Origin of the sequence: Paenarthrobacter sp. 22069, from assembly GCF_052046035.1 — a bacterium.
GTDB lineage: Bacteria > Actinomycetota > Actinomycetes > Actinomycetales > Micrococcaceae > Arthrobacter.
In genome coordinates this window covers 73466-131136 of the sequence record NZ_JBQEQF010000014.1, presented here as the reverse complement: position 1 = coordinate 131136, position 57671 = coordinate 73466, and the positions used below count along the sequence as shown (strand labels likewise).

The 57671-nt window shown below is 63.2% G+C and carries 48 protein-coding genes, 3 tRNA genes and 2 pseudogenes (1 of these 53 cut by a window edge); 32 read left to right on the top strand and 21 right to left on the bottom strand.

Annotated elements, in window-relative coordinates:
- Positions 1-1387, top strand: the 3' portion of a protein-coding gene (mptB, locus tag ACTJK0_RS13295; RefSeq protein WP_181422311.1) for a polyprenol phosphomannose-dependent alpha 1,6 mannosyltransferase MptB. Its footprint begins 170 nt before the window's first position; 1387 of the gene's 1557 nt are visible here — the last part of the coding sequence; its start codon lies off the left edge, out of view; the stop codon is at positions 1385-1387.
- Here mptB and ACTJK0_RS13290 read toward each other — a convergent pair.
- Positions 1380-2096: a DNA alkylation repair protein gene (locus ACTJK0_RS13290; protein ID WP_440745483.1), complete on the bottom strand. Its 717-nt coding sequence runs from the start codon at positions 2094-2096 to the stop codon at positions 1380-1382. The genes mptB and ACTJK0_RS13290 overlap by 8 nt on opposite strands.
- 76 nt (positions 2097-2172) lie before the next feature.
- Here ACTJK0_RS13290 and ACTJK0_RS13285 point away from each other — a divergent pair, with 76 nt between their 5' ends.
- On the top strand, positions 2173-3075 hold the full coding sequence (locus tag ACTJK0_RS13285; RefSeq protein WP_440745482.1) for an aldose 1-epimerase family protein: 903 nt from the start codon (positions 2173-2175) through the stop codon (positions 3073-3075).
- On the opposite strand, the gene ACTJK0_RS13280 is transcribed toward ACTJK0_RS13285, so the two are convergent.
- Together ACTJK0_RS13280 and ACTJK0_RS13275 are read right to left on the bottom strand one after the other, a co-directional pair.
- Entirely contained in the window at positions 3072-3848 is a 777-nt protein-coding gene (locus ACTJK0_RS13280) for an alpha/beta hydrolase (RefSeq protein WP_440745481.1), read from the bottom strand. The two genes, ACTJK0_RS13285 and ACTJK0_RS13280, sit on opposite strands and share 4 nt — an antisense overlap.
- Positions 3845-4921: a LacI family DNA-binding transcriptional regulator gene (locus ACTJK0_RS13275; protein ID WP_440745480.1), complete on the bottom strand. Its 1077-nt coding sequence runs from the start codon at positions 4919-4921 to the stop codon at positions 3845-3847. The genes ACTJK0_RS13280 and ACTJK0_RS13275 overlap by 4 nt, the downstream gene beginning before the upstream one ends.
- Before the next feature lie 168 nt (positions 4922-5089).
- On the opposite strand from ACTJK0_RS13275, the gene ACTJK0_RS13270 reads away from it, so the two are divergent.
- The 3 genes from ACTJK0_RS13270 to ACTJK0_RS13260 are packed head-to-tail and all read left to right on the top strand — an operon-like array spanning position 5090 to position 8309.
- Positions 5090-6259: a Gfo/Idh/MocA family protein gene (locus tag ACTJK0_RS13270; protein WP_110540900.1), complete on the top strand. Its 1170-nt coding sequence runs from the start codon at positions 5090-5092 to the stop codon at positions 6257-6259.
- Positions 6259-7473: a dihydrodipicolinate synthase family protein gene (locus tag ACTJK0_RS13265; RefSeq protein ID WP_110540899.1), complete on the top strand. Its 1215-nt coding sequence runs from the start codon at positions 6259-6261 to the stop codon at positions 7471-7473. The genes ACTJK0_RS13270 and ACTJK0_RS13265 overlap by 1 nt, the downstream gene beginning before the upstream one ends.
- Positions 7470-8309, top strand: coding sequence for a sugar phosphate isomerase/epimerase family protein (locus ACTJK0_RS13260; protein WP_440745479.1), 840 nt, complete (start codon positions 7470-7472; stop codon positions 8307-8309). The genes ACTJK0_RS13265 and ACTJK0_RS13260 overlap by 4 nt, the downstream gene beginning before the upstream one ends.
- Positions 8310-8431: 122 nt before the next feature.
- On the opposite strand, the gene ACTJK0_RS13255 is transcribed toward ACTJK0_RS13260, so the two are convergent.
- Complete coding sequence (locus tag ACTJK0_RS13255; protein ID WP_440745478.1) at positions 8432-9862, bottom strand: xylulokinase; 1431 nt, start codon at positions 9860-9862, stop codon at positions 8432-8434.
- Positions 9863-9865: 3 nt separating this feature from the next.
- Positions 9866-11053: a xylose isomerase gene (gene xylA / locus ACTJK0_RS13250; protein WP_110540896.1), complete on the bottom strand. Its 1188-nt coding sequence runs from the start codon at positions 11051-11053 to the stop codon at positions 9866-9868.
- A gap of 166 nt (positions 11054-11219) precedes the next feature.
- On the opposite strand from xylA, the gene ACTJK0_RS13245 reads away from it, so the two are divergent.
- Complete coding sequence (locus tag ACTJK0_RS13245) at positions 11220-12416, top strand: ROK family protein (protein WP_440745477.1); 1197 nt, start codon at positions 11220-11222, stop codon at positions 12414-12416.
- A 50-nt stretch (positions 12417-12466) separates the two neighbouring features.
- On the opposite strand, the gene ACTJK0_RS13240 is transcribed toward ACTJK0_RS13245, so the two are convergent.
- A tRNA-Arg gene (locus ACTJK0_RS13240) sits at positions 12467-12539 on the bottom strand.
- A 206-nt stretch (positions 12540-12745) separates the two neighbouring features.
- On the opposite strand from ACTJK0_RS13240, the pseudogene ACTJK0_RS13235 reads away from it, so the two are divergent.
- Positions 12746-12910: pseudogene (locus ACTJK0_RS13235) on the top strand (single-stranded DNA-binding protein); the annotation flags it as partial.
- 10 nt (positions 12911-12920) lie between these two features.
- Here the strand turns inward: ACTJK0_RS13235 and ACTJK0_RS13230 are convergent.
- The 4 genes from ACTJK0_RS13230 to ACTJK0_RS13215 form a co-directional block, all read right to left on the bottom strand.
- The gene (locus tag ACTJK0_RS13230; RefSeq protein ID WP_440745476.1) at positions 12921-13391 is read right to left on the bottom strand and encodes a hypothetical protein; all 471 of its coding nucleotides are present in this window, start codon (positions 13389-13391) and stop codon (positions 12921-12923) included.
- Between the two features lie 116 nt (positions 13392-13507).
- Positions 13508-14131, bottom strand: coding sequence for a hypothetical protein (locus ACTJK0_RS13225; protein ID WP_440745475.1), 624 nt, complete (start codon positions 14129-14131; stop codon positions 13508-13510).
- Between the two features lie 81 nt (positions 14132-14212).
- Complete coding sequence (locus ACTJK0_RS13220; RefSeq protein ID WP_440745474.1) at positions 14213-14479, bottom strand: excisionase family DNA-binding protein; 267 nt, start codon at positions 14477-14479, stop codon at positions 14213-14215.
- Complete coding sequence (locus ACTJK0_RS13215; RefSeq protein ID WP_440745473.1) at positions 14472-14678, bottom strand: hypothetical protein; 207 nt, start codon at positions 14676-14678, stop codon at positions 14472-14474. Before ACTJK0_RS13215 ends, ACTJK0_RS13220 begins: the two co-directional genes overlap by 8 nt.
- Positions 14679-14734: 56 nt before the next feature.
- Between ACTJK0_RS13215 and ACTJK0_RS13210 the strand changes: the two genes are divergently transcribed.
- The 6 genes from ACTJK0_RS13210 to ACTJK0_RS13185 all read left to right on the top strand — a co-directional run bounded on the left by ACTJK0_RS13210 (position 14735) and on the right by ACTJK0_RS13185 (position 25540).
- A complete protein-coding gene (locus tag ACTJK0_RS13210) occupies positions 14735-15901 on the top strand; it encodes a hypothetical protein (RefSeq protein ID WP_440745472.1) in 1167 nt (388 codons plus the stop codon).
- A 206-nt stretch (positions 15902-16107) separates the two neighbouring features.
- Positions 16108-20931 (top strand): DEAD/DEAH box helicase, encoded by a 4824-nt coding sequence (locus tag ACTJK0_RS13205; protein WP_440745471.1) that lies wholly within the window; start codon positions 16108-16110, stop codon positions 20929-20931.
- 346 nt (positions 20932-21277) lie between these two features.
- Positions 21278-22177, top strand: a complete 900-nt coding sequence (locus ACTJK0_RS13200; RefSeq protein WP_440745470.1) for a hypothetical protein — start codon at positions 21278-21280, stop codon at positions 22175-22177.
- A 330-nt stretch (positions 22178-22507) separates the two neighbouring features.
- Positions 22508-23350, top strand: coding sequence for a hypothetical protein (locus ACTJK0_RS13195; protein ID WP_440745469.1), 843 nt, complete (start codon positions 22508-22510; stop codon positions 23348-23350).
- Between the two features lie 544 nt (positions 23351-23894).
- Positions 23895-24446: a recombinase family protein gene (locus ACTJK0_RS13190; protein ID WP_440745468.1), complete on the top strand. Its 552-nt coding sequence runs from the start codon at positions 23895-23897 to the stop codon at positions 24444-24446.
- A gap of 857 nt (positions 24447-25303) precedes the next feature.
- Complete coding sequence (locus ACTJK0_RS13185) at positions 25304-25540, top strand: hypothetical protein (RefSeq protein WP_440745467.1); 237 nt, start codon at positions 25304-25306, stop codon at positions 25538-25540.
- Between the two features lie 32 nt (positions 25541-25572).
- Here the strand turns inward: ACTJK0_RS13185 and ACTJK0_RS13180 are convergent, their stop codons facing one another.
- A complete protein-coding gene (locus ACTJK0_RS13180; protein WP_440745466.1) occupies positions 25573-25767 on the bottom strand; it encodes a hypothetical protein in 195 nt (64 codons plus the stop codon).
- Positions 25768-25812: 45 nt separating this feature from the next.
- On the opposite strand from ACTJK0_RS13180, the gene istA reads away from it, so the two are divergent.
- Together istA and istB are read left to right on the top strand one after the other, a co-directional pair.
- Entirely contained in the window at positions 25813-27030 is a 1218-nt protein-coding gene (gene istA, locus ACTJK0_RS13175; RefSeq protein WP_440745465.1) for an IS21 family transposase, read from the top strand.
- Positions 27030-27818, top strand: a complete 789-nt coding sequence (gene istB / locus ACTJK0_RS13170) for an IS21-like element helper ATPase IstB (protein WP_440745464.1) — start codon at positions 27030-27032, stop codon at positions 27816-27818. The genes istA and istB overlap by 1 nt, the downstream gene beginning before the upstream one ends.
- 298 nt (positions 27819-28116) lie before the next feature.
- Here istB and ACTJK0_RS13165 read toward each other — a convergent pair whose 3' ends face one another.
- Positions 28117-29772: a DNA primase family protein gene (locus ACTJK0_RS13165; protein WP_440745463.1), complete on the bottom strand. Its 1656-nt coding sequence runs from the start codon at positions 29770-29772 to the stop codon at positions 28117-28119.
- Positions 29773-30535: 763 nt separating this feature from the next.
- Complete coding sequence (locus ACTJK0_RS13160) at positions 30536-31963, bottom strand: recombinase family protein (protein WP_440745462.1); 1428 nt, start codon at positions 31961-31963, stop codon at positions 30536-30538.
- Here ACTJK0_RS13160 and ACTJK0_RS13155 point away from each other — a divergent pair.
- The 3 genes from ACTJK0_RS13155 to ettA all read left to right on the top strand — a co-directional run bounded on the left by ACTJK0_RS13155 (position 31956) and on the right by ettA (position 34875).
- Positions 31956-32384, top strand: coding sequence for a single-stranded DNA-binding protein (locus tag ACTJK0_RS13155; protein WP_440745461.1), 429 nt, complete (start codon positions 31956-31958; stop codon positions 32382-32384). The two genes, ACTJK0_RS13160 and ACTJK0_RS13155, sit on opposite strands and share 8 nt — an antisense overlap.
- 192 nt (positions 32385-32576) lie before the next feature.
- On the top strand, positions 32577-33131 hold the full coding sequence (locus tag ACTJK0_RS13150; RefSeq protein ID WP_440745460.1) for a DUF6993 domain-containing protein: 555 nt from the start codon (positions 32577-32579) through the stop codon (positions 33129-33131).
- A gap of 61 nt (positions 33132-33192) precedes the next feature.
- Entirely contained in the window at positions 33193-34875 is a 1683-nt protein-coding gene (gene ettA / locus ACTJK0_RS13145) for an energy-dependent translational throttle protein EttA (RefSeq protein ID WP_110540892.1), read from the top strand.
- Positions 34876-35066: 191 nt separating this feature from the next.
- On the opposite strand, the gene ACTJK0_RS13140 is transcribed toward ettA, so the two are convergent.
- The gene (locus ACTJK0_RS13140; RefSeq protein WP_440745459.1) at positions 35067-35984 is read right to left on the bottom strand and encodes an acyl-CoA thioesterase; all 918 of its coding nucleotides are present in this window, start codon (positions 35982-35984) and stop codon (positions 35067-35069) included.
- A 64-nt stretch (positions 35985-36048) separates the two neighbouring features.
- On the opposite strand from ACTJK0_RS13140, the gene ACTJK0_RS13135 reads away from it, so the two are divergent.
- Positions 36049-36708 (top strand): hypothetical protein, encoded by a 660-nt coding sequence (locus tag ACTJK0_RS13135; protein WP_440745458.1) that lies wholly within the window; start codon positions 36049-36051, stop codon positions 36706-36708.
- Between the two features lie 42 nt (positions 36709-36750).
- Here ACTJK0_RS13135 and ACTJK0_RS13130 read toward each other — a convergent pair whose 3' ends face one another.
- Together ACTJK0_RS13130 and ACTJK0_RS13125 are read right to left on the bottom strand one after the other, a co-directional pair.
- On the bottom strand, positions 36751-37209 hold the full coding sequence (locus tag ACTJK0_RS13130; protein WP_110540889.1) for a globin: 459 nt from the start codon (positions 37207-37209) through the stop codon (positions 36751-36753).
- 1 nt (position 37210) lies between these two features.
- Positions 37211-37894, bottom strand: a complete 684-nt coding sequence (locus ACTJK0_RS13125; protein ID WP_110540888.1) for a mechanosensitive ion channel domain-containing protein — start codon at positions 37892-37894, stop codon at positions 37211-37213.
- Between the two features lie 66 nt (positions 37895-37960).
- Here ACTJK0_RS13125 and ACTJK0_RS13120 point away from each other — a divergent pair, with 66 nt between their 5' ends.
- Positions 37961-38959, top strand: coding sequence for an NAD-dependent epimerase/dehydratase family protein (locus ACTJK0_RS13120; RefSeq protein ID WP_110540887.1), 999 nt, complete (start codon positions 37961-37963; stop codon positions 38957-38959).
- Here ACTJK0_RS13120 and ACTJK0_RS13115 read toward each other — a convergent pair.
- Positions 38956-39429 carry an OsmC family protein gene (locus tag ACTJK0_RS13115; protein ID WP_440745457.1) on the bottom strand — a complete coding sequence of 158 codons (474 nt, stop codon included), beginning with the start codon at positions 39427-39429 and terminating at the stop codon, positions 38956-38958. The genes ACTJK0_RS13120 and ACTJK0_RS13115 overlap by 4 nt on opposite strands.
- Complete coding sequence (pepN, locus tag ACTJK0_RS13110) at positions 39426-41996, bottom strand: aminopeptidase N (RefSeq protein WP_440745456.1); 2571 nt, start codon at positions 41994-41996, stop codon at positions 39426-39428. The genes ACTJK0_RS13115 and pepN overlap by 4 nt, the downstream gene beginning before the upstream one ends.
- Positions 41997-42169: 173 nt before the next feature.
- Between pepN and ACTJK0_RS13105 the strand changes: the two are divergent.
- The 3 genes and pseudogenes from ACTJK0_RS13105 to ACTJK0_RS13095 all read left to right on the top strand — a co-directional run bounded on the left by ACTJK0_RS13105 (position 42170) and on the right by ACTJK0_RS13095 (position 44703).
- Positions 42170-43167, top strand: a pseudogene (locus ACTJK0_RS13105) (hypothetical protein).
- 85 nt (positions 43168-43252) lie between these two features.
- Positions 43253-43747, top strand: a complete 495-nt coding sequence (locus ACTJK0_RS13100) for a ribose-5-phosphate isomerase (RefSeq protein ID WP_110542044.1) — start codon at positions 43253-43255, stop codon at positions 43745-43747.
- Positions 43747-44703, top strand: coding sequence for an Fpg/Nei family DNA glycosylase (locus ACTJK0_RS13095; protein ID WP_440745455.1), 957 nt, complete (start codon positions 43747-43749; stop codon positions 44701-44703). The genes ACTJK0_RS13100 and ACTJK0_RS13095 overlap by 1 nt, the downstream gene beginning before the upstream one ends.
- Before the next feature lie 66 nt (positions 44704-44769).
- Here ACTJK0_RS13095 and ACTJK0_RS13090 read toward each other — a convergent pair.
- Positions 44770-44843: transfer RNA gene (locus ACTJK0_RS13090), tRNA-Gly, on the bottom strand.
- Positions 44844-44974: 131 nt separating this feature from the next.
- Here ACTJK0_RS13090 and ACTJK0_RS13085 point away from each other — a divergent pair.
- From ACTJK0_RS13085 to ACTJK0_RS13060, 6 genes are all read left to right on the top strand, one after another.
- Positions 44975-45049, top strand: a tRNA-Pro gene (locus ACTJK0_RS13085).
- A 77-nt stretch (positions 45050-45126) separates the two neighbouring features.
- Positions 45127-46536 (top strand): trigger factor, encoded by a 1410-nt coding sequence (gene tig / locus ACTJK0_RS13080; protein ID WP_110540882.1) that lies wholly within the window; start codon positions 45127-45129, stop codon positions 46534-46536.
- Between the two features lie 232 nt (positions 46537-46768).
- The gene (locus tag ACTJK0_RS13075) at positions 46769-47392 is read left to right on the top strand and encodes an ATP-dependent Clp protease proteolytic subunit (RefSeq protein WP_110540881.1); all 624 of its coding nucleotides are present in this window, start codon (positions 46769-46771) and stop codon (positions 47390-47392) included.
- A gap of 37 nt (positions 47393-47429) precedes the next feature.
- Positions 47430-48089 (top strand): ATP-dependent Clp protease proteolytic subunit, encoded by a 660-nt coding sequence (locus ACTJK0_RS13070; RefSeq protein WP_018769476.1) that lies wholly within the window; start codon positions 47430-47432, stop codon positions 48087-48089.
- Between the two features lie 174 nt (positions 48090-48263).
- Positions 48264-49544 (top strand): ATP-dependent Clp protease ATP-binding subunit ClpX, encoded by a 1281-nt coding sequence (gene clpX / locus ACTJK0_RS13065; RefSeq protein ID WP_110540880.1) that lies wholly within the window; start codon positions 48264-48266, stop codon positions 49542-49544.
- Positions 49545-49558: 14 nt separating this feature from the next.
- Positions 49559-50173 (top strand): mycothiol-dependent nitroreductase Rv2466c family protein, encoded by a 615-nt coding sequence (locus tag ACTJK0_RS13060; protein WP_110540879.1) that lies wholly within the window; start codon positions 49559-49561, stop codon positions 50171-50173.
- Between the two features lie 348 nt (positions 50174-50521).
- Here ACTJK0_RS13060 and valS read toward each other — a convergent pair whose 3' ends face one another.
- Positions 50522-53143: a valine--tRNA ligase gene (valS, locus tag ACTJK0_RS13055; RefSeq protein ID WP_440745454.1), complete on the bottom strand. Its 2622-nt coding sequence runs from the start codon at positions 53141-53143 to the stop codon at positions 50522-50524.
- 81 nt (positions 53144-53224) lie between these two features.
- On the opposite strand from valS, the gene ACTJK0_RS13050 reads away from it, so the two are divergent.
- Together ACTJK0_RS13050 and ACTJK0_RS13045 are read left to right on the top strand one after the other, a co-directional pair.
- On the top strand, positions 53225-53596 hold the full coding sequence (locus tag ACTJK0_RS13050; protein WP_110540877.1) for a DUF488 family protein, N3 subclade: 372 nt from the start codon (positions 53225-53227) through the stop codon (positions 53594-53596).
- A gap of 18 nt (positions 53597-53614) precedes the next feature.
- Positions 53615-54373 carry an SDR family oxidoreductase gene (locus ACTJK0_RS13045; protein ID WP_110540876.1) on the top strand — a complete coding sequence of 253 codons (759 nt, stop codon included), beginning with the start codon at positions 53615-53617 and terminating at the stop codon, positions 54371-54373.
- Positions 54374-54381: 8 nt separating this feature from the next.
- Here ACTJK0_RS13045 and ACTJK0_RS13040 read toward each other — a convergent pair whose 3' ends face one another.
- Positions 54382-55386 (bottom strand): endonuclease/exonuclease/phosphatase family protein, encoded by a 1005-nt coding sequence (locus ACTJK0_RS13040; RefSeq protein ID WP_440745453.1) that lies wholly within the window; start codon positions 55384-55386, stop codon positions 54382-54384.
- 260 nt (positions 55387-55646) lie between these two features.
- Here ACTJK0_RS13040 and ACTJK0_RS13035 point away from each other — a divergent pair, with 260 nt between their 5' ends.
- The gene (locus tag ACTJK0_RS13035) at positions 55647-57635 is read left to right on the top strand and encodes a polysaccharide lyase family protein (protein ID WP_440745452.1); all 1989 of its coding nucleotides are present in this window, start codon (positions 55647-55649) and stop codon (positions 57633-57635) included.
- Positions 57636-57671: the final 36 nt, after the last annotated feature.

The window sequence follows — 57671 nt, the reverse complement described above, 5'->3', positions numbered from 1 at the left end:
GCGCCGCATGCCGCTGTTCATCTGGATGCGCACCGAGGCCCCGGGCGTCGCCCTGTCCATTGTCCTGGTGGCTGCCGGCGGCATGCTGCTGGTGCGTGCCTGGCTGCGGCTCGGCCAAAAGGTGCGGGTCTGGGGGCTGGAGGCGCGCAGGGCAACACTGGCTGCCGTGGTGGCATGGGGACTCCCCATGATGTTCAGCGTGCCGCTGTTCAGCCGCGACGTATATGCCTACATCGGGCAGGGACGCCTGATGGTGGAGGGCTTCAATCCCTACGAAAATGGCATCTCCGCCCTGTCCAACTACTTCCAGCTCGGGGCCGACAAGATGTGGACCGAGGCCCCGGTTCCCTATGGCCAGCTGTTCCTGTGGATTGAGCAGTTCGTCGTCTGGGTTACCAGCGTCCAGCCGGAGGCCTGCATCATGCTCTTCCGGCTTGTGGCAGTGGCCGGCGTGGGGCTCTGCGTCATCTACGTGCCCCGGCTCGCGGAACTCCATAACGTCAACCCGCACCGGGCCCTCTGGCTGACGGTGGCGAATCCGCTCTTCCTGACCAATTTCATCGCCAGCGTCCATAACGACTCCCTGATGATCGGACTGGCCCTGGCCGGCCTCTACTACTCCGCCACCAGGCGCGAGCTGCGCGGTATCGCGCTGGTGACGCTTTCCATCGCGGTGAAGCCCATTACCATCGTCTTCCTGCCGTTCATAGGGCTCCTGTGGGCAGGAAAGGGTGCGGGGTGGCTCCGCAAGGCCGCATTCTGGGCCGTGACAGCCGGGCTCAGCCTGGGACTCCTGACAGCGATGAGCATGGTGAACGGCTTCGGCTTCGGCTGGATCAACGGGCTCTCCGCCCCCGGCAGCATCTCGATCTGGTACGCCCCTGTGGGTCTGATCGGAATGGTGGTGGACTCCCTCGCCAGCGCGTTCGGACTGGACGGCTCAGTACCGGCAGGATGGGTGTACGACGCCGGGAAGCTGCTTGCCGTGGGCATCGTCGCCTGGCAGATCTTCAGGGGCGACTACGACCGGCTGATGCGCCGCCTGGCACTCGGCTTCGCCGCCGTCGTTTTGCTGGCCCCCATCATTCAGTCCTGGTACGTCGTATGGTTGATACCCCTGTTCGCCGTGACCGGGATCCGCAACGACTGGCAGGTCAAGGCGCTGTACTTCGTGGTGTCCTTCTTCATGATCTACGCCATTTCGGACCAGCTGGACGTCTTCCCGTACCTGCAGACGCAGGACCTGGGCTTCGCCCTTGCCCTTGCCCGCGTAGCTGCCGCCCTGACGGCCCTCCTCTTCGCCCTGTACCTGATCTTCTGGGATCCCGGCACCCGCCGGCTCTTCCGCAAAAGCCACCAGCCCGTCGTCGAACGCCCCGTCATCTAGCCGGCAGCTGCTGCCCGGCGCCGGGGGTCCTGCGCAGGGCTTCCTTCTTTGACAGCGGGCTCAGTGCACCTGCATGCCGCGCCACGAACGCCCGGACCCACTCCGGATCCGACTTGGCGTATTCACGCAGCGCCCAGCCGATGGCCTTGCGGATAAAGAACTCCGGATCCGCCATGTTCGGCTCGATGACGGCCGCAAGCAGGGCCGTGTCGGTAGCCTTCTTCGCTTTGAGCTGCGAGGTGATGGCAGCTCTGCGGATCCAGAGCTGCGGGTCCCGGCTCCAGCCCCGAAGCACCGCTGACATCTCCCGGGGGTGCGCCAGCAGCAGGCCGCACACCCCGCCCGCCACGCGGTCGGCAAAATCCCACCACGCACCCGTGCGGATGATTTCCTCGTAAACGGGCAGCATCTCCAGGTCGCCGGCGACGAGACGGACCGCCGTCAAGTCGATGGCGGCGTAGCGCTCCTCCCGGAAACCGGAGCCGCGCCACAGCTCCAGCACGGTGGCCCGGAGGTGACCGGCAGATGCGGGCGGGAACTCCCGGACGGCCGACGCCACGATGTGCCGGACCTCGGGAACCCGGACGCCCAGCGACGGCAGGGAAGACTTCATGTATGCCTGGGCTCCGGCGGCGCGGACGGGGTCGGCCTGCTTCCTGAGGGAATCCCTCACGGCGCGGACCAGGGCGTGGTCGGCGGAGTCTTCCATGCCGTTACTCTAGCCACCGTAGTCCTGCGGTGGGGTACGCTGGTGAGCGCTAACACGTGACCATCAAAGGGAACCCATGTCCGGAACCGATATCAACCTTGCCCACGGACCCTACACCGCCACCGTCACCCGGCGCGGCGGGGCGCTGCGCGAACTGCGCCGCGGAAACAGGGACCTGGTGGTGGGTTTTGGCCCGGACGGCCCCGTCCCCGATTACCGGGGTGTCATCTGCGCGCCGTGGCCCAACCGGCTTGCCGACGGCACCTACACGTATACCGGCTCATCCTACGCCGCCGGAGTCAACGAACCGGAACGGGCCGCAGCGCTGCACGGACTGGCTATCCACCGGCCCTGGGACGTGCTGGAGGTGGCCACCGACCGCGCCGTCCTGCGCTGCCGCATCCCGGCCGGCCCGGCTTACCCCACCGACCTGGAACTTACGGTCACCTATTCGCTCTCCGCCGACGGCTTCCACGGCACGGTCCAGGCAGTAAACAGCGGCTCCTCGTCCGCGCCATACGGCGTGTGCCCCCATCCCTACCTGGTGGCCGGCCCGTCCCCGCTCGACGAGTGGTCGCTGGAACTGCCGGCAGACACTTACCTGGAGGTCACGCCGGACCGGCTGCTCCCGGTAGGTATGCAGCCGGTGGACGGGGACGCGTTCGACTTCCGGACCCCTCGCCGGCTGGGCGCAGTCAAGATTGACCACGCGTTCACGGACATCCGCCGGGACGGTGACGGGATGGCGCGCGTGCGGGTGTTGGATCCGTCGGGAACGGGAGTTGAGCTGGAGTGGGGGAAGGAATGGCCCTGGGTCCAGGTGCACACCGGGGACAAGCCCGTGGGCCCGGACCGGCTGGGCCTGGCCGTTGAGCCGATGACCTGCCCGCCGGATGCCCTGAACTCAGGCACGGATGTGGTCCACCTGCAGCCCGGTGGATCCCACTCCGCCTCCTGGACCATCAGGGCCGTGCGCTAGCCCCCGCATCCTGTGGACGGCCGCTCCTGCGTGGGGGAGTCCGTCCATCCTGCCCGGTGCAGCCATGCAGCGCAGAGCCCGGTCCATTGCCCGGGGCCGGGTTCGCCCGCTGCCAGGCCCAGGCCGTGCCTCCCTTCCGGGAAGATGTGCACCTCGGCCGGCACGCCGGCGGCGATGAGTGCTTTGGCGTAGTTCAGGCTGTTGCTCACCGGTACGGCGTCGTCGTCCGCCGTGTGCCAAAGGAACGCCGGCGGTGTCCGGGACGTGACGTTCAGTTCCGCTGAGAGGGCTTGGACAACGTCCGACGGCGGCGCGTCGCCGAGGAGGTTCTCCAGCGATCCCTGGTGCGTTTCATGCGTCAGTGACGCCACGGGATAGCACAGCACCGAAAGGTCCGGTACGGCCCCAGGCACGTCCAGGTCCGCGTTGCCCGTGGCCGCTGCCGTGCCCAGGGTGGCCGCCAGATGGCCGCCGGCCGAGAATCCCAGCACGCCGACGCGCTCCCGGTCCACGTCGAGCCCGTGCTGCCCGCCACGGATACGGAGCATGGCTTCCTTGGCGTCCGTCAACGGGGCGGGGTGCCGCTCCGGGGCCACCCTGTAGCGGAGCACGAAAGCATGGATGCCCAGCGAGGCCAACCATTCGGCCACCGGTTCCGCTTCATGGTCAGCCTGGCGGGCATAGCCTCCCCCCGGAAGGACCAGGATGGCGGGGCGTGCCCCGGAGGCTTCCGGGCGGGCCGGAACAGCGGTGAGTCCCCGCGGACCCGTCACGCGGCCTGCTCCGTGCTGCGCCGCAGGGTGACCTCGCCGGAGATCGCGTCCGGGGACGCGTCGTCGTCCCCGTTATCCTGATGCTGGCCGGTGGCCCGGGTGGCCAACCGGCCGATGTCCTCCAAGGGCAGGCGGACCGTGGACAGGGCCGGACGGAAATCGCGGAGGGTCTCGATGTCGTCAAAGCCGGCAATCGCGGCGTCGCGGGGGATGCGGAGCCCTTCGGAGCGCAGCGCCGCTGCGGCCCCAATGGCCATCACGTCATTGACGGCGAAAATGCACAACTTCGGCGCAGCCGTGCCTTCGGAGGCCGCAGCCTTGATCCGTGCGGCCAGCTGCAGGCCTGCCTCGTAGCCGCCGGACCTGTTGAACGTGGTCCGGAGCACCTCTGCGGCCGTGTGTCCGGCCCGCTCCAGGCCTTCCTGGAAGCCACGGACGCGGTCATCGGAGGTCAGCAGACCCTCGGGCCCGGCCACGATGACGAATTCTCCCTCCCAGCCGGCGGCAAGTTCGGTGGCCAACTGCCCGGCCAGCTCCTGGTTGGGAACCGTTACCACGTGGTAGCCCTCCTGCGCGGCGGCCCCCACCACCGGATGCCCCACAACGGCGACCTGGCCGCCGTTGCGGCAGTATCTGTCCAGTTCGGCGGCGAGTTCGGCGTTGCCATCGGCGTCTTCGTCGCGGCACGAACGGGAGCCGGCAATCACGATGGAGTCAGCGCGGCGGGCCGCGAAGGCGGCCACGGCTTCCTTTTCCTCCGCAGGGCCGCCGCCGGTGGTGGCCAGCAGCACCATTTTGCGTTGTTCCCGGGCGGCTTCCTGCACGCCCCTGGCAATCGCTGCGAAGTAAGGATCGGCGATGTCATGGACGATCAGGCCGATCAGGCCGGAGCTGGATTTCGCCAGGCCCTGCGCTTGGGCATTGGGAATGTAGCCCAGGGAGTCGGCGGCCTGCCGGACCCGCTCGGCAATGTCCTTGCCCGGCTTGCGCGCGGACCCGTTCAGCACGCGCGAGGCCGTAGCGGGGGAGACGCCGGCCAGGCGGGCCACCTCGGTAAGGGTACTTGCAGCCACTTCATCTCCTGCGGGTTGGGGCGGACTCAAGGCCTCCGCACATTATGTCAGTTCAAACTACTTCCGGAAAGCGCTTGCCAACTACAAGCGCGCCGTGCATCATTGAAGAAGTGGGAATGCGCTTTCCCGGCTGACTTCAATTACTTGCTCACTCACCGTGGAGGACACATGGGCTTCGAAACCAAAACGATCCGCATCGCCATGAACGGCATCACCGGCCGCATGGGCTACCGCCAGCACCTGCTGCGCTCCATCCTGCCCATCCGCGACGCGGGCGGCTTCACGCTTGAGGACGGGACGCGGGTCCAGGTCGAGCCCATCCTGGTGGGCCGCAGCGAGGCCAGGATCCGCGAGCTCGCGGAAAAGCACAAGGTCTCTGAATGGACCACCGACCTGGACGCCGTGATCAACGACCCCACTGTCGACGTCGTCTTCGATGCCTCCATGACCAGCCTCCGCGCCGCCACGCTGAAGAAGGCCATGCAGGCGGGCAAGCACATCTTCACCGAAAAGCCCACGGCGGAAACGCTGGAGGAGGCCATCGAGCTGGCCCGCATTGGCAAGGAAGCCGGTGTCACGGCAGGCGTCGTGCACGACAAGCTCTACCTCCCCGGACTGGTCAAGCTGCGGCGCCTGGTGGATGAAGGCTTCTTCGGCCGTATCCTGTCCATCCGCGGTGAGTTCGGCTACTGGGTCTTCGAGGGCGACATCCAGGCCGCGCAGCGGCCATCATGGAACTACCGCAAGGAAGACGGCGGCGGAATGACCACCGACATGTTCTGCCACTGGAACTACGTCCTGGAAGGCATCATCGGCAAGGTCAAGAGCGTAAACGCCAAGACCGCCACCCACATCCCCGCCCGCTGGGACGAGGCAGGCAAGGAATACAAGGCCACGGCGGACGACGCCTCCTACGGCATCTTCGAGCTCGAGACTCCCGGCGGCGACGAGGTCATTGGCCAGATCAACTCCTCCTGGGCAGTACGGGTGTACCGGGACGAACTGGTGGAATTCCAGGTGGACGGCACCCTTGGCTCCGCCGTGGCAGGCCTGAACAAGTGCGTCGCGCAGCAGCGCGCCCACACGCCCAAGCCCGTCTGGAACCCGGACCTGCCCGTCACCGAATCCTTCCGTGACCAGTGGCAGGAAGTTCCCGCCAACGCCGAACTGGACAACGGCTTCAAGCTGCAGTGGGAGGAATTCCTCCGCGACGTGGTGGCCGGCCGCGAACACCGCTTCGGCCTACTCTCCGCAGCCCGCGGCGTCCAACTTGCCGAACTCGGCCTGCAGTCCAGCGCCGAGCGCCGCACCCTTGATATCCCGGAGATCACGCTCTGATGACTTCCCTCATCCTTCCCTCCGAAGACGGCGGCACCAGGGAGTACCGCCTGCAGGGCGGCACCACCTGGGCGCGCCCCACCACCCCGCTTACCGCCCGCCGGGCCTATGCCGCCGCCCATGTCATCCCCGAAGTGCTGGCCGACAACACGCCGGGCGCGCCTGCCAGGCTGGACTGGGACGCCACCATGGCGTACCGGCACGAGCTGTGGTCCTACGGCCTGGGCGTTGCCGATGCCATGGACACCGCCCAGCGCGGCATGGGCCTGGACTGGGCTGCCACGCAGCAGCTCATCAAGCGCACCGGTGTGGAAGCCGCCTCCGTGGTTTCCGCCGGCAACCCGGCCACCGCCGGGAAGTCCGTCAGGGACCTCGTGTCCTGCGGTGCCGGCACCGACCAGCTTGACCTTGACACCCTGCCCACCGGCGAAGCCGGCGTTGAGGCGGTCCTTGAGGCCTACCGTGAACAGATCGCCGTCATTGCCGAGGCCGGGCCCAAAGTCATCCTCATGGCCTCCCGGGCCCTCGCCAAGGCTGCCCGCGGGCCCGAGGACTACCTGACGGTGTACTCGACCCTCCTGCGCGAAGTGGACCAGCCGGTCATCCTGCACTGGCTCGGCACCATGTTCGATCCCGCCCTCGCCGGTTACTGGGGCTCGGACGACGTTGCCACCGCCACCGAAACCTTCCTCGGCCTCATCCGGGACAATGCGGACAAGGTGGACGGGGTCAAGGTCTCGCTGCTGGATGCAGGCCATGAGGTTGCGCTGCGGGCGGCCTTGCCCAAAGGGGTCCGCCTCTACACCGGTGACGATTTCAACTACCCGGAGCTGATCGACGGCGACGGCACGCACCACTCCGACGCCCTGCTGGGCATCTTCGCGGCCATCTACCCGGCAGCCTCCGTGGCCCTGCAGAACTACGACGCCGGTAACGCCGCCAAGGCGCGCGGGATCCTGGACTCCACCCGGGAGCTGGGCAAGCACATCTTCAGCGCCCCCACGTTCTACTACAAGACCGGCATTGCCTTCATGTCCTGGCTCAACGGAAAGCAGCCCGGCTTCCAGATGGTAGGTGGCCTGCACTCGGGACGTTCGGTCTGCCACCTGGCCCGGACCTTCGAACTGGCGGACAAGGCAGGCCTGCTCAAGGATCCTGCGCTGGCCGCCTTCCGGATGTCCGACTACCTGCGCATCAATGGGGTGGGGGTATGAGCGACCTTTCCCGCCTGTCCATCAACAGCGCCACCACCAAGAAGTGGACCCTCGCCGAAGTGGTGGAGGGCTGCGTCAAGGCAGGCATTCCTGCCATCGGCCCCTGGCGCGACCGGGTCGAGGAAGCCGGACTGGACACGGCCGCACGCCTGATCAAGGACGCAGGCCTGAGGGTTTCCTCCCTCTGCCGCGGCGGCTTCCTCACCGCGGCCGACGCCGAGGGCCAGGCCGCCGCGCTCGCCGACAACCGCGCCGCCATCCTCGAGGCGATGGCCCTGGACACCCGGGAGCTGTTCCTGGTGGTCGGCGGGCTTGCACCGGGGGAGAAGGACGTGGTGGCCGCCCGGCAGCGCGTGGCCGACCGGCTCGCGGACCTGGTTCCCTTTGCACAGGAGAACGGGATCCGCCTGGTCCTCGAGCCCCTGCATCCGATGTACGCGGCGGACCGTGCGCTGATTTCCACTCTCGGCCAGGCCCTGGACCTTGCCGCACCCTTCGACGCCTCCACTGTGGGCGTCGCCGTTGACACCTTCCACGTCTGGTGGGACCCGGAACTGAGGGCGCAGATCGAACGCGCCGGCCGGGAACACCGAATCGCCTCCTACCAGGTGTGCGACTTCAACATGCCCATCGCCGCCGACCCGCTGCTCTCCCGCGGGTACATGGGCGACGGCGTGGTGGACTTTGCCACGATCGGAACCTGGGTGCGCGAGGCCGGGTACACCGGCGACATCGAAGTGGAAATCTTCAACCAGGACATCTGGGACACGGACGGCAATACCGTCCTGGCCACGGTCAAGGAGCGCTACGCGGAGCTCGTCCTCCCGTACGCCTGAGCGCTGCCGGAACCCAAGACCCGCGGGCTCCTGCTACNCGGCAGGAGCCCGCGCACCACATGGAAGGACCCGGTCCGCACGGTGGCTGACCACCGCGCGGGCCGGGCCCTTCCCCTTGCTGCCTACCTGCCTGGCTGGGCATACAGCGCGGCGAACCGGCGGTACCTCGCCAACACTCCGGCGTCGTCCTTCCCCGCTGGAAGGTCGACGGCGTCTGCCGCCCACGCAGGGAAATGCCCGGTGAGCACCGCGGCGGCCTGGCGGGCCGCACCGTCGGCCACATATTCGCCGGGCCGCGGAACGGTGGCAGGCAATCCCAACAGGCCTGCCGCAACGTCCTGGACGGCAGGCGACTGCGCGCCGCCGCCCACCAGGAGGATCCGCCGGCTGGCAACGCCCTGGGCCTGCAATGCAGCCAGGCCATCGGCCAGCGAGCAGACGACGCCTTCGACGGCGGCGCGTGCCAGGTTGGCGGGGGTGTAGTTGGCGCGGGTGATGCCGTGCAGGGAGCCCGTGGCCTCCGGCAGGTTGGGCGTCCTTTCGCCATCGAAGTAGGGGACCAGGGTGAGCCCACCTGCTCCTGGCCCGGCGGACAGGGCCAGCCGGTTGAACTCCGGGAGATCCACGCCCAGCAGGCCGGCCGTGGCATCGAATATCCGGGTGGCGTTCAACGTGCAGACCAGGGGCAGGTAATGCCCGGACGCGTCGGCAAATCCGGCCACCAGTCCCGATGCATCTGCCGCAGGCGTATCCGAAACCGCAAACACGGTCCCCGACGTGCCCAGGGAGACCACGACGTCCCCCAAACCCGCGCCGGCGCCCAGGGCGGCGGCAGCATTGTCACCCGCACCGGCGGCCAGGAGGCTGCCTGCCGGTGTCCTTCCCGCCGCTTCAAGGGGCCCGAGCACCCTCGGCAGGGCCGGGACATGGCCGAGCTCCGCGGCCAGGACCTCGGGCAGGTATGTGCCCTCCGCCGTCGAGTAGTACCCGGTGCCTGACGCGTCGGAGCGGTCGGTGGCCAGCGCCGCCAGGCCCTCCGTGCCACTGCCCGGGCCATAACCGGCGAGCCGCCAGGTCAGCCAGTCATGCGGCAGGCAGACGGCGGCCACCTTCGCCGCGTTTTCCGGCTCGTTCTCCGCCAGCCAGCGCAGCTTGGTCAGCGTCAGTGACGCGACCGGGACGGTTCCGGTGGCATCGGCCCAGTAGCGGGCGCCGGCGGCGGGGTCGCCGCCGCCCGCAGTTTCGATGAGTTCCTGGGCTGCACGGGCGCTGCGGGTGTCGTTCCACAGCAGCGCCGGCCGGACGACGGCCCCGTCCGCGTCGAGGCAGACCATGCCGTGCTGCTGCCCGCCAACGGAGACGGCGGCGACGTCATCCAGCCCGCAGGCGTCGGCCACCGCCTTTTGCAGCGCCGTCCACCAGTGGTCCGGATGGACTTCCGTGCCGTCGGGATGGCCGGCGCGGCCCTGCCGCACCAGTGCTCCGGTGTCCGCGTCGCGGATGACCACCTTGCAGGACTGGGTGGAACTGTCGATGCCTGCAACGAGCACCATGGCCTAGCGGGATCCGAGCAGGTGTTCGATGGCGAGCTGGTTGAGCCGGACGAAGGCGAAGGAGCGTCCGGCGGCCTTGTCGGCGTCGAAGTCCTCGAAGGAGGCGGCATCTGCGAGCAGGTCGGCGGTGGTCTCACCCGCGGTGAGGGTGGGCTCGCCGAGTTCGAAGACGCCGGATGCCTTCAGTGCTTCCTGGACCTCGGGGTCTGCCCGGAAGGCCAGTGCGCGTTCCTTCAGCAGCAGGTACATCGCCATGTTGGCCTTGGCGGATTCCCAGACACCGTCGTAGCCATCCGTGCGGGAGGGCTTGTAGTCGAAGTGGCGCGGACCGTCGTACTTGGGACCGCCGCCCGGGAAGCCGTTTTCGAGCAGGTCAACGGTAAAGAAGGCGCTGGTCAGGTCGCCGTGGCCGAAGACCAGGTCCTGGTCGTACTTGATGCCGCGCTGGCCGTTGAGGTCGATGTGGAAGAGTTTGCCCGCCCACAGGGCCTGGGCGATGCCGTGGGTGAAGTTCAGCCCTGCCATCTGCTCGTGCCCGGTTTCGGGGTTCAGGCCCACGATGTCGCCGTGCTCGAGCTGAGCGATGAACGCCAGGCCGTGGCCTACGGTGGGCAGGAAGATGTCGCCTCGGGGCTCGTTCGGCTTCGGTTCCAGGGCAATGCGCAGGTTGTAGCCCTTGTCCTTGATGTATCCGGCAGCGGTGTCCACGCCTTCCTTCATGCGGTCCAGGGCGGCGGCAAGGTCCTTGGACCCGTCGTATTCGCTGCCTTCCCGGCCTCCCCACATAACGAACGTTTCGGCGCCAAGCTCGGCGGCGAGGTCGATGTTCCGCAGGACCTTGGACAGGGCAAAGCGGCGGACCGAGCGGTCGTTGGAGGTGAAGCCGCCGTCCTTGAAAACGGGGTGGCTGAACAGGTTGGTGGTGACCATCGGCACCTTCAGGCCGGTTTCTGCCAGTGCCGCACGGAAGTTCTTCAGGATCAGCTCCCGCTCCGAGGCGGAGGCGTCGAACGGGACAAGGTCGTTGTCGTGGAAAGTGATGCCGTAGGCACCAAGTTCGCTGAGCCGGTGGACGGCTTCGACCGGGTCAAGGGCCTTGCGGGTGGCCACGCCGAACGGGTCGGCGCCGGTCCAGCCGACCGTCCACAGGCCAAAGGTGAACTTGTCGGCGGGAGTGGGGGAGAGAGTCATGATGCGTCCTTGCGATCAGTCGCTCCGCGGAATTGCGAAGCTTTAGTTCATTGCCTGAACTTTATGGGCCGACGTAGGGTTGGGTCAAGGGTCAGCTCGAAACAACCCGAAAAATTGAGGGCCAACCGGGAGGTTAGTGATGGTGATGCCGGTGCCGGGAGCGGCAATGTCCGCAGGTGCGCCCGGCAACGTGGGGGATGTGCGCCGCAGCAACCTTGCCCTGGTCCTCGGTGCCATCGCCGAATTCCCGCCGGGCCTCAACCCCAGCCGCGCACAGGTGGCGGCCGCCACGGGATTGACCAAGGCGTCGGTCTCCAGCCTTGTCCTTGACCTGCTGGACACGGGGATCATCCGTGAAATTGGCCTGAACCCCCAGGGCCGCGGCCGTCCGGGAGTGGGACTGGAGCTCAGCCCGAACCGGGCCGTCATGGGGATGGAGATCAACGTCGACTACATTTCGGCCGCCGTGGTCGGGCTGGCAGGCAACGTCCTTCTCAGGGAGGTACAGGAACGCGATAACCGCAACAGCCCGGACGGGCCAGTGCTGGCCGCGCTCGCGGTCCTGGCCGCCAAGGTGCGGAGCGCTGCAGGGGAGCGGGGGGTCGAGGTCCTGGGCGGAGGCCTGGCTGTGCCCGGACTGGTAGACCCCGCACGGTCCCGGGTGCTTACTGCCCCCAACCTGGGATGGGCCAATGTTGATCTGGATCCTGATGCCCTGCTGCCTGAATCCGCCCTGGGTGTTGCCCTGTTCAACGAAGCCAACGCTGCAGCCCTGGCAGAACTGCGCCACCGGCCGGACGGCGCATCCAACTTCCTCTTCGTCTCCGGTGAGGTGGGCGTAGGTGGCGGCATTGTCATCGGTTCCGAACTCTTCACCGGACCTGGGGGGCACGCAGGCGAGGTGGGCCATATTGTGGTGGATCCCGATGGCGGCCGCTGTTCGTGCGGGGGAACCGGCTGTCTGGAAACTGTGGCGGGCCAGGACGCCATTGTTGCCGCTGCCGGCCTGGCCCCCACCGGGCTTTCACGCTCTGCGGCCGTGTCCCTGCTCCTGCAGGCATTGGAAGCGGGCGACGCCCGGGCTGTCTCCGGCGTCGAGCGCGCGGGCCGCTGCCTGGGCATCGCGCTCGCCTCCACGGCACGCGTGGTCAATGTCGAATCAGCGGTCCTTGGCGGCCACTTCGCTGTCCTGGAACCCTGGCTTCGCGCCCCGCTGCTGAAGAGCCTGCAGAAATATGCGCCGGGCAGGTTCGGGCCGGATCAGGTGGCGGTGTCGGCGGTGGGTGAACTGGGCGCCCTGCTGGGAGCCGCCGGCAGTGTTGTCAGGTCCCTCATCGACGCGCCGCACCGGTTACAGCCCTAACAAGGCACGAAAAAACGCCCCGGTGCAAAGACCGGGGCGTTTTCCGCAGGTGCCCCAGGAGGGAATCGAACCCCCGACCGGCGGATTAGAAGGCCGCTGCTCTATCCCCTGAGCTACTGAGGCATGGGTTTCCGGCCTTGCGGCCGGCGCCTAAAAAAGTCTACATTGCCCGCGCTGCAGGCTGCGTCATCCAGCCCCACTGCTCCTCCACATCCTTCGTCTGCACCGGCGTTGTCCACATAGGAAGAACCGGGTCTCCTGCCCGCTGCTGCCCGGCGCGATGCTGGTCATGCCTGCTAACGGCACCACCATCCAGACAGGACGTAGACATGAGCGACTCGATCATTATCCGCGGCTTCGTGGCCACGGAGATCACCAGTTCCACCACGCCGGGAGGAGTGGCAACGGCTTCCTTCCGCCTCGGCTCCACCGCCCGCCGTTTCGACCGGGAATCCAAGGTGTGGACGGACGGGCACACCAACTGGTTGGTAGTTACATAACCTCCTACGATGCCATGCCAAGTTCTAGGCGGATCCGATCAATCAAGGATTGGAACAAGCGAAGGTTCTCGTCTCGTCGCGGCTCTGCGCTCTCTTGCGTAATGCGTCCCGCCGCTAAATCGCTATGCCAGTTGCGAAAGGATGCATCGACCTCGTTTGCCAAGTTTCTGACCTCTGGACTACCAACTATCCGTAGGGCTGTAGCTTTCAAGCCGTTGATGCTGTTCCAAGCTTGCGGCAACTCCTTAGGATCACCCTTACTAGCACGTGTAAGGCGTCGGAAGGATGTTTCGAACTGTTCAATCAGGCTCAGATAAGTCTGGTATCTGAGGTCCGTGGCCCACTTCTGCTTGTCTCGCTCGTGGTTTGCCTCTGCGTGTAGTCGAGTGTTGTGGCCTGCAAGCCATTGCCCGCCAAGACCTGAAGCGATTACCGCAACGGCACCAATAAGAATCTTCCAAGCTTCGGCATCCATGCTCCAAACATACAGATCCGTACACCGAAATAAGCCAGCAATGATTGCACCGCCTGCCGCCCCTGCTCCAGCGTGAGCGCAGACCTCAAATTCTCATCCGCAGACATTACTGCGTCTTAAATCCCACCAGGCCTTGGTTCAGGCGAGGAAGTAAAACCGGTGGCGTCTTCAGGTTCAGGACGATTTTCCGGTGCCTCCGGTTCGGCTCCTGTGTCCTGCCGCGCCAAAAATACAAAGACCCGCGTCAGCCTTCCAAGCTCTTCGATGGCTTGGCTGATATCGGCCTGTAGCACCCGTAGGGCATCTTCGTTTGCGTCCGGCTCCGGACTCGTCGAGAACCGGGTTGAGATCAACCCGCCAATTTTCACGATTTGATCGGTTAGCTTCTTCCCGGCTTTCCTGACTTCGCGAGGAGCGACCAGCCTAACCTCATCGAAGGCCACCAATGCGTTTCGAGCAAAGGTTGGATCGATGGTGTAGGCGTTGCTAGCAGCGGCAGTTACAGCGGAAACGAACTTGGCGTAGGCCTGCTGCTTGGTGTCTCGAAGCCAAAGCTCCTTTTCGCGGCTTACCTCTCGGTGCCATCGTATTTCATTGTCCTCGCGGGCAGCCGCAAGGGTGTCCGTTGTGTTCTTTCGGTTGATCATTGCCGTAAGCGTGGCTCCGCCTACACCTGCAATTATGGCCGCCGTAGCTGTGATTATTGCCGTCATCACGAGTCGAGAGGTTTCTGGATCCATGCCCCCAACTTACAGATCTCCATGCAAGAGAGAATTCGACGGCGGCGTTGTCCGCCGGCTGGTCCACCGAGAGGACTATGTTCACGGGGAGCTGGCTTCTACGTCCGCAAGTTCACCCCGTGCTATCCGCTCCGCCGTTTGAGCGTAAGCATTGGAGATATATTGGTCCAGGTCGGCTGAGCCGACCCGCCACAGTCCTCTTGTACCTACTTGGATTCCGCGCATTTCCCCAGCGCTGAGAAGAGCCCTGACAGTCGGAAGGCCGACGTTCAACTCCTCTGCTACCTGCTCGATCGTCAGGAAACGGCGTCGACGGTTTCCAGATGACCCTCCCGCTGCGTCATTCACTTTTGCTGCCCCGATTTTCCCTCCTGGCCGCCGCACGGCTGGACTTGGTGGGCTTGTTTAGTAACTCGTCTTCGTAGTCGTCGATCGTGCGGGGATGGACACCCAAAGTTTGCGCAATCTGGTCCTTAGATACACCGCGCTTCAGCAACTGGGCCGTCTCTCGGATCCGTGACTGTCTGTCCCCGTTGGCAACTTTCATGGCCATATTGTCTCATCAGGGCGTTGGTAAAATCGGGCTGACTGATTGGGGACACCGTGACTGATGCACTTCTACCGCTCAACGCCGCCGTACTTGTGGGCAACGGCCTCAGCATAGCTTTCAACTCTGAGCTGAATCTGGCTTCGATCACAAAAGAGATGATCTCCCGCATGGAGAACGCCAGCGAGGACGGGGACAAGGTCGTCCATGCCATGAATGAAATAGCGCGACGAGCGGTCTCGGAGGGCGAGGTTACGGATGAGGACTTCGAAAAGCTGGTAGGCGCCTTCGACTCACAGGTCCTGACCCTGGATGAACTGGGCAAACTTGCGGATCTTGTGGCGAGCGAGGATACCGAACTTCAGAAGTCGATCCAAGAAGTTGCGGCTTTCAGCCAAAAGGTCCGGGATATGGGTATCAGCTATGTCCTCGAGGTCATAATGGAACGCTCGCGCGGGGATTGGACGCTTCACGATGAGATGCACCACCTCGTGCAAGCCATCATTCGACAGTTCAACGGCACTGTTTACATTGGCAACCTAAACTACGACACGCTTTTGCTCTCGGCGTTGAAGGCGATAGATGCACCGATGTCAGACATGGCGCACGGATTCGCCAGGTTTCCGATAACGGTCAAGGATGAAGAGGACCCGGAAGACGAGGGAGTCTCGTACACCGTGACTCGCCTCCGTACAGCGCTCGACTTTCCAACTGGGCCGCAGTACCGGGTGAGGTTATTGCACTTGCATGGATCTCTGACATATTGGCGAAGCACCGTGAATAGCCTCCACTTCAAAACACCTGTTGAAGTGCTCCGAAATCACGCGATGTGGGCCGGGCTCCGCGAAGGTGACCCAAAGTGGCGCCCGGCGGTGGTGCTGGCCAACCAGCGGGACAAAGCCCACCACGTGGGTCGTTATCCGTTCAAGCTGGCCTACGAGGCTTTTCAAGAGGGGCTTCGTGACTCCCAACGCTGGCTCATAATTGGATACTCCTTCAGGGACGCCTGCGTGAACGACATCCTTCGAAACGAGTTCATGCGCCGAAAAGTGAAGCCAAAGGTGCTTGTGTCGACATATGGGGATTACCCAACTGCTGAGGAGGTGGAACTGGCGTTCGGCTGGGGGGCCGAGGACGAGGACTCCAGCAGTTGGCTCGCTATCAACCGTGAGGGCGCCAAAGGCCTCCAGGAGACGTGGGACTGGGCAGTCTTCAGTTCCTAGCAAGAGTAGCTACAGCTCACTACGTTTGTGCCGGACCAAATCTTTTCCTTAAGGCACGCCTTCGCCGACTCGCTGTAACGGGGACATATGATCGGATGGCTGGTCTTGGGCCGGCCGGTTTCATGACTCTTTTTCGGGGGGCTTTTGTGGCTACTACGTTTGATGCACTTCTTTCCTCTTATCGGGATCTCGCAGACTCAGAGAGGATGAAGGGTAGCTACTTTGAGCAACTAATCCAGCAGTATCTGAAGCACGATGGCGTCCAGGCGCCTCAGTACACGAATGTTTGGCTCTGGCGCGACTGGCCGGGACGGAACGGTAAGCCCGACACCGGGATTGATCTAGTGGCGGAGCGCGCAGACGGTGGGACCGCTGCGATTCAGTGCAAGTTCTACGCAGAGACCCACACGATGCAGAAGAGCGATATCGACTCGTTCATCTCGGCTTCGGGCAAGGAGCCGTTTACCCATCGCCTTATTGTGTCCACGACCTCTGCGTGGACTGCAAACGCGGAGGAGATGCTGGACAGCCAGCACATCCCCGTTCAGCGCATCGGGCTCTCCGACTTTCGTCACTCCAACATCGACTGGTCCACGTACGAACTGACGGATCCTTCAAAGTCTCCCAAACTGCACGACAAGAAGCAGTTGCGGCCGCACCAGCACGAAGCTGTCACAGCGACCATGAAGGGCTTCATCGACAACAATCGGGGAAAGCTGATCATGGCCTGCGGCACGGGCAAAACTTTCACTGCTCTCAAGGTCGCTGAGCGTTTCGCCGAGATGGAGGGCCACGCGCGGGTCTTGTTCTTGGTGCCTTCGCTGGCGCTTATGTCACAGTCGTTGAAGGAATGGTCCGACGAAAGCGAGCAGCCCATGCACGCCTACGCTGTCTGCTCGGACGTGAAGGTTGGACGGCAAAAGAACTCCGATCTGACCGACGTCGCCATTCATGACTTGCAGATACCGGCCACGACCGATGGCAAGACCCTTGTCGAGGCGATGGGAAAGAAGGAACTGGACGAGGGGATGACGGTGGTCTTTTCCACGTATCAGTCCATCGAGGCAGTTTCGGAGGCACAAAGGGCAGGCCTCCCCGACTTTGACCTGATCATCTGCGACGAAGCGCACCGCACCACAGGCGCTACCTTGGCCGGAGCCCCGGAGTCGCACTTCGTCAAGGTCCACCGTAATGACGTGATCGCCGGCGGTAAGCGGCTGTATATGACGGCCACTCCACGCCTGTTCAACGACGAGACCAAAAACGCCGCCATGGAGAAGGACGCCATCCTATGCTCTATGGATGACGAGACGATGTACGGGCCGGTGTTTTATCGGATTGGCTTTGGTGAAGCTGTCACCAAGAAGCTCCTGACGGATTATAAAGTCCTGGTCCTCGGAGTTGAAGAAACGCAAGTGGTCTCGTCCTTCCAGGACCAACTTGCCGACTCCAACATGGAACTCAATATCGACGACGTCGCCAAGTTGATCGGATGTTGGAACGGTTTAGCGAAGCGCCGCTCAGGCACCCATGAAACCTCGTTTGGCAACGACGTGGCTCCGATGCAGCGTGCGGTCGCTTTCAACCGTGATATCAAGTCTTCAAAGCTCGTCGAGTCAGAGTTCGAGGAGCTGGTCCGGGTGCACCTGACCAACTTGGAAAACGACGACCCCACTGATGACCTCAAAGTTCAGGTCAAACATATTGACGGCGGTTTCAATGCCGTCGCACGTGCGGACCGCTTGGACTGGCTCAAAGAAGAGTTCAACTACGACAACGGTCAGCCCACGTGCCGAATCCTTACTAACGCACGATGCCTGACCGAAGGCGTGGATGTTCCTTCGCTGGACGCGGTTCTGTTCTTGAACCCTCGCAACTCTATGGTGGACGTTATTCAGGCGGTGGGACGTGTCATGCGCGTGCATAGGGACCCAGTCACCGGACAAGTAAAGAAATTCGGCTACATTGTGCTACCAATCGCCATTCCAGAGGGCATGTCTACCTCGGAGGCCCTCAAGGATAATACGCGTTATAAGGTCGTCTGGCAGGTCCTCCAGGCGCTCCGGGCCCATGATGAGCGCATGGACGCCACCATCAACCAAATTGAACTCAACCACAAGGCACCCGAGTCCATTGTGATTGAGACGGTGAACCTGCTGCCCAAAAAGAAAAAAACGCTGAGTATCGGTGATTCCGAGCACGGTGAGGCCGTCGAGAAGGACTGGGAACAGGGCACACTGCAATTCCCTGTAGCAGATTGGAAAGACGCGGTCTACGCCAAGATCGTGGACAAGTGCGGCAACCGGATGTACTGGGAAGACTGGTCCAAAGACATTGCGGCAATTGCCAACAAGCACATTACGTTGATAAACAACCTGCTGGAACACGCTGACACGAGCCATCGCAAAGCCTTCGATGATTTCATTCGTGGCCTGCAGGAAAACCTGAATCCGGCCATCGATGAAGCTCAGGCAGTGGAGATGCTTGCTCAACACTTGGTCACGAAGCCCGTGTTTGATGCCATGTTCAGTGACTCAAACTTCACCGAGCATAACCCGGTATCCCAGGCCATGCAGAACATCCTCAACGAGCTCGATGACCACTCGGCCTTCGAAAAGGAACGTGCTGGCCTCGAGAAGTTCTATGACTCGGTACGCGCGCGGGTGAAATCCATCGACAACGCTGAGGCGAAGCAGAAGATCATCCTCGAGCTCTACGACAACTTCTTTCGCAACGCTTTCCCACGAGTGGCTGACCGGCTGGGTATTGTATTTACCCCTGTGCCTGTTGTGGACTACATACTGAGATCTGCCGATGCAGCCCTCCGCCTGGAATTTGGCAAGTCTCTGTCCGATGAGGGCGTCTCCATCTTGGAACCATTCGTGGGTACCGGGACCTTTGTCACGAGGTTGCTGCAGTCCGGTCTCATCAGACCCGAGGACATGCAGCGTAAGTACAAACGAGAATTATTTGCCAACGAGATTGTCCTACTCAGCTACTACATCGCTGCCATTAATATTGAGACGGTCTTTGCGGAGGAATCAGCACGGCACGGCGTGAACGAAGGGTACATCCCCTTCGACGGCATTGCGCTCACTGACACTTTCCAGCTGAATGAGTCGGAAGGACAACTCGAGTCAAGTGAGTTTTTTCCCGAGAATTCTGAACGTGTCAACAGGCAGAGAAGCCAGGACATCCGTGTGATTGTCATGAATCCGCCGTACTCTGCTGGCCAATCCAGCGCGAATGATAACAACCAGAATCAGAAATATCCGGTCTTGGATGCATCGATCTCCGACTCGTATGCGAAGCTTTCGACGGCGACGAACAAGAACAATCTTTACGATTCGTACATTCGTGGCATCCGTTGGGCATCTAATAGGATCAAGAGCGATGGTGTAATTGCTTTCGTTTCGAATGGCAGCTTCATCGACGGGAACACCGCTGACGGTATACGTAAAGCCTTCGCCAAAGAATTCAGTAGAATCTTCGTTTACAATCTTCGCGGACATCTTCGTGGGAAGACGGCGGCCGAGCAAAAGCGAGAGGGTGGCAGCGTCTTCGGTCAGGGCACTATGACGTCAACCGCCATCTGCATACTTATCAAGAACTCCGGGCACACAGGGAATGCGGATATCTACTACACCGATATCGGCGACTACATGACAATCTCGGAGAAGCTCGAGAAATTGCAGCGAGAGGTGTCCCTCGAAAACACGGCATGGGAACCTGTCGTGCCAAACGAGCATGGCGACTGGATCAATCATCGTGACGAGCACTTTGAGTCATTCCAGCCGCTTGGAGACAAAGCTACTAAAGGGAAGTCGACCACTCCAGCGATTTTTCAAAACTATTCCCGAGGGTTGGAAACTGGGCGGGACGCTTGGGTATATAACTTCTCCCGGGACTCAGTTGCGCGGAACACGCGCAGAATGCTTGAGACTTACCGTGCTGAGGTTGAGCGGTCGATCGAGCCTGGGTACAAGGAGGACTCTGATACCGCTCGTATCAGCTGGACGCGCGGGCTCCGAGCAGACCGGGCGAGGGGCATACGTCATGTGTGGAGCGCGTCCAAGCTCACGGTCGGGCAGTATCGGCCTTTTTGTAAGATGCACTCTTATCTTGATCGGTCTCTGAATCACGAGCCAGGCCAAATGCCGCGGTTCTGGCCCACTCCGACCCACAAAAACGTTGCAATAGTCATGAGTAGCCCGGGCGCGACGAAGGTTTTCAGCCCTCTCATCGTGGACTGTGTCCCGAATTTGCACATGATACATACAGGGCAGGTTTATAGCCTCTACACATACGAGCCCGTTTCAGAAAAAGACCAGTCGGACTTGTTCGAGAGCCTGGACGACGAAGTCTTTGACGGATATCGGCGCCGGGAGAATGTCACCGATTCCACCCTGACCGCGTATCGGCGGTTCTACGGGGATAACAAGATCGGCAAGGAGGACATCTTTTACTATGTCTATGGGGTGGTGAATTCTCCTGTATACAGGCAGACCTACAAGGCGGACCTACAAAAGATGCTGCCTCGTATACCTAAAGTTGGCGATTTTTGGGGCTTCAGCCGTGCTGGTCGAGGCCTCGCCCGAGTACATCTCGACTATGAGACCCTCGACCCGTACCCGTTGCAAGAAATTGTCACTGGAGGTGATGAACCGATAGACGAGTTCTCGGATGAGGCTTACGAGTTCTATCGAGTTCAGAAAATGGCATTTGGTGCTCGCAAAGATCATTCTCGTATCATTTACAACTCGCGAATTACTTTGGCTGGGATTCCAGAGGAGGCTTGGGAGTACGAAGTAAACGGGTGGCCAGCTTTGAAGTGGATCATGGAGCGCTATCAGCTCAGCATTCACAAGGACTCACAAATCATCAATGATCCAAACGACTACTGTCGTGAAGTCGGTGACCCGCGCTACATCCTGAATCTCATTAAACGCGCGGTCACCCTGTCCTTGGAAACGAACAAGATCCTCGCTGGTCTTCCCGAACTAAAAATTCTGGATGCCGGACTTGCATAGGCGGTCAGGTTTACCGTTGGTATGGCTCATCCTTTTTGGGCTTGCGTTGTCATGCACCGCGTTGGTGTTCCTTGCTGCCTTCTTCTCTTGGTTGTCCCTAGGAACTCCGTATCCCTGGGAGCTCAGTCCACGTCCTAACCAGGAAGCTCAGTTTGGGATAGTTCGCAACGCCGTTACCGCTGGTGCTGCCTTAGGTTTGGGTGTCACTCTGCTTCTCTCTTATCGACGACAGCGGACCAACGAACAGTCACAAGACATCGCTGCGCGAGCCCTGCGAGTCAGTGCTTCAGCACAAGAGACAGCGGCCGAAGCACTGCAGCTTGCCAACAAACAGCATGGGCTTGATGTGGAGCGACGCCACGACGACGCCATTAGAGAGCTTCACGCCCGTTATGGAAGGGCAGCTGAACAACTTGCACATTCCGAAGTTGCGGTACGCCTTGCAGGGGTTTACGCGACTGCAGCGCTCGCAGATGACTGGAACTTCCACGCCGATGAAGATCAAGGCCAGGCCTGTATCGATCTTCTCTGCTCCTACTTTCGGATTACAGCTGGGGATGAGGGGCGCCGAAATCTAGATGTTCCTGTTCGCGAGGCAATCTGGTCAACGATCATGTCGAGGCTTGCCTCCGACGTCCCCGGATCGAAGAGTTGGGCAAAGGTTAAGTTCAACCTGAGACAGCTTGACGAGGGTCCCTCCCAACTGCCGCCCTTGTTCCTGGGTGAGGGACATCTGGATCTCACTGGAAGTAGGTTCACCGGTGGCCTGCTTCTAATGGGTGGGGAACAGAGAGGAGGATCAGTGATCCTCTGTGATGCTCTTGTGGACAAGGGTGAGATTTTGGTTGGCCGGTATCGGATATTCGCCGGCGAGCTAAGAATTGGATTCAATGCTGACTCGGCCAAGCACATTCTGAAGCTTGTTGAAGTGGAATTGGAAGGGGGCGCGCTACTCCTGGATAAGGGCACGCAACATGTTCAATTCATCGGGTGTGTTTTCAGGGGAGGCGAGATTGACTTCAGTCGTGCGTTCGGGCTGCGCAAAGTAGAGTTCATCCAGTGTGAGTTCGCTAGTGACGTCGTTCGCCCCTCTCCAGGCGAGGCATACAGAATGACCCTGGACTACGCGGAACTACTCGTCACTGATTGCAGCTTCGGGGAGGGTGTGCCGGCATTGGTAAGCCACCCGAGAGAGAATCCAGACCGCCCCTTTCGGACAATGGCTGTGCCGCGGATCCACGACTAGGCGCCGTAGCTCCACCTCGCCTGCACGCTTACGCTACTCCAGCAACTTGGCAATGTGAGTCTCAATAACGATCCCTGATGAAACCCGGCGGGAGCACGAATAGACCGTTAAGATGCCGACAGCCTAGGACCGCTTATGAGGGGATTGTGGGGCTAGGCTTTCCGCATGAAAGTACAAGGCGAGGGACCGACTGTCGGTGCCACGAACGCGGGTTGGCCATTTGGGAGAGGAAGCCATTCTCATGACAAGCTTGCCTCCCATCTCCTTGAGGTAGGCAAGAGGCACGCTCGAAGAGCATTATCGCTCTATTCTTCAGAGGAAGAATTCGACATGCTTGATGCCGCCTTTAGCGCGGGATCGTCGGTTGAGCTCTTGGCTAAGTCATTGCTGGCGTCTGTGTCACCGGTCCTGCTCGCCGCATCCAACAATACTGACGTCTGGTCGCTCCTTCGGTTTGCAGGTGCAACAGTGCCGGAGGGGGAGATGCCTTCCGGGGCGAAGGTGAAGTCCATTGATGCGAATCAATCCATCGAAAGGCTTCGATACCTGAGGATGATTCCGATTCCGTGGTCACAAGGTGACTCTGCAGCGGTTTTTGAGGTGCGGAACGCTGCCGCGCATATGGGCCTGGTCGACCGCGAGGCATTGAGTTCGGCAATGCGGCTGGTGGTCCGGTTCAGCGAATATGCTCGGATACGTCTGGACCAGGGGACAGACGAATGGTGGCGGAAAAATCTAGGCCTCGTCGTCGAGCAATTGCTCGACGAAGGGTTGAGCGAGTTGCAGCGTGGCGTCCAAGCCAAACTAGCCTCGGCTCGCCTGCGCTACGAGGAGGACTGGGGGGCCCGACCGCCAGAGCTGGTCAAACCCTTACTCGAAAGCGTCAGGTACCCGCGGCCCGAGGGTTCTTTTTCAAGTATGTACAGGGTATGCCCAGTCTGTGGCCATTTAGGTTTGGCCTACGGCTACACCAGCGAAGAGGAATGCCTCGTGGAGCTACCCCATCCGGATGGTGGTTTCTGGATGAATCCATACTTAGGCGTGACAGAATTCGACTGCAGCAGCTGTCGCCTGCACTTAGTCGGAGATGCGGAATTGCGGGCGGCCGGTCTGGACGGCCAGATGGGCTTAGCGTCCTCAGAGGATGACACATCACACAACGAGCACGGGTGATCGGAGAAATCCCTACAGTTCTTCGAGGGGAATTCGGAGACCGACTGGTTCAGGTCCGGCGCCATCATGCCTCGACCCCGGGCGCGAGTTCCTTTTTGGCCGGGCAGCATGTTGGAAGTGACGTTATCCTCCGGAGTGTTGTACTGGACTGTGCGGTGCCGGAGGGAGGGCAGCCCCTTCTCTTGCAGGGTTTGTGCAGCGCCCCGTATGTGTTCAGCATGGTGCCCGGAGTGGCTAGCTCAGTCTGGTCTGCTCGGACGCGCTGTCCCCCGTCGAGCCGGCGGCGGCGAACGGCGTAAGCGGGCGGTGACTCCTAGGATGGACCAGGCAGCTGTATATAAGGGCGCAGGGAACGTCCTCCCGTTGTCATAAGCCCGGGTTGGGAAGTCTCAAAAAGGATCGTTTTTTGAGAGTTGCAACCGAAGCGAGGGACCCTCTCTGCCTGCCCTTTACTGTCACCATTTTCCAAATCTTGAAATGCCGTCTCAAAACATGTAGTCTCATAACACGTTTTGATACGGCATTCTGAGGCAGAGGCAGACCCATGGCAGTAATTGGATACGCGAGAGTATCAACGGTTGAGCAGAATCTTGATTTGCAGCTCTCTGCTCTGAAGGAGGCTGGAGCTGTTCGTACCTACGCTGATCAGGGCGTGAGCGGCAGTGCTATCGAACGTCCGGAGCTGACCCGTGTCCTCGACCGACTGGAGAGCGGCGACGTATTGACCGTGTGGAAGTTGGATAGGCTCGGGCGCAATACCAGGCATGTCCTCGAGGTTGTTGAGGAACTGCGAAAACGGGGTGTCGGATTCCGGTCATTGACTGAGGGTCTTGATACGAATGGCCCTATGGGAACGGCCATGCTGACAATCATGGCGGCCTTTGCTCAGTTAGAGCGAGACACAATTGTGGAACGCACGCGGGCTGGGCTTGCCGTCGCCGCTCTGAACAATCGACACGGGGGCCGCCCACGGAAAGTGGACGATGCAGCCGCGGTTCGCGCCGCTAGCCTCAAGGCAAAGGGACTCAGCGCGGCTGAAATCGGCAAAATGCTGGGCGTTTCACGCGCGACCGTTTACCGCTACCTGGCAAGTTAGGGGAGGAAGTGTCTCTTCGCTGGCTCATAGTGTCTTGTCGATGATCGTCCGGAGCCCCTTAAGTTTCATTTTTGGGGGCTTCCTGGGGCTCAACGCACCCCTACCCGTGCTCGTCTGGATTTAGTGCTAGCCAAATGTGTGAACCATGGGCGGTGCGAAAGGCACTTGTAAGCGTCTTGTGTAACCGCTTGGCCACGAAGCTCACAGAACTTCTTCGGTGGCTACTCGTAACGCCGTGGAATTTACAAGAACTTTTTGTAAGACAGGCAAGAGGGCGCTTGTCGGTCATGAGAGTAGGCTGACCTTCACATCCCACGGCGATTACCGGGGTGTTGCGTTTGCTCCACCGACCCTTCGCGAGGCCCATTTTGAAGATGTTTGCAGTTGTGACGGACCAGTCCAAAGCCATACCGGAGACTGCCCTTTGCCATGTTCACGCTGGTGGATTACTTGGCATAGGTCTGAACGTAAGAGATTGTTCTGAGGACACCTCTTTGGTTTGCCAGGTCTGTGGAGTGAATCGCCACAATGAGATGGATACCTTTTACCTAAACCGACCGCAGGGTGAGGCGTACCCTACGGAATTTTTGTAAGTCGCCTCGGCCAGTCTTTCGGCAGCTTCTCGTGTATGCATGCGGAGCGTCAATGGAAACTTTAGGGGTAGCTGGCCAGAGACCAGCACTAGGGCATTCGTCGAATTCACGACAAAAATTCCTAATATACCGTTTAATTGTGAACCTGTGGTCTTGGTATGTAACTCATAGAACCTTCCGCCATGGAACCGGTGAACTGTAAGTATCGCCTTCTTAGATAGGGCGCTCTTAGATAGGCAAAAGCAAGGGACTACCGAGCAGATCATGCAGGGCGATCGCCAGAAGATAACACCGGCCAGCGACTCGGACTACCGGGCGCTGTTCATCGGTGATCAGGCAGAGAACGGCGCTTTTTTTGAGGAACTCTTGGGACAGCTCGTCGATGAGCACCTCGGTTGGCGGCAGTCTTTGCCGCCCTGCAAGGCGCTGTGCAGACCTCAGTGGTTCGGCGGTCCTGAACTACCCGCACAGCCTGGTAGCGCCTTAAAGGGGCATTTGTGAGCTTCTCACACGTCCTTTTCTCCCTGTGTCCATTACAGTCCTAGCTCGTGTCGAACGATGCTGCGGATGCGTTCTTCTTGCGCTTTGGCTGCTGTTCGTTCATCGTCCATCTCGTCCACGATCTGGCGGGCAATCGTCCTGCCAACGATTATCGATAGACGCTCAAAGGTTTCTGTGTATTCGTTAGGTTCCATTGCTTTGTCGGTGACGGTCGAAAACTGAGCCATTGTGACGGTTGAAAACTGAGCCACCCGTTCCAAACGATTGGGTGGGTGATCACAGTGGAGGATTGGGCGCTTATTCGGCGGTTGCATCTTGCCGAGGGTGAGTCGATGAGGTCGATAGCGGCACGGTTGGGGATCTCCAGGAATACCGTCGCGAAAGCTGTCAGTGCTGACGGTCCGCCGGCGTACGTCCGTGCGCCGCGGAACTCCGGGATCAAAGCTGTGGAACCGGCAATTCGTGCGCTGCTGCTGGAGAACCCGCGGATGCCGGCGACAGTATTGGCTGAGCGGGTGGGCTGGTCCGGATCGGCAGCCTGGTTCCGGGAGAACGTGGCCAGGATCCGGCCGGAATATGCCCCAGCTGATCCTGCAGACCGGGTTAGCTACGAGCCCGGGGACCAGGCGCAGTGCGACCTGTGGTTCCCTGAGGTCCGAATACCCGTTGGCGCCGGCAAAGCCAGGGTGCTGCCGGTACTGGTGATGGTCTCCTCCCATTCGAGGTTCATCATGGCCCGGATGATCCCGTCCCGGATGACCGGGGACCTGCTGGCCGGAATGTGGGAACTGCTCGGTGGATTGGGGGCTGTTCCGCGGCGGCTGATCTGGGACAACGAAACCGGCATCGGCCGCCGGAACAGTTACGCTGCCGGCGTTTCCGCGTTCGCCGGTGTCCTGGCCACCCGGGTCGTGCAGGTCAAACCCTACGACCCGGAAACCAAGGGCGTGGTCGAACGGGCCAACCAGTTCCTGGAGACGTCCTTCCTGCCGGGCCGAATCTTCACCTCGCCGGAAGACTTCAATAATCAGCTCGGGCAGTGGCTGCCGAAGGCTAACGCCCGGATGGTCAGGCGGATCGGCGCCCGGCCCACGGAGCTGCTCGCAGCGGACAAAGCAGCCATGCTGGCGCTGCCGCCGGTTCCACCGGTGACGGGATTCGTCGCGCGGGTCCGCCTGCCGAGGGACTACTACGTCAGGATGGGATCAAATGATTACTCCGTTCACCCGCAGGCCATCGGCCGGTTCGTCGACGTCACCGCGGACCTGACGACCGTCATGATCAGCCTGGACGGCAGATCCGTCGGCACCCACCCTCGGTCGTGGGGCTCCGGACTGACCATCACCGACCCGGCCCACGTCGAGGCGGCAAGGGCATTGCGGAAGGCCTTCCAAACCCCACCGCCCGCGGGCGAAACAACCGGGCTGCGGGACCTGGCGGACTACGACCGCGCCTTCGGTGTGGTCCTCGATGACGGGCAGGTCGCCTGATGGCCAACGTCAAAGAAACGACTGGCCAGATCGAGTACTACTCCCGGGCGATGAAGGCACCCCGGATCCGGGAAGCAGCAACCCGGCTCGCGGACCAGGCCCGTGAAGGAGGCTGGAGCCATGAGGAATACCTCGCCGCTGTCCTGTCCCGGGAAGTCGCAGCCAGAGAAGCCTCCGGCGCCGAGCTCAGGGCCCGGGCAGCTGGTTTCCCGGCCCGGAAATCACTCGAGGACTTCAACTTCGATCACCAACCCGGCCTCAAACGCGACACCATCGCGCACCTGGCCACCGGCGCGTTCCTCACCGAAGCGTCCAACATCGTCCTGCTCGGACCGCCCGGCACCGGCAAAACACACCTCGCCACCGGGCTGGGCTTACGAGCCACCCAGCTCGGTCACCGCGTCCTGTTCGCCACCGCCATCGACTGGGTCGCCCGGCTCCAGGCAGCCCACCAGAACGGCCGGCTGCCCCAAGAACTGGTCAGGCTACGCCGCTACGGACTGATCATCGTCGACGAAGTCGGCTACATCCCGTTCGAGCAGGACGCCGCGAACCTGTTCTTCCAACTGGTCTCATCGCGCTACGAACACGCCTCGCTGATCCTGACCTCAAATCTGCCCTTCGCCCGCTGGGGCGACGTCTTCGGCGACCAGGTCGTCGCGTCAGCCATGATCGACCGCATCGTCCACCACGCCGAAGTCATCACCCTCAAGGGCTCCAGCTACCGGCTCAAACACACTCAGGTCGACTCGCTGCCCTCGACAAGACCGGAAAATACGGCAGAATAACCAACGTCAAAGTGGCTCAGTTTTCAGCCCGCGAAATGGCTCACTTTTCGACCAGCGCTGACATGCTTCGCTCCTCGGCGATAGTTGTTGTGAGGGGCGTCATGCGGCAACGTCAGTGCGTCTTGGTGCTAGTGCCTAAGTGCAAAAACAATTTTTCTACTGTCTGGGTAACTGCAGGAGCAGGGACTAGAAGTATTGAAAAATTCCTGTTCATAAATGAAGCCGAATTGCACTTAGGCACTTGGAGGCTCTTCAGCCTTTATTTCTAAGGGTTTGCGCTAGTCACGCGCCTTGCACATCACTGCACTGTGGGTACAGTTTCTAGCTGCGTCAACAGGTCTCGGAAGTCAGTTGATCCACCGTCCTGTACAAGGTGCAGTTTTCGGGACTCCCTGTGTGCACTTTGGCGGACTCCCCATACACGCGCATGCCCATCGGAACGCTTGCCCTTGCGTTCGGCTGGCATGTGGTTGAACGCCTCAATGTCCTTGAGCCACTTCTTCTGAGTCGGCAGCTGCTCGCCGTTGTCGAAGCACCAACGGGAGAACATAGCGTATCCGTCCTTCGGAGTGATCATGTCCTTCATGTAGGCGTCGGGATCGATGACCAGTTCCCCGGAATCAACCATCTCCTTCAACCACATGAGGGCAGCGGACGACTCCACAACGTTCTCTTGGCTGCGTTTGCGGATCGACGTTGGAACCGGGATGTGTCCAAGCTTCAGGTACTCCCTGGCTCCATCCAGAATCCAGAACATGATGCCGGAACCTTCATGCTCAATCAGCTCCTGCACGAGGTTCTTGTTGCGCTGCATCGACTCGGGACTGAAAACGTGGTCAAAGCCAACGATGTTCATGCGTCCAACGATGGCGTCATCCGAGGTGTCAAACTCTGGAATGTGATTGGCGGCAATGTGAAGGACGCACTGCGCCTGCCATTCAACGCCGTCCTGACCCTTCTTGGAGGTTGTGATGGTGTCGCCACCTCCGGATAGGGCTTTGAGGAAGGCATCGTCGGTGCGCTGCTTCTGAGGCTCTGAGAGGTACAGGAAACGCTTGCCACGGGCCTTGTGCTGCTCAAAGTTAGTAGCGCCACCGTACTTCTGGACAATCGCGGTTGGCGGAAGCTCGCCGGCATAGGTTCCGAACACTTCACGGAGTACGTTGATGTAGGTGCTTTTGCCTGTGTGGGAGAGCCCTACCAACGTGACGATGTTCTTTGCGTCTCCGTGCCCCAGGAGAGCGGCGCCGGCAGCAATCCTGAGGTAGTCCTGAACCTCCTTGTCGGGGGTCCAGTCACTGAGGGCCTGGGCCCAACGAGTAGGCAGGGAAGCCGGGGCCGGCCACTGTCCGGACTGGCTGACGCCTAGGTGTCGGGATACGGGACGCTCGGGGCATGGCGCTAGCGGTTCTTCGTCAACGTTCTCAAGGTCAATCACGCGGCCATCGGACATGACGGCCCAACGTTGGTCATGGTCAAAGAAGTCTGGAGCCTGCTGAAACTCGTACCGGATCCGCGTCTTCAGGCTGTTGAGTCCACCGGCTGATCGGATGGACCTAGCGTATTTGTACAAATCGGCCATACCTTTGCGGCCAGCGGCCTTGTCCTCGTCGCTCATTGTTGAGTCCGCAAGGTACTTGGTCGCGTAGTCGGCAGTTTTCTTGAGTGCGTTTGCAAACTCGGTTGCCAAGTAGTCGTCCACAAGGTTCTTCTCATCCTTGGCGTGGATGATGCCATTCCAGATGAACCAGTCCCCGCTGTTTCTCGATGTGGGGATGAACGTCAGCTCGTGTTGGAAAATCTCAGCAAGGGTGGTGGCCGCGTCAAGGTCGGTCAGTGGGAGGCTCTCGGCCAGCCTGAAGTAGGCGGAGCTATCACTGAGGGTGTGCTGGCTCACTGATTCCGAGCGCCATCTTTCGATGGCAAGTTCAATGTTTTGTTGGATAGTGCTCATGTAGGTAATTCCTTTGTGATTGTGAGTTCAAGTGATCTCGATTCATGTTTGCTTTTGCTGTTTATGTTTAGCTTGGTGCTACAGCATGATAAAATATTTGCTGTAGGTAACCTTTCGGAACAGCCCTGGCGTGCTAGCGCTGGGGCTTTTCTGTTCCTTGTGTAGTCGCTGGTTTAGGGGTTCCACTCACAACCCACGTCGCTGGGAACGGTAAGGGCGACTTCTTCTTGTTGGGAGGCTCTATTCCTGGTTTTCTGCTTTCTCTAGTTGGGCAATTTCTTCGGTAATTCGGGCAATCTTGTGTTGTCGTGCCATCATTTCTTCCACGTGTGTCCTCGTGATGCGGTCAAGGGATCGGATCGTTGCCGTTCTGGACTGGCGAAGTAGCTCCAATTTGCTTCGCTCACGGCCCGCTCGTCTGCTCATAGCACATTCCTTCTGTTGTTGTTCCGTTCTTTATCAATTATAAACTAGAAAAATCTGCAATGCGCATAGCGATGCATTCATAATATGCCCGGCATGCGATTTAGTTGTAAACTTCCATAGACTATGAAAAAGCCCCTAGACGCACAAAAACCCCGAAATCACGGGGATTTCGAGGTCTTTGAATCAGCTTCTATCCTAGCATTTATCGACCGTTTATCCAAATTGGTCTTCTACATCAAGTCCACGCTGACCAACCAAACTCCACGCGCGCCACCAAAAAGGCCCCGCAACGGAAGTCGCGGGGCCCCTCATGGAGCGTCTTGGGAAACATCCTCCATCAGGACACCTTACGGCCAACGAACTTAACGGTGCTGTCGTCCCACCGTGCGCCCTTCTTCTGACCGTAGATGGTGATGGACTCCCATACGGTCGTTATCAACCGCCTGCGCTTCTCAAGGCTCAGCGCGTCCCAATCAAAAACCAATGCAATCTGCCCATTGTCGTCCGCTGTGGACTCGGCCAGTTCTTCAAGGGTTGGCATGCGGACCAACGAAACTTTCTCGAGCTCGGCTATCCGGTGTTCAATGTCGCGTAGCCGCGCCTCGTGGCGCTCTCGTGCCGGTCGTATTTCTGAAGGCCTGAGGCCCTCGTCAGCGGCCTCTTGCTGCCAGTCGGACCAATCCTTAAGCTCATGCGCCCTAGCCTCCCTAAGGGCCTTGAGAGCGTCCTTGTCAGCTTCCACTTCCTCATAGTCAGTGGACAGGAGCGCTTCAAGCGTCTTGAGGATTACGAGATTATCAGTCGGAACCAGCGACTTAGAGACATGTGTGTTGGCGCACCTGTACACGTACGCGAGCTTGATTACTCCGCTGCTGAGTTTTTTCCTTGTGGGGATGCCGTATGCCTTGCCTCCGCATTGGGCGCATGTGATGAGGCCGCTTAAGAGGTACTCGCGGTCGGTCTTCTTTGGCTTGGGCCTGCCCGGAGTGTTGAGCTTGGCAACTATGGCCTCCCACGTGTCGCGCTCCAGGACGGCGTCCCATTTGCCCTCAATCAGTTCTCCGTTGTGTTCCCGGAGGCCAGCTAGGCGCGGATGCAATAGGGTGCGCCTGAGGGGTTGCCGCCCCCACTCGCCGCCAAAGGTGGTCTTGATGCCGCGCTTGTTCAGGTAGTCGGCACCGGCTGAGATGGTCCCACCGTCAAGGACGGACTCAGCAACAGCGCGGATGGCGTCTGCCTCTTCCGAAACTTCCTTGCCTTCTAGTGTCAGACCAAAGGGCCTGCGCCCGCGCCAGTGGTCCTTACCGGCTTCCCTGTCCTGTGCAAAGCGGGCCTTTTGCCGGTCCGAGCGCTTGTCCAATTCATCCTGAGCAAACGCCGTCAGCACACGTGCCATGGTCCTGCCCTGCGAGGTCGTCAGGTCCAAGTCGCCGTCAACGGTTGCCACCATGAGAGCGGTCTGCTCTACGAGCGCAATGATGTGTTCAAGTTCTTTGGGAACGCGCCACAGCCGGTCGAGCTTCCAAGCGGAGATAGCGTCAAAGTCGCCGGCTGCGTAGTCGTCAAGCATCCGTTGGTATTCAGGACGCGGAACTTTACCCGATGCCGACGTGTCATTTTCAAGGTATTCAGGCCCGATCTCCCAGCCCTTGGCTTTGAGCATCTTGTGAATGCCCTTGCGCTGTCGTTCCACCGCGTGGCCTTCATCATCGGTACCGAGAGCCTTGTCCTTGGAGATGCGGAGGTAAACCGCGGAAGTGGTCATAGCAGGTTATGGTACCGCCAACTGGTACACCGTCCAGGGCTACCGTAATCTCGCCGGAACCCTGGGCTGCAGCATCAGGAAGGGCCAGCCGGTCATTGTGATCGGAAAGTTGAAGGTCCGCACCTGGGAAAAGGACGGACGCATGCACCACTCCACCATCGTGGACGCCGAGGCCGTGGGCCACGACCTGACCTTCGGATCCGCCAACTTCATCCGCACTGCTGCCAGGCCGGCGCTGTCCCTCGTCGAACATCCACCGGCAGGTGATGACGACCCGGGCATGGACGACGTCCTGGACGAACCGGACGACCGCAGGGACGACCTCCCCGAAGACCAGGGCCGGCCGGCCCTGGTTATCCAGGACAATGACGGCGCCCTGGCATCCCTTGACCTGGATACGGGGGAGCTCGCCGAAGTCTAGGCCAGCCCATCACGTATCAGCGTTCCCACCGGTCCCGGGCGGAGGGAGCGGCGGCACCCCCCCGGCCGCCCTCCGTCCGCCCGCTCATCCCGGAACCTCATTCATCCGGCGACCGAATTCATTCATCCGGGGACCGCCGCGTCCCGCCCGTCCTGCGACGGGCAGTCACGGCAGGCATGGCACAATGGCACCATGCTTCCCACCCCCAACCGCCGGCAGGGCAGTGCTGCAGGCGCAGTGCTGGCATGCGGTGTCCTGGCTGTTGTCCTCGCAGGCTGCGTTGCCGGCCCGTCCGCGAACGAACCGGGAGCCGGGAACCCGAACTCACCCACAGCGTCGCCGGCAGCGCCTGCCGCCACAAAGGAGCAGGCCGCCTCGGCATCCGGTGCATCCCCGCACGCCAACGGCTCAACAGGAGAACCGGTGGCCGCAACGTCGGCCGGTTCGTCGGCGGCGACCGCCACCGAAACAGTGAAACGGACGGTTACAGATACGCTGTCCACTCTGGCCGCAGGAACTCCGAAGCCGGCCACCGCGCAGGTCAGCGACGCGCTGACCGGAGCGGGCATCGCCCCGGGGGCCCTGCAGGTCTCGCAAAGCCGCACGCCCACAGGGCTGGAGGCTGACGCTATCGAAGCTGCCGTACTGCAGGGCAGGGACTGCGTGATCGGGCAGGTGCGCGAAGGCGCGGTTACCGTCACGGTCCTCCCGGTTCTGGCCAGCGGCAAGTGCTTCGTAGGATCCTGAACCCGCTGGCCTTCCCGCCGCAAATGTGAGATCTGCCCGCCAACCCACTAGATTTGAGACCATGGCGGAATTTATCTACACAATGACCAAGGCCCGCAAGGCCGTTGGCGAAAAACTCATTCTTGATGACGTAAGCATGTCTTTCTTCCCGGGCGCCAAGATTGGTGTTGTGGGCCCGAACGGTGCCGGTAAGTCCACCATCCTCAAGATCATGGCCGGGCTCGATACCCCCTCAAACGGTGAAGCCAGGCTGAGCCCCGGCTACAGCGTGGGCATCCTGCTTCAGGAGCCGCCCCTCAATGAGGAAAAGACGGTCCTGGGCAACGTCCAGGAAGGCGTTGGCGAGATCTACGGCAAGATCCAGCGCTTCAACGAGATCTCCGAGGAAATGGCCAGCCCGGACGCCGACTACGACACCCTCCTCGAAGAAATGGGCAAGCTCCAGGAAGCCATCGACGCCGCCGATGCCTGGGACCTCGATTCCCAGCTCGAACAGGCCATGGACGCCCTCCGCTGCCCGCCGGCTGACGCCGATGTCACCAACCTTTCCGGTGGTGAACGCCGCCGCGTTGCACTGTGCAAGCTCCTCCTGCAGAAGCCTGATCTGCTGCTCCTCGATGAGCCCACCAACCACCTGGACGCTGAAAGCGTGCTGTGGCTGGAACAGCACCTCTCCAGCTACCCCGGCGCTGTGCTGGCCGTCACCCACGACCGGTACTTCCTGGACCACGTGGCGGAATGGATCGCCGAGGTGGACCGCGGCCACCTGTATCCCTACGAAGGCAACTACTCCACCTACTTGGAGAAGAAGCGTGCCCGCCTTGAGATCCAGGGCAAGAAGGACGCCAAGCAGGCCAAACGCCTCGCCGAGGAACTCGACTGGGTCCGCTCCAATGCCAAAGGCCGCCAGACCAAGTCGAAGGCCCGCCTGGCCCGCTACGAGGAAATGGCTGCGGAAGCAGACCGGACCCGCAAGCTTGACTTCGAGGAAATCCAGATCCCGCCGGGACCCCGCCTGGGTGGCCTGGTCCTGGAGGCCAAGAACCTCCAGAAGGGCTTCGATGACCGCGTCCTGATCGACGGACTGTCCTTCACCCTTCCCCGCAACGGAATTGTGGGCGTCATCGGTCCCAACGGCGTGGGCAAGTCCACCCTGTTCAAGACCATTGTGGGCCTGGAGCCGCTCGACGGCGGTGAACTGAAGATCGGTGACTCGGTCAAAATCTCCTACGCCGACCAGAGCCGCGGTGGCATCGACCCCAACAAGACCCTGTGGGAGGTTGTGTCCGACGGACTCGACTTCATCCAGGTCGGCAACGTCGAAATGCCGTCCCGCGCCTATGTTGCCGCCTTCGGTTTCAAGGGCCCGGACCAGCAGAAGAAAGCCGGCGTGCTCTCCGGTGGTGAGCGCAACCGCCTCAACCTGGCACTGACGCTGAAGCAGGGCGGAAACCTGCTGCTCCTCGACGAGCCCACGAACGACCTCGACGTCGAAACCCTCAGCAGCCTGGAAAACGCGCTGCTCGAGTTCCCCGGCTGCGCCGTGGTGGTGTCGCACGACCGGTGGTTCCTGGACCGCGTTGCCACCCACATCCTGGCCTATGAAGGCGACGACGAGAACCCCTCCAAGTGGTACTGGTTCGAGGGCAACTTCGAATCCTACGAGGAAAACAAGGTGGACCGCCTCGGCCCCGATGCCGCCAAGCCGCACCGGGTCACCCACCGCCGCCTGACCCGCGACTAGCGGCGGGCCGCTTCGTATCCAAGCAGGCAAAGGAAGGCCGGCACCGCGCGTGATGACGTCACGCACGGTGCCGGCCTCTTTTTGTGGGAAGTGAAATCGCTGGCGCCGTCCTCTGAAGCTGTCTCAGCAGTGCGGTCGGGACCGCTGCCGCGGTGGGTGGCCGGCAGCCCAAAGGGCTCCTGCGGCGCCTCTCAGTGGTCCGGGGCGGTGGGGATCCGCACCATGCCTTCCTGGGCCACCGACGCCACATGCTGCCCGTCCCGGCTGAAGATCCTGCCGGTAGCCAGGCCGCGTGCTCCCTGAGCACTGGGGGATTCCTGGACGTAGAGCAGCCATTCGTCCACCCGGGCCGGACGGTGCCACCACATGGCGTGGTCAAGGCTGGCAACATTCATGCCAGGGGTGATCCAGCTCAGGCCATGCCGCCGGAGGATCGGTTCGAGGAGGGTGTAGTCGCTGGCGTAGGCCAGGGCGGCGCGGTGCAGGTTGGGGTTCTCCGGCATTGGTCCGAATGTCTTCATCCACACGGCGTTGCGGGCTTCCCGTGGCCCGGTTGCCGACACGTAGAGCGGCGGGTCGACATGCCGGATGTCGAAGGGGCGCTCGTAGGCCCAGTGCCGGGCCACCGGGTGGTCGAATTTGCCGAGCAGGTCAGCGGTGCTGGGCAGCGATTCAGGATCCGGAATACCGGCCGGCATCGCCGCCGAGTGCTCGATTCCTTCGTCCCCGCCCTGGAACGAGGCAATCATGGACAGGATGGGCACCCCGTCCTGGTACGCGTGCACCCGCCTGGCGGAGAATGACCGGCCATCACGGAGCCGCTGCACTCCAAAGGTGATGGGCTTGTTGGCATCGCCGGGCCGCAGGAAGTATCCATGCATGGAGTGGACGAACCGTTCCGGATCAACGGTGCGGATGGACGCGACCAGCGACTGGGCCAGCACCTGGCCGCCAAACACGCGGTGGTGCGGCTGCTGCTGCGAGGGACCCAGGAAGATGTCCTCGTCCGTCCGCGCGCCCTCAAGTTCGCCAAGGTCCAGCAGTTCGATCAGCGATGAGGTGGGGTCTCCGCTTGGCGGCGCCAGCAATCCGGCTTCGGCTTCAGTCATGGTCCGACTCTAGACGGCGCCCGGGGAACCACTCAACCGCGGCGCAGCCGGTAGTGTTTTAGGTGTGTCTGATCTTCTCACCTCGTCCTTCCGCTTCGCCGATCCCCGGGATCTGGCCGACCTGAAGACGTTCGCCACCCGCGCAAAAGCCATCGACGACGGCGCCATCCGCCTGCAGGCCGCGGGGCCGGTCCTGGCCGCCTATGTGTGTGTCCTGCGGCCACGGGTCCTTGGGGAAGCGACGCCCACCATCCTGGGGCTTCGCACCATGGCCCTGGCGGAACCGTCCGGCACGGACGTCACGGTGTCGTTGTCCGCCGTCCTGGACCGCCTGGCGCGGTCGGGGGAACACGACGTCGAACTGCCGGTCCCGCCCACCAGGGTCACCGAGTCCTGGACCGGGGTGGGAGCGCCCCGGGGCGGCTGGGAACTGCTGGGCGCCGTCAGCGACGCCAGCCTGAAGGCAGCGGCGGAAGCGGGGATCGCCGAAGTGGCCGGCATCGTGCCGGACAAGCCGGGGGCCCTGATCGTGAACAACGCCCGGGCGGCGGTGTGGGGGCGGGCACTGGACGACGCCGGCCTGCCCGCCGGTGCTGCCTTCGCCGCCTTCGCGCTGGGCTTCCTGGGCGACGGCGACCAGAAGCTTTACCGTGCCGGCCGCTGGTTCCGGCTTACTGGCCCCCGCGGACACGTCCTGGCGCGGACAGGCAGCGCACTGCTGTAACAGCCGCCTTCCCGGCGGAAGCCTGTGTGGCCCTGGCGGGCCTCAGGCTCCGGAGGGGCTGTTCACCATGGACAGCGCCGCACGCTCCATGTATTCCCACAAGGTGCCTTCATAGAGCGGCGGCAGCTCAAGCGCGTCCACGGCGGTGCGCATGTGAAACAGCCAGCGGTCCTTCGCCTCGGGCGTCACCTTGAAGGGCATGTGCCTCATGCGCAGGCGCGGATGTCCCCGTTCCTCGCCGTACGTTGTGGGCCCGCCCCAGTACTGCTCGAGGAACATCAGGAACCGGCGCTTCGCCGGAACCAGGTCCTCCTCCGGGTACATGGGCCGCAGGACCGGGTCCGTTGCCACGCCGTCGTAGAAAACGTCGATCAGCTTGACGAACGTTTCGTGGCCGCCCACGGCGTCATAGAAGCTGTCCGTGTACGCCGGCTTGCTGAAGGGATCGTTCTGCATCAGCTGGGGCCGCTGCCCGGGGCGCGGTTCGATGGGAAGCGACATGCTACTCTCCGGCTTTCTGGTCTGTCTTCTTGTCGTCGGCGTGTGCCGAGCCCTGGTCGGTGGTGCCGTCTTCCGATTCGTGCAGCGGGACGTACCGCCCCTGGGACCGGTTGCCCACGCGCAGGATCTCCCCGTTGCGCAGGTACCAGATGGCGCCGTCGTCGGACCGGACCCGGGTGATGCGCAGTCCCATGGACTCCACGACACCCACCACTTCGCTGGTTTCGATCACATCACCGATGCCGTACTGGTCTTCAATGGTAATAAAGATGCCGGCCAGGAAGTCGCGGATCAGCTGCTGGGCGCCGAAACCGATGGCGACACCGAGGATCCCGACGCTTGTCAGCAGCGGGGCAATGTTGATGTCCAGGTTCTGCAGCACGTACATGCCGGTGATGACCACCACCAGGACGCCCACAATGCTGTTAAGGAGCGAACCGATTGTTTCGGCGCGCTGGACGCGCCGTTCGTGGTCCAGCGCGCGAAAAGCCGGAGCGGCCCATTTGAAGGTGGGCTTCTTGAAGAAGTTGCTTCCCGAAGCCACCCGCTTGGTGATGCGGGAGATGATGAACGTGGCCACGAGCCAGATGGCGACCCCGATGCCAAGGCTGATGACGATGCCGGGAATGCTCACCCCGCTTGGCTGGCTGGTGGCAGGGGGAAGGATGGACAACATGCTGACCATGAATGGATATAGCTCCTCGGAATAATGCTCTGTTCCCTTTCAACCCTAGCGCCGTAGCGTGGAGCAATGCGCATCCTCATCCTCGGCGGCACAGCCTTCCTTTCACGCGAAATTGCCAGGCAGGCGGTCGCCGCCGGCCATGGCGTGACATGCCTGGCCCGGGGGACAACGGCCGAACCGCCGTCCGGCGCGGCATGGGTGAGGGCGGACCGGTCCACCGGGGCTGCGGCGTATGCCCAGGTGAAGGGGGAGTGGGACGCCGTCGTTGAGGTGGCGCGTGACCCCGGACCTGCCCGGGACGCCCTTGGAGAGCTGGCCGGCAGATCGGCGCACTGGACCTTCGTCTCGAGCTGCTCGGTCTACTCTGACCACTCCGTTCCGGACGCGGCGGAAGATGCGGCGCTCCTTCCGGCGCTTCCCTTCGGGACGCCGTCCACTCCGGAGACCTACGGCGAATCCAAGGCGGCCATCGAGGAAGCAACCCTGGAGGCCGCCGGAGGGCGGGCGCACATTTGCCGCGCGGGGCTGGTCAGCGGCCCGGGTGACCACACCGACCGCTACGGCTACTGGCCGGCGCGCTTCGCCAGGACCTCCGGGCCGGTGGTGGCTCCGGACATCGGCCGCCGGCCCACACAGGTCATCGACGTGCGGGACCTGGCCGCCTGGATCCTGCTCGCGGCCGAACGACGGACCACCGGTGCGCTGAACGCCGGCGGGGACCAGGTGCCCTTTGCCGATCTTCTCACCGCCTGCCGCGAATCATCTGCAGGCAACCGGGCCACCATCATTGCCGGTGAAGACTGGCTGGTGGAGCAGGGAGTCAACTACTGGTCCGGGCCGGATTCGCTGCCGCTCTGGCTTCCGCCCCGCCACGAGGGCTTCATGGCCCGCAGCAACCGGGCAGCCAGGGCCGCAGGAATGGTGCTGCGGCCCTGGCGGGAAACCGTGGCGGACACGCTGGACGATGAGCGCGCCCGCGGGATTGACCGGCCCCGCAAGGCCGGCCTTCCGCCAGCCACCGAGGAACGCCTTGTGGACTTGCTCAGTAACGGAGGCGGAGCTTAGCCCACCATCGTCACGGGCAGGTGCTCCACCGGGAAGTTCACGCTGCGGGCAATGAAGCACACCTGGTTCGCCTCGTGGTGCAGGGAGGCTGCCAGCTCCGCCTGCCCGGGGTCGGCCACCGTCACATGCGGATTCAGGACCACCCGCTCGAACTGCCCGCTGCCGTCCCGGTTGAGCCGCATCATCCCGGTGGCCTCGTCCCGGTAATCCGTCACCACCACACCGTGCTTCACCGCCACGTGCAGGTAGGACAGCATGTGGCACTGTGCCAGCGCAGCCAGGAGCAGCTGCTCGGGGTTGTAGCGTTCGCGGTCGCCATGGAAGGTCGGATCCGCCGACCCCTTCAGCGGCGGCAGGCCCGGAATGAGCACGTCATGGTCCCGGGAATAGCTCCGGTACGACGACGTGCCGTCACCCCGGTTGCCGGTCCACTGGACCGTCAGCGCATACCCGTGTTCGTTCAGGCTCACTCGGGGCTGCCCTCCGCCGCGGCGTCGGCGGCCCGGGCACGCAGGGCGCGCGCCACGCCGTCGCGGTTTTCCAGCATCATGCGCCGCAGTGCCGCGCTCTCCGGCGGCAGCGAGGCAAGGAAGCCGTCGGTCCGGTCGATGGTGGCCTGCGAGGTGAGCAGTGCGGGATAAAGCCCGACGACGATCTGCTGGGCGAGTGCGTGGGTCCTGGTGGCCACGATGCCCGGCACGGCCGCGAAGTACTTTTCCGAGTACGGCTCCAGCAGCGAACGGTCCAGCACCCGCATGAATCCGGTCACGGCCGATCCCTGCAGCGCGTTGGACAGCTCGCCCTTGACCACGATGGATTCCCAGGCCGCCGCCTTCGCCTCGGGGGTGGGGATGGCCGCCTTGGCCAGGGCCGCGGCGTTCTGGCCGCTGGATGTGTTGTCCCGCTGGAGCTCGGTATCGATGCCGTCCTGCCCCATCCTGCCGCCGGCCACCAGCGACGCCACCAGTTCCCAGCGCAGGTCCTGGTCAACGGTGAGCCCGTCAAGGACGGCCGAACCGTCCAGCAGGCCGGCCACCCGGTCCAGCTGGGAGGCGCTGCGAGCCAGGAGCGCGAAGGACTTGACGAACTGCAGCTGAGCGTCCGAGCCGCCCGGAACCTTCGATGCCAGGTCCCACAGCCGGTCCACGGCAGACACTGCGGTGGCTTCGCGGTGTTCCTCGGCCACGTAGAAGTTCAGGGTGGTGGCCAGCTGGCGGAGCTGGACCAGGATCACGGAGGAGTCCGTCTCCGCGGCCACATTGGACAGGATCAGCTCAACGTACTTTCGCGCCGGGGTCTCACCGTCCCGGGCAGCGTCCCACGCGGAGTTCCACACCAGGGTCCGCGGCAGGCTGTCGGCGAAATCTTTCAGGTGGGCGGTGGCGGTGGCCAGCGACTTCGGATCGAGCCGTACCTTGGCGTAGGCGAGGTCGTCGTCGTTGATGAGGATCAGGTCCGGCTGGTCCAGGCCGGTCAGTGCCGGCACCTCGGTGCGTTCGCCGTCGACATCCAGCTCCTCCCGGTGCACCCGGGTGAGCCTGCCGCCGTCCAGGTTGTAGAAGCCCACGGCGAGGCGGTGCGGCCGGATGGTGGGCCACTCGGGCACCGCCGACTGAAGGATGGCGAAAGAGCGCAGCTTGCCGTCGGCGTCAACGTCCAGCTCGGGGGCCAGGGTGTTGACGCCCGCGGTCTCCAGCCACTGCCGGCCCCAGTCGTCCAGGTCGCGGCCGCTGGCCTTCTCCAGCTCCACCAGCAGGTCGCGCAGCTCGGTGTTGTGCCAGGAATGCTTGGCGAAGTACTCCCTGACCCCGGCCATGAACTGTTCCGGCCCAACCCAGGCCACCAGTTGCCGGAGCACCGAGGCGCCCTTGGCGTACGTGATGCCGTCGAAGTTGACCTCCACGTCCTGCAGGTCTTTGATCTCGGCGAAGATGGGGTGGGTGGTGGGCAGCTGGTCCTGCCGGTAGGCCCAGGACTTCTCCACGGAAGCGAAAGTGGTCCAGGCACTGGTGAACGAGGTGGCTTCCACCGCGGCCAGGTGGGACATGTACTCCGCGAAGGATTCGTTGAGCCACAGGTCGTTCCACCAGCGCATGGTCACCAGGTCGCCGAACCACATGTGCGCCAGTTCGTGGAGCACGGTGATGGCGCGGCGCTCGATCTGGGCGCCGGTGACCTTGCTGCGGAAGACGTAACCCTCCAGGATGGTCACGGCCCCGGCGTTCTCCATGGCCCCGGCGTTGAACTCGGGGACGAACAGCTGGTCATACTTCTCGAACGGGTAGGGGCATCCGAACTGCGCCTCGAAGAATCCGAAGCCCTGCCGCGTCAGTTCGAAGATGTTGTCCGCGTCCAGGTACTGCATCAGCGACTTGCGGGCAAAGACGCCAAGCGGAATGACGCGGCCGTCCGAGCTGGTGACCTCGCTGCGGACCGACTGGTACGGTCCGGCGATCAGTGCGGTGACGTAGGAGGACAGCCGGGGCGTCGGGGCAAACGTCCAGACCGACCTGCCGCTCCCGTCCTCCGCGGCGCCGGCCTCCACGGGGTCCGGGGTGGGGGAGTTGGAAATGACATCCCAGTGGGACGGTGCCGTGACGGTGAAGGCGAAGGTTGCCTTCAGGTCCGGCTGTTCGAAGACCGTGAACATCCGGCGGGAGTCGGGAACCTCGAACTGTGTGTAGAGGTAGACCTCGTTGTCCACCGGGTCCACGAACCGGTGCAGGCCCTCACCGGTGTTCATGTAGGGCATCTCTGCCACCACGGTCAGCTCGTTGTGCTCCGCCAGGTCCGGCAGCTGGATCCGCACGCCGTCGGCCACGGTTGCGGGGTCGAGGCTGCGGCCGTTGAGGGTGACGCTGTGAACGGTGCGGGTCACGGCGTCGATGAAGCTGGCCGCTCCGGGCGCCGCGGCGAATTTCACGGTAGTGGTACTGCCAAAGACCTCTCCGCCGCGGGTCAGGTCCAGGCTGACATCGTAGGACTCGACGGTGATCAGTTCGGCGCGCTCACGGGCTTCGGCGCGCGTCAGGTTCATGCCTGGCAAAGGAGGTCCTCCAGAGAAGTTTCGGCTGCCGTCCGGTGGTCCCGGTACGGGCACTGTGTTGCATTCTTTCATCCTTGGGGTCCTTGGCAAGTTGCGCAGCTCACAGCGCCGCCGCCCGCCGGCGAAGGGGTTGGGCGGGCCGCCGCAGGGGTAGCGTTAAATGCATGGGAAAGCTGTTGGATTCGGTGGACACCAAGGCCCTGCGCTTCGCCGTCGGGTTCCCCGTCGTCCTGGCCGCCGCCTTCGTGTACTGCGCTGCGCTGCTGCGTTCAGACCTTCCGGAGCCAGTCGCCATCATGTGGACGGACGACGGCGGGACCGCCTTTGCGCCCTTCGGCGCCTATGTGGGGGTGGGCGCGGCAGGAGTCACCGTTGCCGGCTGGCTGGTGCTGCTGCAGGCCGTCCCGCTCAGCAGGCCCGTGCTGATGCGCAGGATCATGATGGGCGCAGGGCTCTTCCTCAGCCTGTTCCTCACGTCGGCCCTGGCCGCCGGCCTTATCGGNACGCCCGTCAGTCGCACGTGGACATGACCGTCCTTGCGCTGGGCAGCGGCGCCGCAGTACCGCTCGGTGTCGCCATGGCCATGGTGTACAAGGCCGACCGGCAATGGTCACCTGACGATGACCGCGCGCTGCAGGCCGCGATCGCCAGGGAACTGGACCCCGACCTCACCCGGGATAGCATCCGGTTGTGGGTGCATGCCAGGAGTTCGGTCTTTGTCATGATCGCCATCGCCTCGCTGTTCCCGGCGGCCCTCATTGCCGTCGTGGTGCCATGGCTGGGCATCCTGCTCGTGGTCCTGGCCCTCGTGGGCGCCGCATTCCTCTTCGCCCGGATCAGGGCCGACCGGCGTGGGCTGAAGGTCATGCTGGCCGGGGTGGTACCGGTCATGGATGTGCCCGCAGAGGCGATCTCGAACGCCAACGCTGAGGATGTCCGGGCCGCCGACTATGGCGGGTGGGGCTACCGGCACCACGACGGCACCGCCGCCATGCTCGTCAGCAGCGGGCCCGCCGTCGTCGTGAGCAAGACCGACGGCCAGCGCCTGGCCGTCAGCGGCGGCAGCCAGGACTCCGCCGCGTTGCTGGCCGAAGTGCTCACCCGGATTGCCGCCAGGGCCCGGAAGAGCGGAGGAGCGCCGCCGGCCGGGCAGGATTCCTGACGGTGGCTGTCCTATATCCTTATCGGTGTCGTTCCGGCCTGCACCGGCGGGCCGCCAGCTCCCCTCAACCGAACGGACTTTGCACGTGACAACAATCCCTGCTTTCCCGCGGGTCCACATCGCCACCGACCACGCGGGCATGGAGCTCAGCGCCCACCTGGTGACCCACCTGACCGGGAAGGGGTATGAGGTGGTGGACCACGGTCCCAAGTCCTACGACCCCCAGGACGACTACCCGTCCTTCTGCATCAATGCCGCGCTCGCCGTGGTTGCAGACCAGCAGGCGGGCATCCACGCCCTGGGCATCGTCCTGGGCGGATCGGGCAACGGGGAGCAGATAGCGGCCAACAAGGTCAAAGGCGTTCGCGCTGCCCTCGCCTGGAACCTGTCCACCGCCACCCTGGCCCGCGAACACAACGACGCCAACGTCGTCGCCGTGGGCGGCCGCCAGCACTCGGTGGAGGAAGCCACCGAATTGATCGAGGCATTCCTCAACGAGCCCTTCAGCAATGACGAACGCCACGTCCGCAGGATCGGCAAGATCGCTGCCTACGAGGCCACCGGCGAGGTCATCGAGTAGTGCCTGAAGGCCATTCCGTCCGCCGGCTCGCGCGCCAGTTCGGCGACGTGTTCCTGGGGGAGAAGCTGGCTGTTTCCAGCCCGCAGGGCAGATTCAGCGGGGGAGCGGCGCTGCTCGACGGGCACGTCCTGGCCGCAGCTGAAGCCCACGGCAAGCATCTGTTCCTGCACTTCGACAACAGCCTGGTCCTGCACGTCCACCTCGGCCTGTACGGCGCCTGGAGCTTCGGCGGCGACAGCACGTTTGCCGGCGCCTCCAGCATCGGTGCCCCGCGGCGGGTAGGGGAGCAGGAGGCTTTTGCGGAGGACGGCGACGGCGGTGCGGCCTACGCGGGGCCCCCGGCCCCGGTGGGGGCCGTGCGGGTCAGGCTCGCCGGAAACCACGGCTGGGCGGACCTGCGCGGTGCCACCACCTGCGAGACGATCACCACGGCGGAGGCGGACATGGTGCTGGCCCGCCTTGGACCGGATCCGCTGCGCAACCTCCGCGGCGATGCCGCACGTTTTGTGGCCAACGTGCAGGCCAGGAAGACCCCGCTCGCGGGGCTGCTCATGGACCAGAAAGTGATTGCCGGCGTCGGGAATGTGTACCGCGCCGAAGTCCTCTTCCGCCGCCGCCTGGACCCGTGGCTTCCCGGCTCGGCGCTCCCCGGGGGCGATGCCCGGAAACTGTGGCGCGACATCGTGGCCGTCATGGCGGACGGCGTGGCGGACGGCAGGATCATCACCACCCCGCCGAAGTACTGGACCCTTGACGGCACCACCGCTGCCCGGGCCGCCAAGGCAGGTATCGAGGTGCCGCCCAGGAGCGCCCGCTTCCCGCACCGCGAGGACGTGCACTTCGTCTACAAACGCCACGGGCTGCCGTGCCGCGTTTGCCGGACCATCGTGCTCATCGCCGACCTGGCCGGGCGGAACCTCTACTGGTGCCCGTTGTGCCAGCGGCCGCAGGACTAGGACCACCAGGCCAGGACCGTCAAACAGAAAAAAGCCCCTCGCAGTGAGGGGCCTTTCCTGTATCCGTGGAGGGGACGACGGGAATCGAACCCGCGTAATCAGTTTGGAAGACTGAGGCTTTACCATTAAGCTACGTCCCCGAAGGAAGATCCGTTTTTCGCGGAAACTCCGGGCTGGCTGTTCAAGCCGGATACAACTAAACCTAATCCATGGCCCACGTGTCAAATGTGCATTCGCGACGCGTATCACCGTAGACTTGCCTGTGCACTTACGGGGTGTAGCTCAGCTTGGCTAGAGCGCCTGCTTTGGGAGCAGGAAGTCGCAGGTTCAAATCCTGTCACCCCGACTCTGCGGCCAGGACCAGTCGGCCTGGACACATATGCGTTGCAGAAACCCATCCCACAACCCAGGAGTACTTAGACCGTGAAGAGCGCTGTCGAGAACCTCACCCCCACGCGGGTCAAGCTCAATGTTGAGGTCCCCTTTGAGGAACTGAAGCCCAGCATCGACTCGGCCTACAAGACCGTCGCTTCGCAGATCCAGGTTCCCGGGTTCCGCAAGGGCAAGGTTCCTTCCCGGATCATCGACCAGCGCGTCGGCCGCGGCTACGTCCTGGAGACCGCCATCAACGACGGCCTCAACGGCTGGTACCAGGCTGCCGTGCAGGAATCCGGCATCCGTCCCCTGAGCCGCCCCGAGGTCGAGATCACCGAGGTCCCCGACCCCTCCGCAACCGACGGCGGCCTCAAGTTCGCCGCCGAGGTTGACGTTCGCCCCGAAATCGAGCTCCCGGACTACGCCGGCATCGAGGTTCAGGTCGCCGCTGCGGAATCCTCCGAAGCCGACGTGGACAAGGCCCTGGACGAACTGCGCGGCCGCTTCGGCACCCTGAAGTCCGTTGACCGTCCCGCTGCCGATGGTGACTTCCTCACTATCGACATCACGGCCACCATCGACGGCGAAGAGGTTGACTCCGCTTCCGGCCTGTCCTACCAGGTTGGCGCCGGTACCATGCTCGAGGGAATGGACGAGGCCGTGACCGGGCTCAGCACCGACGAGGACGCCATCTTCGACACCACCCTGGTGGGCGGTGACCACGCCGGCGAAGCCGCGCAGGTCAAGGTTGTCGTGAAGGCCGTCAAGGAACGCGAACTGCCCGAGGCGAACGACGACTTCGCCCAGCTGGCCTCCGAGTTCGACACCCTGGCCGAACTGCGCGAGGACCTGGCCAAGCAGGCCGCCGACTCCAAGATCGTGGAGCAGGGCGTCGAAGCCCGCGACAAGGTCCTGGACAAGCTGGTTGAACTGGTCGAGGTTCCGGTCCCTGACTCGGTCGTCGAAGAGCAGCTCGAAGCCCACTTCCAGGAGGGCAACGGCCACGGCGAGGGCGAGCACGACACCGAGGAACACCGCGAAGAGGTCCGCGCCAACACGGCCCGCGCCTTCCAGAACGAGATCATCCTCGACGCCATTGCGGAGAAGGAAGACGTCAACGTCAGCCAGAACGAGCTGATCGACTACATCGTGAGCACGGCCAGCCAGTACGGCATGGACCCCAACCAGTTCGCCCAGATCATTGACCAGAGCGGCCAGGTCCCCATGATGGTCTCCGAGGTGCGCCGCCGCAAGGCTCTGGCCGTTGTCCTGGGCCAGGCCACCGTCACCGACACCGAGGGCAACGCCGTCGACCTGAGCGACTTCGTGCGCCCCGCCGGTGAGGAAGCCCCCGCCGCCGAGGCTGCCGACACCGACGCTGCCGACGCCCCCGAGGCTGAGGTCGCCGGGTCCGAGGCTGTCGAAGCCGAGGACACCAAGGAAGACGCCAAGGCCTAGTCCCCACAGGCCCAATGCAACGGCCCCTGGATCATTCCGATCCGGGGGCCGTTCGCGTTGCAGCGCGGGCATGTGCCGGAGATTCGGGGATCGTGCGCCGTCAGCGAACAGCCGTCAGTGCGCGAACAAAACACCGGGGAAACCGGTTAGTGTCCAAGTAGTGATTTTCAGTGATGTCACCGTCACCAGTGAGAGGTAAGTAAACATGTCACAGCACTCAGAGGCCCCCCGGATGGCGACCGTCGATCCTGCAGCCCAGGACAACTACATTTACAACCGCCTTCTCAAGGAGCGGATCATCTGGCTGGGCTCGGAGGTGCGTGATGACAACGCCAACGCGATCTGCTCGCAGCTGCTCCTGCTCTCGGCCGAGAACCCGGAAAAGGACATCTACCTCTACATCAACTCGCCCGGCGGCTCCGTCACCGCAGGCATGGCCATCTACGACACCATGCAGTTCATCCCGAACGACGTCGTAACCGTCGCCACCGGCCTGGCAGCCTCCATGGGCCAGTTCTTGCTCTCCTCGGGTACCAAGGGCAAGCGCTACGCCACCCCGAACGCCCGCGTCCTGATGCACCAGCCCTCCGGCGGCATCGGCGGCACCGCGTCCGACATCAAGATCCAGGCCGAACTCATCCTGCACATGAAGAAGGTCATGGCGGAACTGACCGCCGACCAGACCGGCCAGACCGTCGAGACCATCCTCAAGGACAACGACCGCGACAAGTGGTTCACGGCCACCGAGGCGCTCGAGTACGGCTTCTTCGACAAGATCGCCGCGCACGCCGGCTCCGTGTCAGGCGGCGGCGGAACGTCCAACGGATCCTCCGGCGAATCAGCCTCCCAGAACTAACCGGCACCCAGAACCCCTTCGATCAGGAGCAAACACAATGAACTACAACTTCGGGTGGTCAGCCGGCAATCTTCCGTCCAGCCGCTACGTCCTGCCTCAGTTCGAGGAACGGACCCCCTACGGCTTCAAGCGCCAGGACCCGTACACCAAGCTCTTCGAGGACCGCATCATCTTCCTCGGCGTCCAGGTGGACGACGCCTCCGCTGACGACATCATGGCCCAGCTGCTGGTCCTGGAGTCAACGGATCCGGACCGCGACATCACCCTGTACATCAACTCGCCCGGCGGCTCCTTCACGGCCATGACGGCGATTTACGACACCATGCAGTACATCCGCCCCGAGATCCAGACCGTCTGCCTGGGCCAGGCTGCCAGCGCGGCCGCCGTCCTGCTGGCCGCCGGTACCCCCGGCAAGCGGCTGGCACTGCCCAACGCACGCGTCCTGATCCACCAGCCGGCACTGTCCGGTGGGCAGGGCGGGCAGGCCTCCGACCTGGAAATCCAGGCTGCAGAGGTCATGCGCATGCGCTCCTGGCTGGAGGACACGCTGGCCCATCACTCCGGCCGCACGTCCGAGCAGGTCAACAACGACATTGAGCGCGACAAGATCCTTACCGCCGAAGAGGCCCAGGCATACGGCCTCATCGACCAGGTGCTCGATTCACGCAAGATCAAGCCGCAGGCAATTACGCGGTAGCAGTATGGAAAGCCGGTGCGGTCCAGTTCATTTGGCCGCACCGGCCTTTTCTTTCCACTCTTGGCGGCGAATGTGACCTAGAGTGGATGTTGTCACAATCCGGTCCGCGAGGGCCGGGAAGATTTCAGCAATGGTGCAGAGCTGCCTGGCAGCAGGATACTAAGGGGTTCACATATGGCTCGGATTGGCGAGAGCACGGATCTGCTGAAGTGCTCTTTCTGCGGAAAGAGCCAGAAGCAGGTGCGCAAGCTCATTGCCGGGCCCGGTGTCTACATCTGTGATGAATGCATCGAGTTGTGCAACGAAATCATCGAAGAGGAGCTCGCGGAGGTCGCAGACCTCGGCAGCTTTGAACTGCCCAAGCCGCGTGAAATCTTCGACTTCCTGCAGGAATACGTTATTGGCCAGGAGCCTGCCAAGCGCTCCCTCGCCGTCGCGGTCTACAACCACTACAAGCGCATCCAGGCGGGCCACGCGCCCAAGTCGGGAAGCCTTGGCGACGGCGGACACCACGACGACGTCGAAATCGCCAAGTCGAACATCCTCCTCATCGGCCCCACCGGCTGTGGAAAGACCTACCTCGCGCAGACCCTCGCCCGGCGCCTGAACGTACCATTCGCCGTCGCCGACGCGACCGCCCTGACGGAAGCCGGCTACGTGGGCGAAGACGTGGAGAACATCCTCCTCAAGCTCATCCAGGCCGCGGACTACGACGTCAAGAAGGCCGAACAGGGCATCATCTACATCGACGAGATCGACAAGATCTCCCGCAAGAGCGAGAACCCCTCCATCACCCGGGACGTGTCCGGTGAAGGCGTGCAGCAGGCGCTCCTGAAAATCCTGGAAGGCACCGTTGCCTCTGTTCCGCCGCAGGGGGGACGCAAGCACCCGCACCAGGAGTTCATCCAGATCGACACCACCAACGTCCTGTTCATCGTGGCCGGCGCGTTTGCCGGCCTGGAGGAAATCATTGGCTCCCGCTCCGGCCGGAAGGGCATCGGCTTCGGGGCCCCGCTGAACGAGGCCAGCAAAAAAGTGGACTCGTACGGTGAGGTCATGCCTGAAGACCTGCTCAAGTTCGGCCTGATCCCCGAATTCATTGGCAGGCTCCCGGTGATCACCACCGTCTCCAACCTGGACCGCGACGCCCTGATCCAGATCCTCTCCACGCCCAAGAACGCCCTGGTGAAGCAGTACCAGAAGATGTTCCAGATCGACGGCGTGGAACTCGTGTTCGATGACGCCGCCCTGGACGCCATCGCGGACCAGGCCCTGGAACGCGGCACCGGGGCTCGTGGCCTCCGCGCCATCCTCGAAGAGGTCCTGCTTCCCGTGATGTTCGACCTGCCCAGCCGCGAGGATGTGGCCAGCGTCGTCATCACCGAGGACGTCGTCCTGCGGGGGGCTGAGCCCACCATGATTCCGCACGTGGCCAAGCGCCGTAAGTCTGCCTGACCTGGAGGAAACCCTTGACTTCACCTGCAAAGAACAAAGCCGATTTCTGGTTCGACCCCCTGTGCCCGTTCGCCTGGGTCACCTCCCGCTGGATCGGTGAGGTGGAAACGGTCCGGGACATCGAGACGGAGTGGCACGTCATGAGCCTGGCCGTCCTGAACGAGGGACGCGACCTGGAACCCGCCTACCGTGAATCCATGGACAACGCGTGGGGAATGGTGCGCGTCATCATCGCCGCCCGGGAGAACCACGGACCGCAGGTCATTAAGCCGCTCTACGATGCCATGGGCACGCTGATCCACAACCAGGGTGAAAAAGACCGCTCCCAGGTCATCACCAAGTCCCTGGCCGAGTGCGGGCTGCCCGCCTCCCTGGCCGACGCCGCCACCACCGACGCCTACGATCCCCAGCTCCGTGCCAGCCACGAGGAAGGCATATCGCTGGTGGGGCAGGACGTGGGAACCCCCGTGGTCGCGTTCAACGGCACCGCATTCTTCGGTCCCGTCCTGACCCGCATTCCGCGCGGCGAGGACGCCGGCAGGATCTGGGATGCCACCACCGCCATCGCCGCCTACCCGCACTTCTTTGAGCTCAAGCGCAGCCGCACGGAAAGCCCGGAATTCGACTAAGCGCCGGAGGCGTCCGCGCCCACCTGACGCGCCAAGGGCCCCGGGATAACTACCGATGTGTAGTTATCCCGGGGCCCTTGTGCATGCCATGGAGCAGGAGAACAATTGGTCTTACCCACTTCGAAAGAAGCGGGACGCAGGAACCAAAGATTCAGTGATATGTAGTTTGACGCAGCCATCGGCAAAGTTGAATGCAAGCTACCAGTGACGGTGTAGTAAGACCTGAAGATCAGCGGATCCTGCCAGACCATCAGAGTTCGTCACCAGATGGCCGAAAAGTCGAAGCCCCACCAACGGCAAAACGCTGATGGGGCTTCCCCTTTGCCCGGAAACAGGGCCGGGCCGGTGTCAGGCCTTGGCGGGTTCGTCACTCGGAGCCAGGGCCACGCCGGTCACGGCGAGCTCGCCGTCGCCCACCACCAACGTGATGTCCCGGGCGTTGGACGCGGCCTTCAGGTCGGCCAGCCCCGCCTGGAGTTGTGCCGTCAGCGCTTCCGGGGCGGTGATGGTTGCGGACAGCACCTCGGTGCGCTGTTTAACCTTTGCCTCCGACTTGGCCTTGCGGACACCGCTGAGCGCCACGCCGACGGTGGCCAGCATGGTGGTGTCCCCGCTGGGAATCTCCAGCGCGGCCGGCCATTCGGCCCGGTGCACCGACCCGTTGCGCCACCAGCTCCAGACTTCCTCTGTGGCGAAGGGCAGGAACGGGGCGAACAGCCGCAGCAGCGTATCAAGGGTGGTGGCCAGGGCGGCCAGCACGGATGCCTGCTCCGCCTCACCGGCGGCTCCGTAGGCACGGTCCTTGATCAGCTCCACGTAGTCATCGGTGAACTGCCAGAAGAAGGACTCCGTGAGCTGCAGGGCGCGTGCGTAGTCGTAGTTGTCGAAGGCCTTGGTGGACTGCGCGACGACGTCCGCCAGCTGGGCCAGCAGCGCCCTGTCCAAGGGGTTGGTCAGGACGGCCAGGTCACCGGAGAGCACGGAGTTCTCTGTGGCACCAAGGTTCAGCACGAACTTGGAGGCATTGAGCAGCTTGATGGCCAGGCGGCGGCCGATCTTCATCTGCGCGATCTCGTAGGCCGTGTCCGCGCCGAGCCGGGCAGAGGCAGCCCAGTAGCGGACGGCGTCGGAGCCGTATTCGTTCAGCACATCCGTGGGAACCACCACGTTGCCCTTGGACTTGGACATCTTCTTGCGGTCCGGATCCAGGATCCAGCCGGAGATGGCTGCATGCTTCCACGGGGCGTTCTTCTGCAGCGCATCCGCGCGGACCACCGAGGAGAACAGCCAGGTCCGGATGATGTCGTGGCCCTGGGGCCGCAGATCAAACGGGTACACCTTGGCGAACAGGTCCTCGTCCCGGCTCCAGCCGCCAACGATCTGCGGGGTCAACGACGATGTGGCCCAGGTATCCAGGACGTCGGCGTCGCCCGTGAAGCCGTTGGGCTGGTCACGCTGCTCCTCCGCGAACCCCGGGGCAGCATCGGCTGCCGGGTCCACGGGAAGCAGGTCGTCGGAGGGCAGGATGGGGTTGTCGTAGTCCGGATTGCCCTGGGCATCCAGCGGGTACCAGACGGGGATGGGCACGCCGAAGAACCGCTGCCGGGAGACCAGCCAGTCGCCGTTCAGCCCGGCAATCCAGTTCTCGTAGCGGGAGCGCATGAACGACGGGTGGAAGTCGATTTCCTTGCCCCGGCCGATCAGGCGTTCGCGGCGGTCCTCGTCCCGTCCGCCGTTGCGGATGTACCACTGCCGTGAGGTGACCACTTCCAGGGGCTTGTCGCCCTTTTCGAAGAAGTTCACCGGATGGGTGATCTTCTTGGGCTCGCCGTCCAGCAGATCGGCTTCCTTGAGCAGTTCAACCACTGCTTCCTTGGCGGAGAAAGCGGTCTTGCCGGCAATCGCCGCGTACGCTTCCTTGCCGGCCCCGCTGGTGATCCATTCCGGGATCTCCGAGATGATGCGGCCGTCGCGGCCCATGATGGCCCGGGTGGGAAGCTGCAGCTCGCGCCACCACGTCACGTCGGTCAGGTCACCGAAGGTGCAGACCATTGCGATTCCGGAACCCTTGTCCGCCTTGGCCAGCGGGTGGGCCTTGACCTCAAGCTCCACCTCGAACAGCGGGGACTTCACGGTCTTGCCGAACAGCGGCTGGTACCGCTCGTCGTTGGGGTTTGCCACCAGGGCGGCGCAGGCGGCCAGCAGCTCCGGCCGGGTGGTTTCGATGAACACCTTGGTGCCGTCTTCTGCAAAGAAGGGATACCGGTAGTACGCACCGGGAACCTCACGGTCCTCCAGTTCAGCCTGGGCCACTGCGGTGCGGAAGGTGACGTCCCACAGCGTGGGCGCCTCTGCCATGTAGGCGTCACCGGCGGCAAGGTTGGCCAGGAAGGCGCGCTGGGACACCGCGCGGGAAGTGTCATCGATGGTGCGGTAGGTCAGGTCCCAGTCAACGGACAGGCCCAGGGTCTGGAACAGGTTCTCGAAGACCTTCTCGTCCTCGACCGCCAGCTCCTCGCACAGTTCAATGAAGTTCTGCCGGGACACCACGTCGAAATCGCGCTGGTTCTTGGCAGGCTGCGCCGGCGGCCGGTAGTCGGCGTTGTAAGGGATGGCCGGATCGCAGCGGACACCGTAGTAGTTCTGGACGCGGCGCTCCGTGGGCAGCCCGTTGTCGTCCCAGCCCATGGGGTAGAAGACGTTCTTGCCGGTCATGCGCATGTAGCGTGCCTGGACGTCCGTCTGGGTGAAGGAGAACATGTGCCCCACATGCAGGGATCCCGACGCGGTGGGCGGGGGAGTGTCGATCGAGTAGACCTGCTCCCGGGTGGTGTCAGGGTTGAACTTGTAGGTTCCCTCGGACAGCCAGCGCTGGGTGAGCGCCGTTTCGAGGCCTTCGAGGGCCGGCTTGTCCGGAACGTTGATGGGGGCGGTGGTGGGCGTGTCTGTACCCTGCGTGTCTTCAGCCATTGGGCAATTCTTTCATGCCTGCTTCCATCCCGCCCAACCCGTCCCCGGCGGCCGGGCCCACGCGGGGGTAGCATGCCGCCTATGAACCGGTTCCGGGGAACCTTTGGCGTGAAACGCATCTATGAGCCGGCTGCGGACGACGACGGCTGCCGGGTGCTGGTGGACCGGCTGTGGCCGCGGGGCATGCCCAGGGAAAGCGCCGCCGTCGACCATTGGCTCAAGGACGTCGCGCCCTCCACCACGTTGCGCAAGGAGTTCAACCACCGCCCCGAGCGGTTCGCCGATTTCAGTGAACGCTACCGGCTCGAACTGGACTCCAATCCAGCCGTGGAAGCTCTGCTGGAACTTGGCGCAGCCCATCCCCGGATCACCCTGCTCTACGCGGCCCGCAACACGCAGGCCAACCATGCCCTTGTCCTGCTTGATTACCTTCGGGAACGCCAAGCGGACTGACCGGGCTAGGGTGGTGCCATGACTGAGCACTTGCAGAAGAAGGCAGCACTGGTGACCGGCGCGAGCAGCGGAATCGGGGAAGCGACAGTCCGCGCGCTGCGCGCCGACGGCTGGACCGTCTTCGCCGTGGCCCGCCGGGCCGACCGTCTGGCCGCCCTGGAAAGCGCGACCGGCGCCATCGCCATTCCTGCCGACATTGCAGAGGACGACGACGTGTCCCGGCTCCTGGCGCACGTCACGGAAGCGGGCGGCATCGACACGCTGATCAACATCGCCGGCGGCGCCCGCGGCGCCGACCGCGTTGGCGACGCCAGCACCGACGACTGGGAATGGATGTACCGCGTCAACGTCCTGGGCACCATGAAGCTGACGCGCGCGTTCCTGCCCATGCTGCGCGCCACCGGCGGCGGAACCGTGCTGAACCTGACCTCCACGGCCGGGCTGGACGCTTACGAAGGCGGGGGCGGATACAACGCCGCCAAGTTCGGCCAGCACGCCCTGACCAATGCGCTGCGGCTCGAGGAAGCTGAGCATAACGTCCGCGTGATCGAGGTGGCTCCCGGATTGGTGCAGACCGAGGAGTTCGCCCTCAACCGGCTGGGGGATCCCCAGGCCGCGGGCAAGGTGTACCAGGGTGTGGAAAAGCCGTTGACGGCGGAGGACGTGGCCGACGTGGTCCGCTACGCCGTCACCATTCCGCACCACATCAACCTGGACCAGATCGTCATCCGGCCCGTGGCGCAGGCGGCCACGCACAAGCTGATCCGCAAGGGCTGACGGAGGCGCTAGGGGACCCGGATGGTCAATGTCGCGGACACGGCGGCGTGGTCCGTCCCCTCCAGCCTGTCCACCGAATACCCGGACGCCAGAATGTCCCGGCTGGTCACCAGGTGGTCAAGGGCAATTCCTGGGAGTCGGTAGCCGCGCATCGGCCAGGTGGGGATTAATCTGCTGCCCAGCGAGGCCGCCACGTCCACGAGCGGGCGGCCTCCCGCTCCGGCCAGCAACGCGCGGAACTCCCGGTGGTCATATGTCGCGTTGAAGTCCCCTGCCAGCAGCAGGGGACCGGATCCGGTGTCAGCGCCGGCTGCGGCAACCAGGTCGCTGCGCCATTGGCCCAGGCCGTTCCCCACGGGCGCCAGGGCGTGCACCGCCGCCACCCGCAGGGCAGTGCCGTCGCCGGCGCCCAGGTCCACGTCGGCCACCGGCATGCTGAACCGGGTGCCGGGCAGCGCGCCAGCCTCCTGCAGCGGGTAGGAGGAGTAGATGGCGCTGCCGGCCGCGCGTTCCCGCGGACGGGCAACCCGGTGGGGGAGCAGGCTGTCCAGTCCCGCCGCCGCGAGCCTTCGTGCGAGTTGGGGCGTGTACTCCTCGACTGCCAGCAGATCGACATGCCTTTCACGAACCAGGTTCACAAGTCCTACCGCGTCCGCTCCACCCACCTCGGCGTTGATGCTCATGACAACCAGGGACACCTGATTGCCGGCTGCCTCGGCGGCCGGTTCACGGATGTCCAGCGGGAACAGCCAGAATGCCTGGCAGCCGGCCAACGCGGCGGCCAGCACCTGCTGCCACCTGCTCCGACCCAGGAACCCCAGCAGCAAGGCTGCCGCTGCGGGCACCGCGGCCCAGGGCGTGAACGCCACCAGCTGCACCGCCAGCACGGGCCAGTCGGCGGGCACCGCGCGGATCACGGATACCGCCGCGACCGGAAGGGCAGCAGGAACGAACAGCCATCTGCACACCCCGGCCGCGCGCCTGCCCACAACCGAATCTCCGGGAGCTGCCATGAGGCGAGTCTAGGCAATGCATCCGGTACCGTCAGCCCGGCTGCGCGGTGGCAGCGGCGAAAGAGAAGCTATGGCAGGACATTCCCAGGGGAAAAGTCTTGACGGTCTCAGTCAAGCGTCTGTAACGTTTCAAAAAGAAAGCGCTTTCCAGTGTCAGTACTTCCCGCTGTTGAATCCGGGCCCCAGCCCCCGTGCAGCGCCCACCTACCCCCAGCAGGCACGAATCCGCGTGCCCAGGCAACGACGCCAAAGGAGATTTCATGTCCACCACCATCCCCCGCCGAACGGTCCTCGGCCTCCTGGGGACAGCTGCCGGCGCAGCCCTGCTTCCGGGATTGGCGCCTGCCAGCGCCTCTGCCGCCGGCGCTCCCGATGTCACGCTCGTCGACAACGGCACGTCCGTGACGCTCGACAACGGCCTCATCCGGTTCACCGTCACCAAGTCGACCGCAAAGATCACTGACCTTCGGCTGGTCGGTAGTACGCAGGGAAATGGCGCCACCAATCTTCTGTCCGGTTCACACGGCAGCGGCTATACGACGTTCAACTATTCGGGAGCTTCGGGGGCAACAGGCATGTCGGGGGCTGCCTTTCGAGTGGTCAGCCAGAGCGCGGACCGGATCGAAATTTCGATGCTTGCCAACGATCCTTCGCGGCTGACTTTCTATCTCGACATCCGGATGGCCCTTGAGCGCGGGGCCTCGGGACTTCACTCGTACTGGATCGCCAAGTACCCGGACTCGATGCCGGACGGCCTCGCATTGGGACAGTTGCGATACGCGTTCGCGGCTGACGACCCCGCGTTCCGGTGGTTTGTCGTGGATGACGAGCGGGGCATTCAGCGGCGGCCCACCATTGAGGAAACCCGGAGTTGGGTGACCCTGCAGGACACCACCTATGCGCTTCCGGACGGATCAATCTACTCCAAGTACCAGAACTCGTCCCACCTCGAAGGTGACAACCATGTCTTTATGATCTCCAACGGCAAGGTGGGTCTCTCCCTTGTCCAGGCGAGCAAGGAAGCGTTTGGCGGTCCCACCCGCCAGGAGTTGACCTGCCATGACTACTACAACGGCATGATCCTCCTCTGGCACCCACTGACCGGGCACTATGGCGAACCTGATGTGCAGCCGGCCAAGGGGTGGGAAAAGGTTTACGGCCCCTTCTACCTGCACGTATCCGAAGCCGCCGCCGGTGACGAACGCGCCAACGTCGCAGAGTTGTGGTCGGATGCGAAGCGGGCTGCGGGGCGGGAACAGGCCGCCTGGCCGTACGCCTGGGTGACTGACCCCGCCTACTCCGCAGCCGAGCGTTCCACGGTCCACGGCAGGCTCTCGGTCGCATCGCTCGGTGCCGTGGACAACGGCTGGGCTGTGCTTTACCAGCCGAAAGAAGACCGTGCATACCAGGGGGTCACCCTGGCCGGAGACGACTGGCAGTACCTGAACCTCGACTACATCTATTCCGCCCGGATCGATCGATCCGGCCGGTTCAGCCTCGATGGAGTCCGGCCGGGAACCTACACACTGGCGGCCTTCACTGACGGTGCCATGGGAGAATATCGGCACTCCGGCATCACCGTGCCGGCGGGCACCACTGTTGATACCGGCATGCACGTCTGGCTGCCCGAGAGCCGCGGCACAACCCTGTGGCAGATCGGCACGCCGGACCGTTCTTCGGAGGAGTTCCATATCCACGGCGGAAAGGACGGTTTCCGGAAGACCCTCAGCTGGCTGGAATACCCGTATGAGTTCCCGGAAGGTGTCGACTTCACGGTGGGGGTGGACGATCCGGCGACGAAGTGGAACTACTTCCAGCCGGTGGTGCGGACGCCGGGTACACCACTTCAGCTTCAGTGGCGAGGCACCACTCCGGACCAATCGCTGACCACGTGGCGGATCCGCTTTGATGCCCACCGTTACCAGCGGGGTACCGGATATCTGGATATTGCCCTTGCCGGCCAGGTCTTCGCCACCCTTGGCGTCGGTCTGAACGGAACGCCGATCGCCTCCATTGATCCCCTGCCCGGCGTTCGCGGAGACAACTCGTCCTACCGCCTGGCGGCCAGGGCGATGTACCGAAGGATTCCTACCATCACTTTTCCGGCCAGCCTGATTCAGGACGGCGAAAATATCCTCACGCTTTCGCCCACCAGGCCATCGGTGGCGCCGACAAGCGATAATTGGATGCAGCCGATGGCCGGGATCATGTACGACTCCCTCCGCCTTCAGGTGGACCAGGGCAGCTGACCGGCACGGCGCCAGTGGTTCGACCCCGGGGCGCGG

Coding starts and splice junctions, on each gene's coding strand:
- ACTJK0_RS13290 (WP_440745483.1), bottom strand. CDS start 2,096: ATGGAAGACTCCGCCGACCACGCCCTGGTCCGCGCCGTGAGGGATTCC.
- ACTJK0_RS13285 (WP_440745482.1), top strand. CDS start 2,173: ATGTCCGGAACCGATATCAACCTTGCCCACGGACCCTACACCGCCACC.
- ACTJK0_RS13270 (WP_110540900.1), top strand. CDS start 5,090: ATGGGCTTCGAAACCAAAACGATCCGCATCGCCATGAACGGCATCACC.
- ACTJK0_RS13265 (WP_110540899.1), top strand. CDS start 6,259: ATGACTTCCCTCATCCTTCCCTCCGAAGACGGCGGCACCAGGGAGTAC.
- ACTJK0_RS13260 (WP_440745479.1), top strand. CDS start 7,470: ATGAGCGACCTTTCCCGCCTGTCCATCAACAGCGCCACCACCAAGAAG.
- ACTJK0_RS13255 (WP_440745478.1), bottom strand. CDS start 9,862: ATGGTGCTCGTTGCAGGCATCGACAGTTCCACCCAGTCCTGCAAGGTG.
- xylA (WP_110540896.1), bottom strand. CDS start 11,053: ATGACTCTCTCCCCCACTCCCGCCGACAAGTTCACCTTTGGCCTGTGG.
- ACTJK0_RS13245 (WP_440745477.1), top strand. CDS start 11,220: ATGTCCGCAGGTGCGCCCGGCAACGTGGGGGATGTGCGCCGCAGCAAC.
- ACTJK0_RS13230 (WP_440745476.1), bottom strand. CDS start 13,391: ATGGATGCCGAAGCTTGGAAGATTCTTATTGGTGCCGTTGCGGTAATC.
- ACTJK0_RS13225 (WP_440745475.1), bottom strand. CDS start 14,131: ATGGATCCAGAAACCTCTCGACTCGTGATGACGGCAATAATCACAGCT.
- ACTJK0_RS13215 (WP_440745473.1), bottom strand. CDS start 14,678: ATGAAAGTTGCCAACGGGGACAGACAGTCACGGATCCGAGAGACGGCC.
- ACTJK0_RS13205 (WP_440745471.1), top strand. CDS start 16,108: ATGAAGGGTAGCTACTTTGAGCAACTAATCCAGCAGTATCTGAAGCAC.
- ACTJK0_RS13195 (WP_440745469.1), top strand. CDS start 22,508: ATGCTTGATGCCGCCTTTAGCGCGGGATCGTCGGTTGAGCTCTTGGCT.
- ACTJK0_RS13190 (WP_440745468.1), top strand. CDS start 23,895: ATGGCAGTAATTGGATACGCGAGAGTATCAACGGTTGAGCAGAATCTT.
- ACTJK0_RS13185 (WP_440745467.1), top strand. CDS start 25,304: ATGCAGGGCGATCGCCAGAAGATAACACCGGCCAGCGACTCGGACTAC.
- ACTJK0_RS13180 (WP_440745466.1), bottom strand. CDS start 25,767: ATGGCTCAGTTTTCGACCGTCACCGACAAAGCAATGGAACCTAACGAA.
- istB (WP_440745464.1), top strand. CDS start 27,030: ATGGCCAACGTCAAAGAAACGACTGGCCAGATCGAGTACTACTCCCGG.
- ACTJK0_RS13165 (WP_440745463.1), bottom strand. CDS start 29,772: ATGAGCACTATCCAACAAAACATTGAACTTGCCATCGAAAGATGGCGC.
- ACTJK0_RS13160 (WP_440745462.1), bottom strand. CDS start 31,963: ATGACCACTTCCGCGGTTTACCTCCGCATCTCCAAGGACAAGGCTCTC.
- ACTJK0_RS13150 (WP_440745460.1), top strand. CDS start 32,577: ATGCTTCCCACCCCCAACCGCCGGCAGGGCAGTGCTGCAGGCGCAGTG.
- ettA (WP_110540892.1), top strand. CDS start 33,193: ATGGCGGAATTTATCTACACAATGACCAAGGCCCGCAAGGCCGTTGGC.
- ACTJK0_RS13140 (WP_440745459.1), bottom strand. CDS start 35,984: ATGACTGAAGCCGAAGCCGGATTGCTGGCGCCGCCAAGCGGAGACCCC.
- ACTJK0_RS13130 (WP_110540889.1), bottom strand. CDS start 37,209: ATGTCGCTTCCCATCGAACCGCGCCCCGGGCAGCGGCCCCAGCTGATG.
- ACTJK0_RS13125 (WP_110540888.1), bottom strand. CDS start 37,894: ATGGTCAGCATGTTGTCCATCCTTCCCCCTGCCACCAGCCAGCCAAGC.
- ACTJK0_RS13120 (WP_110540887.1), top strand. CDS start 37,961: ATGCGCATCCTCATCCTCGGCGGCACAGCCTTCCTTTCACGCGAAATT.
- pepN (WP_440745456.1), bottom strand. CDS start 41,996: ATGAACCTGACGCGCGCCGAAGCCCGTGAGCGCGCCGAACTGATCACC.
- ACTJK0_RS13075 (WP_110540881.1), top strand. CDS start 46,769: ATGGCGACCGTCGATCCTGCAGCCCAGGACAACTACATTTACAACCGC.
- ACTJK0_RS13070 (WP_018769476.1), top strand. CDS start 47,430: ATGAACTACAACTTCGGGTGGTCAGCCGGCAATCTTCCGTCCAGCCGC.
- clpX (WP_110540880.1), top strand. CDS start 48,264: ATGGCTCGGATTGGCGAGAGCACGGATCTGCTGAAGTGCTCTTTCTGC.
- valS (WP_440745454.1), bottom strand. CDS start 53,143: ATGGCTGAAGACACGCAGGGTACAGACACGCCCACCACCGCCCCCATC.
- ACTJK0_RS13050 (WP_110540877.1), top strand. CDS start 53,225: ATGAACCGGTTCCGGGGAACCTTTGGCGTGAAACGCATCTATGAGCCG.
- ACTJK0_RS13045 (WP_110540876.1), top strand. CDS start 53,615: ATGACTGAGCACTTGCAGAAGAAGGCAGCACTGGTGACCGGCGCGAGC.
- ACTJK0_RS13040 (WP_440745453.1), bottom strand. CDS start 55,386: ATGGCAGCTCCCGGAGATTCGGTTGTGGGCAGGCGCGCGGCCGGGGTG.
- ACTJK0_RS13035 (WP_440745452.1), top strand. CDS start 55,647: ATGTCCACCACCATCCCCCGCCGAACGGTCCTCGGCCTCCTGGGGACA.